The 57,671-nt window shown below is 56.0% G+C and carries 49 protein-coding genes (1 of these 49 running past the window's edge); 13 read left to right on the forward strand and 36 right to left on the reverse strand.

The window, feature by feature from the left end; translation table 11 throughout:
* Positions 1–133 precede the first annotated feature (133 nt).
* Positions 134–781, reverse strand: a complete 648-nt coding sequence (locus VFU50_06215) for a dienelactone hydrolase family protein (protein HEU5232434.1) — start codon at positions 779–781, stop codon at positions 134–136.
* 319 nt (positions 782–1,100) lie between these two features.
* On the opposite strand from VFU50_06215, the gene queG reads away from it, so the two are divergent.
* Positions 1,101–2,228 (forward strand): tRNA epoxyqueuosine(34) reductase QueG, encoded by a 1,128-nt coding sequence (gene queG / locus VFU50_06220; GenBank protein HEU5232435.1) that lies wholly within the window; start codon positions 1,101–1,103, stop codon positions 2,226–2,228.
* A gap of 9 nt (positions 2,229–2,237) precedes the next feature.
* On the opposite strand, the gene VFU50_06225 is transcribed toward queG, so the two are convergent.
* A complete protein-coding gene (locus VFU50_06225; protein HEU5232436.1) occupies positions 2,238–2,777 on the reverse strand; it encodes a DUF1440 domain-containing protein in 540 nt (179 codons plus the stop codon).
* A 286-nt stretch (positions 2,778–3,063) separates the two neighbouring features.
* Complete coding sequence (locus tag VFU50_06230; protein HEU5232437.1) at positions 3,064–4,476, reverse strand: protein kinase; 1,413 nt, start codon at positions 4,474–4,476, stop codon at positions 3,064–3,066.
* A gap of 250 nt (positions 4,477–4,726) precedes the next feature.
* Between VFU50_06230 and rlmB the strand changes: the two genes are divergently transcribed.
* Together rlmB and VFU50_06240 are read left to right on the forward strand one after the other, a co-directional pair.
* Positions 4,727–5,509 (forward strand): 23S rRNA (guanosine(2251)-2'-O)-methyltransferase RlmB, encoded by a 783-nt coding sequence (rlmB, locus tag VFU50_06235; protein ID HEU5232438.1) that lies wholly within the window; start codon positions 4,727–4,729, stop codon positions 5,507–5,509.
* Complete coding sequence (locus tag VFU50_06240) at positions 5,506–7,224, forward strand: hypothetical protein (protein ID HEU5232439.1); 1,719 nt, start codon at positions 5,506–5,508, stop codon at positions 7,222–7,224. The genes rlmB and VFU50_06240 overlap by 4 nt, the downstream gene beginning before the upstream one ends.
* Before the next feature lie 150 nt (positions 7,225–7,374).
* Here VFU50_06240 and VFU50_06245 read toward each other — a convergent pair whose 3' ends face one another.
* The 7 genes from VFU50_06245 to VFU50_06275 all read right to left on the reverse strand — a co-directional run bounded on the left by VFU50_06245 (position 7,375) and on the right by VFU50_06275 (position 18,499).
* Positions 7,375–10,341 (reverse strand): Rne/Rng family ribonuclease, encoded by a 2,967-nt coding sequence (locus VFU50_06245; GenBank protein ID HEU5232440.1) that lies wholly within the window; start codon positions 10,339–10,341, stop codon positions 7,375–7,377.
* A 465-nt stretch (positions 10,342–10,806) separates the two neighbouring features.
* Entirely contained in the window at positions 10,807–11,901 is a 1,095-nt protein-coding gene (gene rodA / locus VFU50_06250) for a rod shape-determining protein RodA (GenBank protein HEU5232441.1), read from the reverse strand.
* Positions 11,901–13,913 (reverse strand): penicillin-binding protein 2, encoded by a 2,013-nt coding sequence (gene mrdA, locus VFU50_06255; GenBank protein HEU5232442.1) that lies wholly within the window; start codon positions 13,911–13,913, stop codon positions 11,901–11,903. The genes rodA and mrdA overlap by 1 nt, the downstream gene beginning before the upstream one ends.
* 157 nt (positions 13,914–14,070) lie before the next feature.
* On the reverse strand, positions 14,071–14,589 hold the full coding sequence (mreD, locus tag VFU50_06260) for a rod shape-determining protein MreD (protein HEU5232443.1): 519 nt from the start codon (positions 14,587–14,589) through the stop codon (positions 14,071–14,073).
* Positions 14,589–15,848 carry a rod shape-determining protein MreC gene (mreC, locus tag VFU50_06265; GenBank protein ID HEU5232444.1) on the reverse strand — a complete coding sequence of 420 codons (1,260 nt, stop codon included), beginning with the start codon at positions 15,846–15,848 and terminating at the stop codon, positions 14,589–14,591. Before mreC ends, mreD begins: the two co-directional genes overlap by 1 nt.
* 170 nt (positions 15,849–16,018) lie before the next feature.
* Positions 16,019–17,083, reverse strand: a complete 1,065-nt coding sequence (locus VFU50_06270) for a rod shape-determining protein (GenBank protein ID HEU5232445.1) — start codon at positions 17,081–17,083, stop codon at positions 16,019–16,021.
* Between the two features lie 156 nt (positions 17,084–17,239).
* Positions 17,240–18,499, reverse strand: coding sequence for a hypothetical protein (locus VFU50_06275; GenBank protein ID HEU5232446.1), 1,260 nt, complete (start codon positions 18,497–18,499; stop codon positions 17,240–17,242).
* Between the two features lie 250 nt (positions 18,500–18,749).
* Here VFU50_06275 and VFU50_06280 point away from each other — a divergent pair, with 250 nt between their 5' ends.
* The 3 genes from VFU50_06280 (at position 18,750) to ald (ending at position 21,882) form a co-directional block, all read left to right on the forward strand.
* Entirely contained in the window at positions 18,750–19,043 is a 294-nt protein-coding gene (locus tag VFU50_06280; protein ID HEU5232447.1) for a type II toxin-antitoxin system prevent-host-death family antitoxin, read from the forward strand.
* Between the two features lie 95 nt (positions 19,044–19,138).
* Complete coding sequence (locus VFU50_06285) at positions 19,139–20,632, forward strand: aldehyde dehydrogenase family protein (protein HEU5232448.1); 1,494 nt, start codon at positions 19,139–19,141, stop codon at positions 20,630–20,632.
* Positions 20,633–20,766: 134 nt separating this feature from the next.
* Entirely contained in the window at positions 20,767–21,882 is a 1,116-nt protein-coding gene (gene ald, locus VFU50_06290) for an alanine dehydrogenase (GenBank protein ID HEU5232449.1), read from the forward strand.
* 56 nt (positions 21,883–21,938) lie between these two features.
* On the opposite strand, the gene VFU50_06295 is transcribed toward ald, so the two are convergent.
* The 8 genes from VFU50_06295 to VFU50_06330 all read right to left on the reverse strand — a co-directional run bounded on the left by VFU50_06295 (position 21,939) and on the right by VFU50_06330 (position 30,843).
* The gene (locus VFU50_06295) at positions 21,939–22,601 is read right to left on the reverse strand and encodes a zinc ribbon domain-containing protein (GenBank protein ID HEU5232450.1); all 663 of its coding nucleotides are present in this window, start codon (positions 22,599–22,601) and stop codon (positions 21,939–21,941) included.
* A gap of 64 nt (positions 22,602–22,665) precedes the next feature.
* A complete protein-coding gene (gene selB / locus VFU50_06300) occupies positions 22,666–24,573 on the reverse strand; it encodes a selenocysteine-specific translation elongation factor (GenBank protein ID HEU5232451.1) in 1,908 nt (635 codons plus the stop codon).
* A gap of 41 nt (positions 24,574–24,614) precedes the next feature.
* On the reverse strand, positions 24,615–25,610 hold the full coding sequence (locus VFU50_06305; protein HEU5232452.1) for a Gfo/Idh/MocA family oxidoreductase: 996 nt from the start codon (positions 25,608–25,610) through the stop codon (positions 24,615–24,617).
* A 115-nt stretch (positions 25,611–25,725) separates the two neighbouring features.
* A complete protein-coding gene (locus VFU50_06310) occupies positions 25,726–26,775 on the reverse strand; it encodes a SurA N-terminal domain-containing protein (protein HEU5232453.1) in 1,050 nt (349 codons plus the stop codon).
* 135 nt (positions 26,776–26,910) lie between these two features.
* The gene (locus tag VFU50_06315) at positions 26,911–27,888 is read right to left on the reverse strand and encodes a DsbA family protein (GenBank protein ID HEU5232454.1); all 978 of its coding nucleotides are present in this window, start codon (positions 27,886–27,888) and stop codon (positions 26,911–26,913) included.
* A 116-nt stretch (positions 27,889–28,004) separates the two neighbouring features.
* The gene (locus VFU50_06320) at positions 28,005–29,372 is read right to left on the reverse strand and encodes a sigma-54 dependent transcriptional regulator (protein ID HEU5232455.1); all 1,368 of its coding nucleotides are present in this window, start codon (positions 29,370–29,372) and stop codon (positions 28,005–28,007) included.
* A gap of 236 nt (positions 29,373–29,608) precedes the next feature.
* A complete protein-coding gene (locus VFU50_06325; protein ID HEU5232456.1) occupies positions 29,609–30,154 on the reverse strand; it encodes a hypothetical protein in 546 nt (181 codons plus the stop codon).
* On the reverse strand, positions 30,151–30,843 hold the full coding sequence (locus VFU50_06330; GenBank protein HEU5232457.1) for a hypothetical protein: 693 nt from the start codon (positions 30,841–30,843) through the stop codon (positions 30,151–30,153). The genes VFU50_06325 and VFU50_06330 overlap by 4 nt, the downstream gene beginning before the upstream one ends.
* Positions 30,844–31,167: 324 nt before the next feature.
* Between VFU50_06330 and VFU50_06335 the strand changes: the two genes are divergently transcribed.
* Positions 31,168–31,566, forward strand: coding sequence for a hypothetical protein (locus VFU50_06335; GenBank protein HEU5232458.1), 399 nt, complete (start codon positions 31,168–31,170; stop codon positions 31,564–31,566).
* On the opposite strand, the gene VFU50_06340 is transcribed toward VFU50_06335, so the two are convergent.
* Together VFU50_06340 and VFU50_06345 are read right to left on the reverse strand one after the other, a co-directional pair.
* Positions 31,508–32,299 carry a helix-turn-helix transcriptional regulator gene (locus VFU50_06340; GenBank protein HEU5232459.1) on the reverse strand — a complete coding sequence of 264 codons (792 nt, stop codon included), beginning with the start codon at positions 32,297–32,299 and terminating at the stop codon, positions 31,508–31,510. The genes VFU50_06335 and VFU50_06340 overlap by 59 nt on opposite strands.
* A 286-nt stretch (positions 32,300–32,585) precedes the next feature.
* On the reverse strand, positions 32,586–35,843 hold the full coding sequence (locus tag VFU50_06345; protein HEU5232460.1) for a carboxypeptidase regulatory-like domain-containing protein: 3,258 nt from the start codon (positions 35,841–35,843) through the stop codon (positions 32,586–32,588).
* 446 nt (positions 35,844–36,289) lie between these two features.
* On the opposite strand from VFU50_06345, the gene VFU50_06350 reads away from it, so the two are divergent.
* The 3 genes from VFU50_06350 (at position 36,290) to folK (ending at position 40,599) form a co-directional block, all read left to right on the forward strand.
* The gene (locus tag VFU50_06350) at positions 36,290–38,347 is read left to right on the forward strand and encodes a M13 family metallopeptidase (GenBank protein HEU5232461.1); all 2,058 of its coding nucleotides are present in this window, start codon (positions 36,290–36,292) and stop codon (positions 38,345–38,347) included.
* Between the two features lie 237 nt (positions 38,348–38,584).
* The gene (locus VFU50_06355) at positions 38,585–40,015 is read left to right on the forward strand and encodes a glycosyltransferase family 39 protein (GenBank protein ID HEU5232462.1); all 1,431 of its coding nucleotides are present in this window, start codon (positions 38,585–38,587) and stop codon (positions 40,013–40,015) included.
* Between the two features lie 92 nt (positions 40,016–40,107).
* Positions 40,108–40,599, forward strand: a complete 492-nt coding sequence (gene folK, locus VFU50_06360) for a 2-amino-4-hydroxy-6-hydroxymethyldihydropteridine diphosphokinase (protein ID HEU5232463.1) — start codon at positions 40,108–40,110, stop codon at positions 40,597–40,599.
* A 323-nt stretch (positions 40,600–40,922) separates the two neighbouring features.
* On the opposite strand, the gene VFU50_06365 is transcribed toward folK, so the two are convergent.
* From VFU50_06365 to rimI, 10 genes are all read right to left on the reverse strand, one after another.
* The gene (locus tag VFU50_06365) at positions 40,923–41,915 is read right to left on the reverse strand and encodes an SCO family protein (protein ID HEU5232464.1); all 993 of its coding nucleotides are present in this window, start codon (positions 41,913–41,915) and stop codon (positions 40,923–40,925) included.
* 6 nt (positions 41,916–41,921) lie between these two features.
* On the reverse strand, positions 41,922–44,123 hold the full coding sequence (locus VFU50_06370; GenBank protein ID HEU5232465.1) for a TonB-dependent receptor: 2,202 nt from the start codon (positions 44,121–44,123) through the stop codon (positions 41,922–41,924).
* 201 nt (positions 44,124–44,324) lie between these two features.
* A complete protein-coding gene (locus VFU50_06375) occupies positions 44,325–44,684 on the reverse strand; it encodes a hypothetical protein (GenBank protein ID HEU5232466.1) in 360 nt (119 codons plus the stop codon).
* A 63-nt stretch (positions 44,685–44,747) separates the two neighbouring features.
* Positions 44,748–45,878 carry a DNA polymerase III subunit delta gene (gene holA / locus VFU50_06380; GenBank protein HEU5232467.1) on the reverse strand — a complete coding sequence of 377 codons (1,131 nt, stop codon included), beginning with the start codon at positions 45,876–45,878 and terminating at the stop codon, positions 44,748–44,750.
* Entirely contained in the window at positions 45,878–46,372 is a 495-nt protein-coding gene (lptE, locus tag VFU50_06385; GenBank protein ID HEU5232468.1) for an LPS assembly lipoprotein LptE, read from the reverse strand. Before lptE ends, holA begins: the two co-directional genes overlap by 1 nt.
* A gap of 103 nt (positions 46,373–46,475) precedes the next feature.
* Positions 46,476–47,537, reverse strand: a complete 1,062-nt coding sequence (locus VFU50_06390) for an Asd/ArgC dimerization domain-containing protein (GenBank protein HEU5232469.1) — start codon at positions 47,535–47,537, stop codon at positions 46,476–46,478.
* The gene (gene pssA, locus VFU50_06395) at positions 47,534–48,412 is read right to left on the reverse strand and encodes a CDP-diacylglycerol--serine O-phosphatidyltransferase (protein ID HEU5232470.1); all 879 of its coding nucleotides are present in this window, start codon (positions 48,410–48,412) and stop codon (positions 47,534–47,536) included. The genes VFU50_06390 and pssA overlap by 4 nt, the downstream gene beginning before the upstream one ends.
* Positions 48,409–49,053: a phosphatidylserine decarboxylase gene (locus tag VFU50_06400; protein ID HEU5232471.1), complete on the reverse strand. Its 645-nt coding sequence runs from the start codon at positions 49,051–49,053 to the stop codon at positions 48,409–48,411. The genes pssA and VFU50_06400 overlap by 4 nt, the downstream gene beginning before the upstream one ends.
* Positions 49,054–49,183: 130 nt before the next feature.
* Positions 49,184–49,408, reverse strand: coding sequence for a DUF465 domain-containing protein (locus VFU50_06405; protein ID HEU5232472.1), 225 nt, complete (start codon positions 49,406–49,408; stop codon positions 49,184–49,186).
* 58 nt (positions 49,409–49,466) lie between these two features.
* On the reverse strand, positions 49,467–49,973 hold the full coding sequence (gene rimI / locus VFU50_06410) for a ribosomal protein S18-alanine N-acetyltransferase (protein ID HEU5232473.1): 507 nt from the start codon (positions 49,971–49,973) through the stop codon (positions 49,467–49,469).
* 132 nt (positions 49,974–50,105) lie between these two features.
* Between rimI and VFU50_06415 the strand changes: the two genes are divergently transcribed.
* Together VFU50_06415 and VFU50_06420 are read left to right on the forward strand one after the other, a co-directional pair.
* Positions 50,106–50,315, forward strand: coding sequence for a hypothetical protein (locus VFU50_06415; protein HEU5232474.1), 210 nt, complete (start codon positions 50,106–50,108; stop codon positions 50,313–50,315).
* Positions 50,316–50,606: 291 nt separating this feature from the next.
* Positions 50,607–52,013: a hypothetical protein gene (locus tag VFU50_06420; GenBank protein ID HEU5232475.1), complete on the forward strand. Its 1,407-nt coding sequence runs from the start codon at positions 50,607–50,609 to the stop codon at positions 52,011–52,013.
* A 253-nt stretch (positions 52,014–52,266) separates the two neighbouring features.
* On the opposite strand, the gene VFU50_06425 is transcribed toward VFU50_06420, so the two are convergent.
* Positions 52,267–52,656 (reverse strand): hypothetical protein, encoded by a 390-nt coding sequence (locus VFU50_06425; GenBank protein ID HEU5232476.1) that lies wholly within the window; start codon positions 52,654–52,656, stop codon positions 52,267–52,269.
* Between the two features lie 137 nt (positions 52,657–52,793).
* Between VFU50_06425 and VFU50_06430 the strand changes: the two genes are divergently transcribed.
* Positions 52,794–53,087: an FmdB family zinc ribbon protein gene (locus VFU50_06430; protein ID HEU5232477.1), complete on the forward strand. Its 294-nt coding sequence runs from the start codon at positions 52,794–52,796 to the stop codon at positions 53,085–53,087.
* 223 nt (positions 53,088–53,310) lie between these two features.
* Here the strand turns inward: VFU50_06430 and VFU50_06435 are convergent, their stop codons facing one another.
* From VFU50_06435 to VFU50_06455, 5 genes are all read right to left on the reverse strand, one after another.
* Positions 53,311–53,607 (reverse strand): MoaD/ThiS family protein, encoded by a 297-nt coding sequence (locus VFU50_06435; GenBank protein HEU5232478.1) that lies wholly within the window; start codon positions 53,605–53,607, stop codon positions 53,311–53,313.
* The gene (locus tag VFU50_06440) at positions 53,604–54,779 is read right to left on the reverse strand and encodes an exo-alpha-sialidase (protein HEU5232479.1); all 1,176 of its coding nucleotides are present in this window, start codon (positions 54,777–54,779) and stop codon (positions 53,604–53,606) included. Before VFU50_06440 ends, VFU50_06435 begins: the two co-directional genes overlap by 4 nt.
* Before the next feature lie 51 nt (positions 54,780–54,830).
* Positions 54,831–55,274, reverse strand: coding sequence for a hypothetical protein (locus VFU50_06445; protein HEU5232480.1), 444 nt, complete (start codon positions 55,272–55,274; stop codon positions 54,831–54,833).
* A 93-nt stretch (positions 55,275–55,367) separates the two neighbouring features.
* Positions 55,368–55,787, reverse strand: coding sequence for a DoxX family protein (locus VFU50_06450; protein ID HEU5232481.1), 420 nt, complete (start codon positions 55,785–55,787; stop codon positions 55,368–55,370).
* Positions 55,788–56,781: 994 nt separating this feature from the next.
* A protein-coding gene (locus VFU50_06455) for a carboxypeptidase-like regulatory domain-containing protein (protein ID HEU5232482.1) crosses the window boundary here: on the reverse strand, positions 56,782–57,671 show its 3' portion. The gene runs 808 nt beyond the window's last position; only the last 890 of its 1,698 coding nucleotides appear in the window; the start codon falls outside the window, past its right edge — the gene reads right to left on this strand; the stop codon is at positions 56,782–56,784.

Consider the following 57,671-nt stretch of genomic DNA (forward strand, 5'->3'; position numbering starts at 1 on the left):
CTGGGCCAAGGAGCCTCGTGAATGCATTTTTGTTTCAAGCGTTAGCGGGAGATCCTTCGCCCAAACAGGGCTCCGGATGACAGACTCAAGGAGTTGAAGGCTTGGTGAAGTAGCCCTCGTCCAGCAGAGACTCTTATCGAAAGCTGAGCAGCAGGTCCTTCAGTCCGAAGGTTGCGTTTTCTTTTTTCAAATGGCGATTCAGGAAGCGTAGCGTTCGAGTAAGCGCGTCCATTTGTGCCATTCCGCGGAAGCTGTGTCCCTGTCCGGGATAGATCTTCAGCTCGTGTGGCGTTCCCAGCCGTTTGAGCAGGGCCTCGACTTTTTGCGCTTCGCTCACTGGAACTGTGGAATCGGCTTCCCCATGCAGCAGCAGGGTTGGCGGCATCTGCCGAGCTCCAGAGATGAAGTCGTCCGGCATTCCTCCCATCAGGCTAGCAACTGTGCAGATGCGCGAGTCCTTCGAGGCAAGCGACAGCGATAGAAATCCACCCAACGAAACGCCGAGCAGTCCGATGCGCTGCGAATCGACCTTCGGATGCCTCTCGGCAAAGCTGATCGCGTCGGCAATCGTAGTCAGCCACGTCTGGAAATGAGTGCGAATTCCAGAGTAGCTGGCATGACTGGTTCCGGTCGCGTCAAAGTAGTGCACGAAAAAAACGATGTAGCCAAAATTCGCGAGTTGCTGGGCATAGTCGCCAACAAACGAACTTACCGGCCCAGAAGAGCCGTGAATCACCAGCAACGCGGGAAAGGTCCCAGAACGCTGCGGCTCGTAGAGCACGATGCCTATGTTCCTACCTTGAGAACTATATGAGAGCACTACGTGATTAGACGACCCAGGTCGAGCGCGAGATACAGAATTGCTGGTTAGCCTGGAGCTGAATAAAAGCGCAGATGCTCGATTTGGTCTAAGCCGTGGGAGCGGAAAAGCGCGATTGCGAAGTCCCGACAAAGCAGATGTGAAGCGCGACTCTTAGTCACTGCCAAGAAGTGAGCCCGAAGGGCCTTGCTCCATAGGCTATGTTCGCGGAGTGGCAAACAGCCAACCATATGACCCGCTCAGAAGATATGGGTTCGGTTTCGATGCGAAAATATCGGTAGTGCCTTCCTCTCTTCTGCTCTCCGTTCAACAATCCGCAACAGCCGCGGGATTCGAGCGTGTCGGCCTGGCTCCGGCGAGCCATCCAGAGATGCGCGAGCTGGATCGCTTCGCCGATTGGGTCGATGCTGGATATGCGGGGGAAATGGAGTACCTGAAGCGGCGCAGCGAGTCCGGCAAATACAAGCGCAGTGCGCTCGAGGAGGCGCTGCCTTGGGCGAAGTCAGTGATCGTAGTTGCGATGAACTACAACCCGGCCGCACCGAAATCGACTGAACCGGCGGCCCGAACTCAGGGCTGGATCTCGCGTTATGCGCTCAGCCCTCGCGATTACCACGACACAGTGTTGGGCTCGTTGCGCAAAGTCGAAGCTACTTTGATCGAGGAGCAACGCGCTGCAGGAGAGGAAATCATTACCCGCGCTTACGTCGATACCGGTCCGGTGCTTGAGCGCGTTTACGCCAAGTACGCGGGCATCGGCTGGATTGGCAAGAACACCTGCATCATCAACCAGGAACTTGGCTCGTGGATTTTTCTCGGCGTCATCGTCACATCAATACCGTACTCGGCGTTCGTTCCCGATCAGAAACTCGACATTGCTCCCGACCGCTGCGGACGCTGCACGCGCTGCATCGATGCCTGCCCGACCGACGCGCTGATCGGCCCTCATCAACTCGATGCATCGCGATGCATCGCATACTTCACGATCGAGAAGCGCGGCTCGATTCCCGAATCGGTACGCGGGAACATTGGCAGGCACGTGTTTGGGTGCGACATCTGTCAGGATGTATGTCCGTGGAATCGCAAGGTTCCGGTTGCCACGAACGCCGGTTTCGAAGCGGACGCTTCTTTGATCAATCCTGATTTATCGGAGCTGTCGCAAATGTCTGCCGAACAATTTCGGAAGCGCTTCCGCGGCTCACCAATCTCGCGCGCGAAGTATTCAGGTTTTCTTCGCAATGTGGCTGTAGCAATGGGAAACAGCGGATTGCAGGAATATATTCCTGCATTGGAACGACTGGCGCTAAGCGAGGATTCAGTAATTGCAGAACATGCGGTTTGGGCACTCGCTCGCTTGCGTGGGCTAAATTCAGAGTCGCAGCAAGAGGAAACTGTCGCCGCTCAGTAGTTCGCGTTGCTATGCGAGCTGAGCGCGAACGAATCTCCTCGTAGCTTCGCTGCTGACACCGTACACCGCATGAGCCAGGATTTCGTAGGTGAGTTCGGTTGGCGATCGCTTCGTAACAGGTTGCGAGAGGCCCATTGCGGGCAGGACCGTAGCGTCTGCTCCCGCCCAAAGACCAAGCCCATGTAACAGCCCATATCCTGTTCGCGCGATCTTCAGATATTCACTGGAAATTCCGTAGATGCCGCCCATCAGGGTGCCGAAGGCAAAGTGAACGGCATAGCTGGCCGGCTCTTTTTCGCTTTTTCCCAAGTCACGGTGAAGAGTGGCCTCGGAAATTTTATTCGCCACCTTTACGGTGGAGGGTTCCTCTTGCTGCGATTGATCGGAGTTTTTTGATTCCTCGCTCCCATTCTTCCGATTGAGTTCCTGCTCTGCCTTCGACCAGCCAGTCTGGAAGAGCGTCATTGCAGCCGTGCCGGCCAGTCCGGCTGCCAGGCCGGAAACGAATCCTTTCCATAAGACGTGGTGATTATCGAGTTCTTCATGCATGGCGCCCCCTACGTGTGCTTGGCTGCCTTTGGTTTGGTGATTGGCTGTTGGGACGTGTTGCCCTCAAAATCGATGATTTGGCGCTGAGAGCAAATCAGTGCACTAGCCCGAAGGGCGAATGTATTAGCCCACGTGCGTGAGCCGGCGGGTCAGCAATGTATTTGGTCGAACCCGAAGGGGGCGGCACTGAGTTTCAGTTGCCTATGACCGCAGAATCTCTATGCCGCCCTCCGGCTAACGCAGCTGCGGGCGGTAGTCCATCAAGAACCTTGGGGCAAGCCACAGCTTACGAATTCATTGGGCGCGGATTCACCGAGGTTCCGCTCCTCTGAAATACAAACTGGAGAACCCAGACATGAGCGTTGGGGCTGGCGAATTTCCAGTCTTGTGCTGCCTCAAGAGCGTGGTTGGCGAAATATCGGCTAGGCCCTGCGGACACGAATTCGGCCTTAGCGACGTTTCCTGCACGGTCAGTATGAACACGCACCGTGACTCGCACCTTTCCGTGAATCGTCTTCAGAGCGCTTGCTGTGACATTTGGCAATACCTGACGAACAATTTGCCCGGCTGAGGCGAATGACTGTGCTTGCCTTGCCGCACGATCTGCTGAATTGTGCCTTGGATTTGGTGAGGGTTTTTCCAGCGCTGCCCCGACAGGCTGATCGCCCAAGGAAACATTAGTAGCAGCAGGATGCCGGCGAAGCGTGCTCGCGGCGAGAATCGCAACCGCGATCACCGCAAGGAAGCCAACGGCATAGATGTGACTGCTGATCTCCTTGCGTGCCTTCACGATGATCTCAGCGCCAGCCTTCGCGATAATTTCCGACTTCTCCCTTAGCCTTTGCGTCTCGATCTTTATCTTTTGCTTATCCAGCTTCGGTCGCGCGGGAGCTGGAACTGGCGTCGGCTGGAACTTCGAAAGTATGTGAGAGACGGTCCAGCGCGATTTGGGATCGCGTCGTACAGAGTGGCTGGCGATTCCAGCGAATGGCTCGGGGATCCCGGCGGGCAATGTTGGTTCATTCTGCAACCGGTCTGTCCACGCGGGCAGACGTCGCGTGAGTGACTCGCACAGAACAACGCCCAGGGACCAAACGTCACCGGCGGGCGAGCAGCCTTCGCGCGATGCCTCTGGAGCATCGTAGGCAGGCCGGTTTTCACTCACACTGTCGATCACGCCGGGACGGCAGACGCTGTCAGTCGACAGCTTCAATTGCTCGCCGACCACGAGAATATTCGAGGGCCGCAGACGTCCGTGAGCAAAACCGTTTTCGTGAAGATATGACAGCGCCTCCAGGAGCGGCTTCGTCATTTCGCGCGCCTCGGCAGGTGTGAGAGCCCGCTCCGGCAGGATCTGTGAGAGTGCTTCGTCGGCAAACTCGGTGACAACGTACAGGAATTGCTCGTCAGCCACCTCGCACATTCCGGTCTCGAAGATCTGCAGCAGGTGCGGATGCGAGAGCTTGGACGCCAGCTTCAAGCGTGTCTCTTGCACATCGGCGTGAGGACCGGCGGCGATCAGCTTGATTACGGCTTTGCGCGAGAGATCGTCCCGCCATTCCGTGGCAAAGACCGCGCTGCGGTTGGACGCGCCGAGATATTGGCGCAACGGAAACTTTCCAGCGATAGTGCGGCCTTCCCACTGTCTGCCGTTTTCGAAGATGGTCTTGCCGCTCCCCACCTGAGCTGTTTCGAGCATAGCTACTCCACGTCGAGTTGAATCAGAACCTGAAATGTTCCGGACGGTAGGCGCTTGCCCATTATGCAAGAACCGGGCCGAGGTTTCGAGAAGAAGTTGCAGCACGAAAGGGAAATGTCGGGCAATCCGGGGAAGGTTCGGTGCAAGTCAGCACCTCCTTAGGGCCCGCCGGCTCCCTACAGAGCTAGTGAATCCTGTCGTCCATGTCCGCTCGTAACCCTTTGCGGGGCTACTTGTAAACTTGTGAGCTATGGACGTCGTGTTTGGAATCCATGCCGTGGAAGAGGCATTACGGGCGCGGAGCCGCTCGCTCGATCATCTGGAGGTCGCGCGCGAACGCCACGACCAGCGATTGCAGTCGGTGATCGACCTGGCACGAGAGGAGGGAGTTACGGTCCGGTTCGTTCCTCGGGACCAACTCGATCGCCTGGCTCGGAGCAAGTCGCATCAGGGCGCAGTTGCCGTAGTTGCTGCGAAGGAATATGTCGGACTGGACACGCTGCTCTCAAGCAACAGCAGCCAAACTTTCATTTTGGTGCTCGACGGAATCGAGGATCCTCACAATCTCGGAGCGCTCATCCGAACTGCAGACGGAGCCGGAGCGAGCGGGGTAGTCATTCCGGAACGCCGATCTGCAGCCGTGAATGCAACTGTCGCAAAAACCTCGGCGGGAGCTTCGGAGCATGTGAAGGTCGCTCGCGTGGTGAACCTGGCGCGGGCGCTCGATGAACTGAAGGAAAAAAACGTGTGGATTGTCGGGCTCGATGAGCGCGGAGAAAAGAGCTATGACGATGTCGACTACAACATGGATTGCGCCGTTGTGCTCGGCGCTGAGGGTCACGGCCTTCACGATCTGATCCGCAAAAAATGCGATTACCTGGTTTCGATTCCGATGGCAGGCGAGGTTCCTTCTTTGAACGTCTCAGTTGCGGGGGCGGTGGTGATGTACGAGGTCGCACGCCAGCGTCGAGCTAAGGCTCAGGATTCAACAGAAGCGAAACACGAAAAGGCGCGCAGAGGATTAGGTTCGTGAAAGTTGTTCGCCTGTGCGCCGTGCTGCTGTGTCTCATGGCTGCCGGTGATACGCAGCAGAAAACGACCCCCGACACTCTCGATCGTAATACTTTCACATTCCTGAATTGGAACTTGAATCTACGCATCGAGCCTGCCTCTGAATCGTTATCTGCACGGGGGAAGGTCACCCTTCGCAACGACAGTGAGCGGCCACAGAAGCGCGCATCATTGCAGATTTCTTCGTCGCTGCATTGGGCCTCTGTCCGGTTAAACGGAGCTGTTCTTCCGTTCGTTACTGAGCAGGTCCGCTCCGATCTCGACCACAGCGGCAAAGTCCAGGAAGCTGTTGTCAATCTCCCCGCTGCGGTCGTTCCTGGAGCAGCGATCGACCTCGAAGTTGGATACAGCGGTACCGTGTCGCTGGACACTACACGCCTAGCGCAGATCGGTGTTCCGCTCGAAGTGCGCACCGCGACCGACTACGATCGCATCACTCCAACATTCACGTGCCTGCGGGGAGTTGGGCACGTTCTCTGGTTCCCTGTGTCGCTGGCACCAGCGCTGCTGAGCGACGGCAATAAAGTCTTTGAGGAAACCAGCGCCTGGGCTGTGCGGCACAGTACTTCCGCGATGAATCTCGCGATCGGCACGACAAACAATCCTGCTTCTCGCGAATGGAACGGAAACGCCCAGCAAGTCCTGTACGAATCTATGGGAGGAGTTTCAAACACGGATTTGGTTTGGAAACATTTGGGTCTCGCAGGTCCCGTGTTGATCGGAGGGAAATTGGAAGAGTTGGCCGCGACGAGCTCTCCCCAACTTCCATTCAACATCAGCTTTTTCCCGCAGCACGAAAACGAAGCACAAGATTATGCGCGAATAATTCGTGACACGCCTTCGATGGTCGTAGGACGAGGCAAAATTCCCGCGACTCTCATCGAACTTCCGGAAGAACAAGATTCAACTTTCGAAGCCGACACCATGCTGCTCACTGCTCTCAAGCCAATTGACCGGAAGTCGCTCGAGGTAACGCTTGCGTATCAACTGGCGCACCAGAGTCTATGGTCGCCGAGAGCCTGGATTTATGCGGGCGCGGCGCACTTCGCACAGGCGCTCATGCGCGAGCGGCAGGACGGTCGGGGTGCCGCCATCTCGTACATGCAGCAGCGCCTCGCGCCGTTGACGCTCGAGGACAGCGGCGCTTCTGATGTTCTGAAGAGCAACAGTTTGGTGAATACGACGAGTGAAGTTTTCTACCGCACGAAGGCGATGTATGTCTGGTGGATGCTGCGCGAGATCGTCGGCCAGCGCGCTGTGCTCGATGCCTTACAACAATATGATCCTGACGCAGACAAAGAGCCTTCGTACATGCAGAAACTGCTCGAAAAGAACTCGCACAAAGATTTGGAATGGTTCTTTGACGATTGGGTTTATCAGGATCGCGGACTGCCCGAGTTCACAATCAGCAATGGATATGCGCGGCCCAGTCTGCAGGGCATCTTTCTGGTATCAGCGACCATTGAGAACCAGGGTGGCGCGGCGGCGGAAGTTCCGATTATCGTTCACACACAGAACGGCGATGTGCCAAGCCGCATCCGTGTGCCTGCGCATGGCAAGACTGCTTTGCGGGTGGAGGTCAGTAGCAGGCCTTTGGACGTTACGGTGAACGATGGGAGCGTGCCTGAGGTGGATCGGACGGACAATACGACGAGTGTGAGGATTGGAGCGCAGTGACAGGTGCGAAAAACACAAGATGTTTCGACTCCGGTTTCCCGCGCCCGCCCCACCGAGCGCAACTGCAGCGCTCGGCGGGGCCCCGGAAACGCGCGGGAGCCCTCCTCCGCTCAACATGACAGACGTGGGCTCCCCAGAACGCGAGAAAAGTCAATTAATGTCGAACTGCTCCTGATGCAGCAAGGGATCGCTTTTCACAATGATGGTTTTGCCTGTTAGTTCTTCCATCTCCTGCAGCCAGCGGGCGCTGTTTGCTTTTAGCGCTTTTACCACTTCGGGATTTACGCGCAGCATTACGTCGTGGCGCTCCAGGTTGCGGGACATCTTGCGCATCTCGACGTAGATCTCGTTGCAGACTGTCTGCACGCTTTTGATCATTCCCGTTCCGGTACAGTAGCTGCACGCTGTTGAGAGCGTGCGTTCTAGCGACTGCTTCACGCGCTTGCGCGTGATCGCCACCAGGCCGAAGTCGTTGAACTGCAGGACCTTGGATGGCGCGCGGTCACTCTTGAGCGCGTCTTCGAGGGCCTGCATGACTTTCTGGCGGTTCTTGCGCTCGTCCATGTCAATGAAGTCGATCACGATGATGCCGCCGAGGTCGCGGAGGCGAATCTGGCGAACGATCTCTTTGATCGCATCGATGTTGGTTTTAACGATCGTGTCTTCGAGACGCTGCGTTTTGCCGACATATTTGCCGGTATTGATGTCAATCGCGACCAGCGCTTCGGTCTGATTGATGACGATGTAGCCGCCGCTCTTGAGCCAGACTTTCGATTTAAGCGCGTTGTTGATCTCCTCCTGAATTCCGAACTGCTCGAACAGAGGAGTGTCTTTGGTGTACAGCTTCGCACGACGCACCATCGCAGGCTGGAAGCGTCCGAGGAAGCGCACGATGCGCTCGTACTCCTGCTCGTTATCGACCCAGATGCTGGTGAAGTTGCTCGTGACCTGATCGCGCAGAATGCGCTCGACCAAGTTCAGATCGTGATAGATCAGAGCCGGTGCCTTGCTGTTTTCCGAACGCGACTTGATGTCGTTCCAGAGATTGATAAGAAAACGCAGGTCGGAGCGCAGATCCTCTTCGCTGGCTCCTGCGGCTGCAGTGCGCACGATGAATCCCCCGTGTGCGCTTCCTTTTTCGCTGATCAGGATGCGCTTCAGACGCTGACGTTCTTCGTCCGAACCGATCTTGCGCGAGACGCCGACGTGATTGACGGTCGGCATGTACACGAGGAAGCGTCCAGGCAGCGCGATGTGGCTGGTGATGCGCGCGCCCTTCTTGGCCATCGGCTCTTTTGCGATCTGGACGAGAATCTCCTGGCCTTCTTTAAGAAGCTCGCTGATGGTCGGCTGAGATTCGCGCTGGATATTGCGGCGTCCGCGCATCGGACGACCACGACGGCCGCGGCGGAAGCGGTCTGGCGCTCCGCGCTCGGTGCGTTCGGTTCGCTGCTGGAATGCCGCTGTGTTTGCCGGTGCGCGAAGTTCTGCCCGACCTTCGTCGGCTTCAACCTCTGCCGATTCGGGAACAGATTCTTCTTCGCTCGTGGAGGTTTCGAGCGCCTGCTCTTCATAGGCCGTATCTTCCATGTCTGCGGCTTCAATCTGCGCAGGCGAGGCATTGCCATTTCCTGAGACAAAGCTCTCGACCTCTTCCCCGGAAGGCTGATCTTCCAGATCGGAAGGCTCGCCTTGCTGTAATCCGAGGCGCTGATTTACATGGGCTTCGCGAACCGCTTCAACGAGCTGCTGCGCGTTGTCGGCGTCGAGAGTTTCCTCTTCGAGTTCTTCATAGACCTCTTCATCCAGGTGCTCGCCAATGGGAAGGACGTCGCTTTCTTCTTCGTCGATCAATTCTTCTTCGACAACGCCCGAACCGAACTCATGGGACGGCTGCTCTGAGCGCTCTTGAATCTCGGGACTAAGTATTTCACCCGTAGAGACTGCTTCCCCCGAGCGAGATCCTTGGCCCTGCAGCGCATGTTCGACTCGCTCATCCGAGTCAGCGCGTTCTGGCTCGGTGTAGTGAACGTTTGCAGCGGTGGCATGATGCTCCGTGCGCACCTCTGGAGTTTCATGCTGAGTAAGGGTTTCCGCCTGCGAAGGTTGAGGCTCCCTTGCAGACTCGCTCAGCTGGGCGTGCTGCTGAGCGCTCTCCGGCTCCAAAGTGGAACTCTCGCGCCCTCGATATTTCGCGAGCGATTCGCCGGGAAGAGCGAAGACTGGCGGACCGGCAGGAGCGCTCTCTTCTTTTTTCTGGCTCTGATTCTCCTCACGACGGTTTGGCTTTTCCCAGCGCGATTCGAATCTCTTGCGAAAGCGCTCGAAGCGAGACGGCTGCCTCTCGGGTTGAGGTTCGGCGCTCGATTGTCCGCTGTCCCCGCCCCGGTACTTGGAGATCGACTCGCCGGGCAGGACCGAAATGGATGCACCGGGAGCCGGCTCGGGAATATGCGATTCCGAGATTACGTGCTCTGACGGGCGAATAGGCTCGGAAGAATGAGCCTCCGGTGCAGTCGCCAGTTCGTTTGCCGGTTCGGCTTCCACTTCGGCGTGACGGTACTTGGAAAGCGATTCGCCGGGCAGAATTACTTTTTCCTGTTCTCCACCTTCTGCGCTCTCTTCCCCTTCGAAGCTCTCGGTGGTTTCCGGCCCGCTTTGTTGGCCGCCTTGCTCCTGGAATCCCCCGCGTCCACGCCGCCGTCCACGGCGTCCACGCCACCGGCGCGGGCCGCGCTCAAACTGATCGGAAGATTGCTGATCCTGGGTTGAACCGTTCTCGGCACCTGCAGGTTTCTGCTCCTGCACTGCTGCGGATGCAGGCTGCGAACTCCGTTGCTGCGGCTCGCCGCGATCGGCTACCTGCTCGAAGTCTTCCTGATCTTCCTGCTCTTCGAGGAAGTCGGTTACGTACAAGAACGCGTCGCGCTCCAGTCCAATATCGACGAATGCCGACTGCATTCCGGGCAGCACTCGGGTGACGCGGCCTTTATAGATGGAACCTGCGAGCGTGTATTCGTTCTCACGCTCAAAGTAAATTTCAGAAAGTTGTTCGTCATCGACTACCGCGACTTTGGTTTCGTGCGGAGTCGTAGAAATGAATAGCTCTTTGGCCATGCTTGCTCCAGTAATGCGGCAAGCGAGATGCTTAGGAGGTCAGAACCCCTTTACGGAAGGGACCGGAGTGCAGCGCAGCATTGGGATCTTCTTGGGAACGAACGGGTAGGCGGGAATCCGAAGTGGTGTTGGATGGACTACTGCTTCGAAATCTTGAACCTATCGCGATCATGCTCGCGGCCTTGGCTGCAGATGAGAACTTGTGGCCGCTGTGCCGGAATCTGAACACATATCGCGGAGGCGATAGATGGATAAACCGGACGGGCCGTTACCCTGTCCTCTTGCAGACGTAAACTCTTAAGTCCTCTCCGGCTCGTCTCGATTGCCGGTGCCCTCATCTTCGTGGAGGGCTAAACGTAAATTCGTTGGCGTCCATCGGGACGCTAACACCAGATCGCCGATGCGATCCGGGTAAAACAAAAACTTGTGTGCCGGCCTGCCAGGGCTCCGGCTGTAAACCTCGGTCTAGTTCACGAACCTGCGCATGCGGATGTTATTCACAATGCCCAGAGCAAGGAACGTAAACAGAACCGACGATCCGCCATAACTCATCAACGGCAACGGGATTCCGGTCACAGGCATATAGCCTACGACCATGCCTACGTTGACGAGAATATGAAACACCAGGACCGCTACAACTCCCATGATAATCAAAGTTCCGGCACGGTCTGGAGCAGATTGAGCGTTTTGAATCAAACGCATCAACACGATGAAGTATAGCAGCAAGACGACCAGGCACCCCACAAACCCGTGCTCCTCGGCGAAGGCTGCGAAGATGAAGTCCGTATACGGGATCGGAATAAAGGCGCCTTGCGTCTGGCTACCCTTCATTGAACCTTTTCCGGTCAGTCCGCCGGATCCTACCGCGATCAGAGACTGCTGAATCTGATATCCGGAACCGCGCGGATCCGCTTCCGGCTCGCTGAAGCTGGTCAAGCGGGCTTTCTGGTATGGCTTCAAACCCCATCGCCAGACGGGATAAATCATCAGCGTCCCCAGCAGCAAGATGCTAATCGCGTGCTTGAACTTAATACCCCCTAAAAACAAAGCGCAGATAAGAACCGGAATATAGGTCAGCGAAGTTCCCAGGTCGGGCTGCTTCAGCACCAGTGCCATCGGCACGCCAACGATCAAAAATGCCTTCACGATGTCGCGCAAACCAACATCGCGTCCAGCTAAGTCGGAGAAGTACTTGGCCAGCGTCAATATCAGGACAAGCTTGATCCATTCCGATGGCTGAAAATGCTGACCTCCGGGCAGCTTGATCCAGCGCTTTGCGCCCAGCACGCGAGTTCCAACCGCGGCGACCGCCAATAATGAAAGAATCGATGCAATGTAAAACCAGTGCACGTTCTCCAGCAGAGCCTGATAGTTCACCATGCTGGCGAAGAACATCAGGATCAGTCCGCCGATGATCCAGTAAACCTGCTTGGTTTGGAATCCGACAAATTTCGTCTGCCGTGTAGCACTATAGATTTCGAAAGTGCCCACGGCGCAGATAATCAGGATGAACGCCAGAAGTATCCAGTCAAAATCGCGAAAAGAAATGAAGCGACGCATTAGTGAACCTTGGCCGGGATTGCGGGTGGCGGCACTACGAGCAAAGTAGCAGGGTCGACTGGCTTGGCTGCTGGAGCATGCGCAGGGATCTCCAGACTACCGGCCTGCAATTCGTCGGAGTTACCATCTTGGGTATGGCCTTCGCCCCAGAGTCCTGAAAGCTCAATCGGGCGACCATCTTTATCAACCGCCGCATAGTTCACGTCATTGCGGACGCGACGTTGCTTGTCGACAAATGCCTTTATGACGGGAGCGACGAGGCGAGCTGCCAATCTACCGTGTTCGCCACCTTTGAAAAGTATGGCAACGACAATGTCGGGATTGCGGCGAGGAGTAACCCCAACAAACCAGCCATTTTGTTTGTACAGATCAAGATGTTCACCGAGCATCTTCCGATGACTTAGGCTAACGACTTGAGCGCTGCCGGTCTTTCCTGCGAAATCAATTCCCGGAAGGTGAGCACTGGGTGCCGAACCTCCTACATCCACGACCCGCGCCATCGCGTCCGTGATCGTTACCCAAGCTTGAGGATCTAAGGGCACTTTTGTGATATCGCGGTCGCGCTTGGCTACTTCCACATATTGAGTTGGGAGTTCGTCAGGAAATGCAACATGTGGATGCACCAAGCGTCCATCGCTGGTGATCGCTCCAATCGCACGCGCGAGCTGCACGGGATTCGTCGCGATCGCACCTTGACCGATACCAACTGAGATCGTTTCCCCTGCGAACCATTTTTGTTTAAACACCCTTGCCTTCCATTCTTCAGAAGGCATTACGCCGCTGACTTCCTGGGGTAAATCGATGCCCGTTTTTTGACCAATGCCTAATTCGGTCGCGTACTTCGCGATTTTGTCAATGCCGAGCTTTTCAGCCAGTGTGTAGAAGAACACGTCGCAAGATTGATAAATCGCCTTCGAGAAATCTACTTCGCCGTGACCGCTTGGAACCCAGCAGCCAAAACGGTGTCCATAGAAAACGGCGCTGCCGCTGCAATGGACCTTCATGTTCTGCGCGATGCCTTCTTGCGCACCGGCTACCGACATAATGATCTTGAAGACGGATCCGGGAGCGAGTTGCGATTGAATGGCCTTATTCAGAAGTGGTTTTTCGGGATCAGAGATCAGGGCATTCCATTCTTTGTTGGTAATGCGCACCGAAAATGCGTTCGGATCAAATGCTGGACGACTTACCATCGCCAGGATTTCTCCGGTATGAGGATCCATCGCGACGATCGCGCCGTTGTAACCTTCGAGAGCCTGCTCGGCAGCCATCTGAATGTCGAGATCGATAGTTAGCTTCAGATTTTGTCCCGGAACTGCCGGCTCGGTGCTGAGCCGTCCGACTTCTTTACCGTGACTGTTGACCAGCGACCGCCGCGATCCATCCTTTCCCATCAGGATTTCGTTGTAGAACTGCTCGACTCCACTTTTGCCGACGATTGCTCCCGGTTGGTAGGTCTCATATTGCGGCGAGTTCAAGTCCTGCTCGCTCACTTCGCCGACATATCCGATCAGGTGCGCCAGGAACCCGTTCTTCGGATACAGGCGACGGTGCACCATGATTGTTTCCAATTCAGGAAGCTCGTCGCGATGTGCCTCGACAAAAGCCTGCTCGTCAGGGGTGATGTCCTCCTTGAGAAGAAACGGGGCGCTGGGGCTTCCGGCCAGACGGCGCATCTGCTCGTGAATCTCCTCGACTGTCATGTGGAGACCGGAGGCAATCTTCTTGAGGTCCGTTTCAGAATCTTTCGGTAGCTGCTCGCGAATCAGCAGCGCGGAAACTGACGGGTAGTTATCAACCAGGATGCGGCCTTCGCGGTCATAGATCTTGCCGCGCGGTGCCAGAATGGGAACCTTACGAATCCGGTTCTGTTCGGCTAAGCTCGAATACTTCTCGCTGCCGCGTACCTGAAGATTCCAAAGGCGGACCACGAGAATACCGATGATCAGCAGGATTACGTACTGGATGGAGGCCAGCTTGACTGACGGTATCTTGTCTTCGTGGTCGTACATCAAATCAGCTTCAATTTGGGAAGGAACCGCACAGCGGGGCCGTGCTCGTATTTTATCCAACTACACTGCTTCTAACAGCGAGAACCTTGGGGATATCCGTACCTAGTACGTTACGGAAGAGCTAGGGCGAGCGCCTGAGCGGTAATGCATTACATCGCTACCGCTTCTTCGTTCGGTCCATCAGCGCGAAAAGAATGACGGCCAATAGACCATTGGCGAGTGCTGCGCCGGCTTCGTGCAGGGTTCGCCAGTCCGACGGAATCGCCAGCAACTGCCGCCTGACAATGAAATAGAGGGCGTCGTGCAGGAATGTAAAGAAGAACACCATCAGGAAGCGCGAACCTGGATTGTCGACATCGACCTTTACACCGATTGACGATGCAGCGTACCCGATAATGGTCTTGGCAATGCCGTAAATGCCTATGGGCAGGTGCGTTAGCGCATCCTGCGTAAGCCCAATCGCGCAGCCGGTAAGCATTCCGGCGAGTTGGTTGCGACGCGATACCGCAAAGAAAATAGTTACGAGAAGAGGAATGTCGAATAGCTTCAGGAAACCGAGGCGCGACGACACGTACACCTGGAAAAAAATCGCGAGCAGAGGAATCCCGACCGTCGCGAGGGCACTAAATTTATGGACCTCGATCTCTTCGCGCGAAGTGTAAGTAATCGTTGTCACTATCGCGGCGTCTCCAGCGTCGGCTGATCGGTTGCAGGCGTCGTTTGCTGAGGCGCAGGTTGCTGAGGCACCGTTCGCTGAGGCGTGGTTTGCTCGGTCGTCGTTTGCTGAGGTGCAGGTTGCGTCGCGCTTTCTCCTTGAGCCGGTTTGGTTGTCCGGTTGTCACTTTCGACCGGACTAACCGCAGGCTTCCGCTTCGGTGCCTGCATGGATGTGACAGAAGAATTTGCCGCTTGGGAAGTTGACGGTTTAGGCGCTCCTACACTCGCAGCCGTACTGGCCGGCTTCCTGGCATACAGCACGCTCGTCGGCGGAGGCTCCTCACCTTTTGCGGGCGCCCTGGGAGCGACGGTCGGCAACCGCTGAGCGAGAATATCGGCCGCTCGCAGAGCTCTCGGCCCTTCTGGAGCCTCGGGAGACTTATCGATCACCTTCGTGATCACCAGCACTTCTTCCACTCTCTCGAGATCGGCGGAAGGTTTGACTTTGACGATCATGAACGGTCCGCCTTCAGGATCGGGCGAAGTTGTGGAAACTACGCCCATGGGCAATCCGCGAGGATATATCTGATCGCCGCCCGATGAGACCACCGGGTCGCCGGGCTCAATCTTTTCGTCGACCATGACGTGAAGGATTTCCGGAATTCCAGACGGGGTTCCGTGCAGAACTCCGCGCAGACGCGTGCGCTCCAGCATCACACCCGCTCCGGCAGTCGCGTCGTTGATCTCAAGCACCTGCGACGTACCGGGAAAAACCTTGGCGATTTTGCCTACGATTCCTTTCGGCGTAATTACCGCCATGTCCGGCTTGATCCCGTCGCCTGAACCTTTATCGATATAAAGCAGATGCGAATGCTCACTTCCGCTCGTGCCGATGACCTGCGCGGCTACAGTTTGCGAAATGAATTTCTCCTTAAAGGCGAGCAGGGCTTGCAGGCGGCGGGCCTGACCAGCGTCTTCGGCAAGGCTCACTTGTTCCAGCCGTAAGCGATCAACTTGCTCCTGCAGGTCGTGATTCTGCGCTCGGACGTGGCGGAGGTCGACGTAGTTATGCCAAATGCTGCTGACGCCGTCACCGATCGAATTAAATGCCTTTTCAGCAGGGACAAATATCTCCACAATCCATAAGCGGACGAGAGACATCGATTCCCCCGCGCCTGCTACCGGACGACGCACTTGGGAAGCAAGCACGATGACCTGCGCCATCAACAGCCCGAGCAGAACGGTTACGTTCCGGTATCTTGTGAAGAAATTTTCCATTACTTCCTAGTTAACCACGGAGACACAGAGTCACGGAGAAAAGCAAATCGGGTGATCGGATGTCGAGCCCCGAAGGGAAGCAGATCGTCCGAATCACCCGATTGCCCAATCACCTTAATGCCTTTCTCTGCGCCTCCGTGTCTCCGTGGTGAACAGACGTTGTACGAACGCTATTCGATCGAAATCTTGCGCAGCAGCTTGAAGTCGCTGAGCATCTTCCCAGTGCCGAGCACCACGCTGGCCAGCGGATCGTCAGCAATCGAAACCGGCAGGCCGGTTTCCTCTCGGATGCGCTTATCCAAATTCTTGAGCAGAGCCCCGCCGCCGGTGAGCACGATGCCGCGATCACTGATGTCGGCGCTGAGTTCAGGAGGCGTACGCTCCAGAGCGACGCGGATCGCGTTCATGATGGTCGAAACGCACTCGCTGAGCGCTTCGCGAATTTCGCTGTCGTCCACGGTTGCCGTTTTGGGAACACCCTCGATCAGGTTCCGCCCTTTGATCTCCATGGTCAGCGGCTTATCCAGTGGGAACGCGGAGCCGATTTCTATCTTGATCTGTTCAGCCGTGCGCTCGCCGATCAGCAGGTTATATTTCCGCTTCAGGTAATTCATAATGGCTTCGTCCATCTGATTACCCGCCATGCGCACCGAGCGCGAATAGACGATGCCGGAAAGCGAGATCACCGCGATGTCGGTGGTACCGCCGCCGATATCGACGACCATGTTGCCGCTCGGTTCCGTGATGGGAAGGCCAGCGCCGATCGCGGCCACCATCGCCTGCTCCACGAGGTGGACCTCGCTGGCTTTCGCGCGATAAGCCGAGTCCATAACGGCACGTTTTTCAACCTGCGTGATTTCCGAAGGTACACCAATAACGATGCGCGGATGCACCATCATCTTGCGGTTGTGTGCCTTCTGAATGAAGTAGTTCAACATCTTCTCGGTGACTTTGAAGTCAGCAATGACGCCGTCCTTCATCGGCTTGATAGCCACGATGTTGCCGGGCGTGCGGCCCAGCATCTCTTTGGCCTCCTTACCGACGGCCTCAACTTCGCCGCTGTTCTTATTGATCGCGACGATCGACGGCTCATTAACGACGATGCCTTTCCCTTTGGCATAGACCAAGGTGTTGGCCGTGCCTAGATCAATCGCAAGGTCGCTCGAGAACATGCTGAACAGCGAGCGCATGTTGTGCACGCGCGAGTTCTGGGAGTGAAATCCGTTCGACGACATGACAGTGAAGTTTTCTTTCTATCCTTGAGTGATTGCGCTCTCTGCTTCTAATCCTCACGCTGTGGTCTGGCGCAAAGAGCGTTCACCAGATTTGCGTCTGAACTTCCATTTGGGACTCGCGCCCCGAAACCTTTTTCGCCTGCACTCGGCGGGCCACTACTGAATCACAATCTTCTGCGTTTGCGTACTTACGCCGCCCTTCGAGTTCTGTGCGGTGACGGTGATCGAATTTTCTCCGGCCGAAAGAGGCGGAGTGTAATAACGGAACGTACCGTCACTGCCGATCACCGGAACCTCGTCGCCATTGACCATGACACGCGCGCTGGGATCGGTCTTGCCGCGTACTTCAATCACGTGCCCATGCTGAATAAACGGGTCGAGTGTGAGCGCGAGGTTCGAAGCTGCCGATTTGGCAATGATCGTAAATTTGTTGTGCTCGCTTTCGATCGATTCTTTCCCTTGCTGGTCGATCGACTGCACCGCCCAGTAATAAGCACCCTCGGGAAGTGAGGGCAGCTTGAGTTCCGGAAGCGCAACGGTTCGATCCTCAGCCAATTGCGTGAAGTAAGGATTTTTTGAGATGCGAAAGTGATAGGCCCGCGTGTTTGGCATTGGCGTCCACGTGAAGTCCAGCTGTCCGGAATCTTTGGTCGCAAAGATGGGCGACATATTCGCCGGAGTAATCAAGGTGGGAGGTCCGACCTCTTTGAGGCGAGTCATCTTCACGTCTTCTGCCTTGAAGGAAATGCGCTCGTAGCTGCCCAGGCGAACGACCTCTCCGTTACGCGCAACCTGGCCTGAACCTTGTTTCAGCAAAATAGTGTGATCGTTGTTGAGATTGTCGTTATGAACTTGTGCGGCGCTTTCCGGCCCAAGGCTCGCCGTGGCCCCGGCAACGATGACGCGAGAGCTGGAGCCTTGCGAATAGGTAGCCGTAGCAAGATCGACAGTGCCAGTCGTGACCTGCACAGCAACTTGAGTCTGCTGAGCTTCGTTAGTCGAGTTGTCTTCCACGACGATCAGCGAATCTTGCTTAATTGTGTAGTTCGTTCCATCGGTGAAAACAACTTTGGCAATACCTTCAGGGCCCGTTTGAATTACATCACCCTTGCTGAGCGGCAGATCATAGCTGGCACTTTGCCAAACGTTGCTGTTGTTGCGTTTGACACGAACCGTGCCATCAAGATTGGTGAAGTGCGCCTGTTGCTGTCCGACATCTTTCGACAGCGAATGCGTTGCGGTGGACCCAATTTGATTGGCGATCTGGTTCAGTACGGCTCTGGTCTGCTGAGGAAAAAGAACATAGATCAGGACGCTGAGAACTGAAACCAGCACCACGCAAGCAAGAAAGACGCTGCGGTACGTGATCGTGACGTAGCGCAGGAAAAAGCCTTCGTCTTTGCCTTTGGGGGACACGCTAGTTGCTTAACTTTTTGGGCCGGATTCATCAGCGAGAGTACCACAAGGAAAACAGCTATCAAATGGGCGAAACCCTTAATAATCACCCATTTTGGAATGCTAAAACCTTAAATCAAAGGGTGATGTACGAAGGTAACAGAAGCGGCTGTCGGCGCTCGGCAATCGGCGTTCGGCCGAAACCTCGCGGAACCCAATTCACGCTCAACCGTCCAGGATCAGATGACTATATATAGCTACTATTGTAGTCATGAAGTCGGTCCGGATTGCGGAACTGAAGTCACGGCTCAGCGAATACCTGCGTGCCGTGCGCAATGGCGCCACTGTGACGGTTCTCGATCGCAATACCCCCGTAGCCAAAATCATCCCGATTCAACAGGCTGGCTTGCGGATGCCAACGGAAATTGGCACCCTCGGCTCCATCCACTTGGCAACCGCACTACTCTGGCGAGAACGTTCGAATGCGGAACTAGTGATGGCGACTCATCACCGACGCTTGGGCATTGCTGCACAGGCACATGGATTCAAAGTGGTGGGAGTCTAAGAAGGCCAAAGAGGAAGTGTTGCCCCCCAGGTTTCCGGAAGTCCCTTCTGTTACGATAAGAGGTTTTGCACTGTCTTCCAGGAACTCCTATCTAAATGGCTGCGAAAGTTTATAAGAACCTCGTCGGAGGCGAATGGGTCGAGTCGCGCTCCGGCAGAACCTTTGAAAACCAAAATCCCGCGAACACCAAAGATGTAGTCGGTATTTTTCCGCGTTCCAATCAGGACGACGTAAATGCCGCTGTCGAAGCTGCAAAGAAAGCCTTCGAACGTTGGCGGCTAACACCTGCTCCGCGCCGAGGCGAGATCATTTATCGATGCGCGCAAATTCTCGAGGAACGAAAAGAAGACTACGCGCGCGACATGACGCGCGAAATGGGCAAGATCCTGAAGGAAACCCGCGGCGATGTTCAAGAGGCCATCGATACAGCTTTCTACATGGCCGGCGAAGGACGCCGACTCGACGGGCACACAGTTCCTTCAGAGCTTCCCAACAAGTTCGCCATGGCCATGCGCGTTCCGCTGGGCGTGGTCGGCATGATTACGCCGTGGAATTTCCCCATGGCGATTCCCTCGTGGAAGATCTTTCCGGCGATCGTCTGCGGCAACACGTGCGTCATTAAACCTGCGGAAGACACTCCGCTCTCGACGGTGAACCTGGTTCGAGCGCTTATGGATGCAGGCTTGCCGCCGGGAGTGGTGAACATCGTTCATGGCTTCGGTCCCGAAGCGGGAGCACCAATGCTCGACCATCCCGGCGTTCGCGCGATTTCGTTTACTGGATCAAGCGAAGTAGGCCGTCTCGTCGGCGAAGCTGCTGCCCGAAACTTCAAGCCATGCTCGCTCGAGATGGGAGGCAAGAACGCCATCATCGTCCTGAATGATGCCAATGTGGATCTCGCAATCGATGGCGCGCTTTGGGGCGGATTCGGCACTGCCGGACAACGCTGCACCGCGGCTAGTCGCGTCATCGTGCAGAAAGGCGTATACAACCAGTTCGCCGACAAATTCGTAGCGCGCGCGCGCGCGCTCAAAGTCGGACCTGGCATCGACGAACAGAACGACATGGGTCCGCAAATCAATCAGCAGCAGATTGAGACTACGCGGAAGTATGTTGACATCGGAAAGGGCGAAGGTGCAAAGCTGCTGGCTGGAGGCAATCGACTCGCCTCAAGCGGACTGAGTGACGGCTACTTCTTCGAACCCACCATCTTCGGCGATGCCCATGGAAACATGCGCATTGCGCAGGAAGAAATTTTTGGTCCGGTCGTCTCCATAATTCCTGCTGAGAGTCTCGAAGACGCGCTCGAAGTCTCCAACAGCGTGGCCTATGGACTTTCTTCGGCTGTTTACACACGCGATGTGAACCGCGCATTCAAAGCGATGCGTGATCTTCAGACCGGCATAACCTATATCAATGCTCCCACGATAGGTGCGGAAGTCCATCTGCCGTTCGGCGGGACAAAAGCTACAGGTAACGGACATCGCGAAGGCGGCATCGGCGCTATAGATTTCTACACGCAGTGGAAAGCGATTTATGTGGATTACTCCGATCGCCTGCAGCGTGCGCAGATCGATACGGGAGAGTGATAAAGAAAAAGCGTTTCAAGTTTCTGGTTTCGAGTTTCGGCAAAGCCCAGTCCGAACTATTGCGGTGACGGAGCTTGTCCGAAACTTGAAACCTGAAACTCGAAACGCTTTCCCAGAATTTTTGAGGCGAACATATGATTATTGGCGTGCCAAAAGAGGTTAAAGATCACGAAGCGAGAGTAGGCATTGTCCCCTCCGGCGTGAAGGCGCTGGTCGAGGCGCGGCATCAGGTGCTGGTCGAAACCAAGGCTGGTGAACTGTCGTCAATGCTGGACAGCGAATACCGGCAGGCTGGAGCGGAGATCGTCGGCTCAGCGGCGGAAGTCTGGAAGCGCGCTGACATGGTCGTAAAAGTGAAGGAACCGATTGAGAAGGAGATTCCGTTCTTTCGAGAAGGCCTTGTTCTCTTCACTTACCTGCATCTCGCTCCCATTCCCGATTTGACCGATCAGTTGTTGAGGAAGAAAGTCATCGGCATTGCCTACGAAACGGTGACGGACCGAAATGGGACTCTTCCGCTACTTACGCCAATGTCAGAAGTCGCTGGACGTATGTCCATCCAGGTGGGCGCCAGCTATCTGGAGCATGAAAAAGGCGGGCGCGGCATTCTGCTCGGCGGCGTCCCCGGAGTTGCGCCGGCAAAAGTCACGATCATCGGCGGCGGCATTGTCGGTATCAACGCCGCAAAGATCGCATTAGGAATGGGAGCGGACACCACCATCATCGACATCAATCTCAATCGCCTGCGCGAACTCGACGACATATTCAATGGGCGCGTTCGCACATTGGCGTCGAACTCGTACACCATCGGCAAATCATGCGAGCAAGCTGACCTGGTAATTGGCGGCGTTCTCATTCCGGGTGCCGCCGCTCCCAAATTGGTCACGCGGGAGATGGTGAGTCACATGAAGCGCGGGGCAGTGGTCGTCGACGTCGCCATCGATCAGGGCGGCTGTATCGAGACCGCCAAGCCCACGACCCATAGCAATCCCGCTTATACCGTCGACGGCGTAGTTCACTACTGCGTCACCAACATGCCGGGCGCCGTGCCGCATACATCGACGCTGGCGCTGACCAATGCGACGTTTCCCTATGTGCTGAAACTCGCGAACATGGGCGCGGAAGCCGCCATTAAATCCGACGCCGGAATTCGCGAGGGTGTGAATACCTTCGAGGGACATCTCACGTATTCGGCTGTGGCCGAATCTCAGAAGAAGCCATGGAAAGCAGTCAAGGATCTAGTGGCTTAACGTAGAGGCGGGCGCCGCCTGGGCTCTCCTGCCGTCTGAACGGTAATTGCATGGTGTTATCTCATTCTTTGTCGGCCAAACGCTGCCCCGAAGATTCCTCCGGCGCAGGATAGCAGCAGGAAGAGCAGGAACATTACAAACAGCACGCTGATGATTATGGTTGTGATGCCTTCGGGAGTCTGCAGCAGTTGAGTGAGCGCCTGCGCTCCTGAAGGATTCGACGCAGCCGCTTGCTCGATCTGCGCTTTGAGCAAACTCCTAAGCTGATCTCCATTTTTCAACGCGATTACTTCCACAGCAAAGACGACCGACAGAAGCGCAGCAACGTAAATAAATCCGATTACTCCAGCCAGGGCGCCCAGTTTCGCGCCTGTTGCGGCTGGGACAAGCACAGCTGCAGTCCGGCGTCGATACAAGCTCACGCAAATCCACCCGCCGACCAGCATCCATAGGGGAAGCACCATGTTCAGCGGCGGAATCAAGGCACCGAAGGCCATCAGCAACGCGGCGATCGCGGCAGCTTTCCTGCCCTGCGTCCAATTCACGGAGCCCGGCTGTGCAGGAGTAAAAACGCGATTCGCGGCTGATTCGGTTCCGCTTGCGGCTGCAGTTGCCGTTGTAAGCGTCTCCGGAACGCGAACCTGCGGTGCGCCGCACTGGTTGCAAAACGCCGCGCCTTCACTCAGGACAGCTCCGCAGCGATGGCAGATATGCTCCACTGGTCGAACTTAAATCACCTGAGAGCAGCGTGCAACCCGCATTGCGGCACGGATGACACGAGGGCTAGAGTATCTCGCGGACATCTCCCACTCTTCGCGTCACCCGCTCGCGATCAAGGTACTCAAGCAGTGGAATCGCGTGCTTTCGAGTGACGCCGGCAAGGTCCTTGAACCGGCTAACGTCAATTCTTGGCGTCTTATTTTTCTCTGCAGAAACCAAGTGGCGTAGCTGCTCAAGCGCGGTGCGATGGAAGACGAGCTCGTCGCCGAGCTTCACCAATACGCCTTCGCGCAAAAGCAACGTCATGATCTTCTGACTGCGCGCACGGTCAATCGATAGCGAGGCCAGGACGTCTTTGAGAAGAGGTACCTTCAACCCGGCCGAGGAAAATGCCTCTTCGATCGCCTTGCGGGCGCGCTCCTCGTCGCCGCTCATTGTGACGCCTCGTCCGGCAAGCCGGATTTGCTCACCTTGAGCTTCGATCTTTTTCCCGGCCGTGAGCTGATTGATCAGGAATGTGAACAACTGATCGCTGAGGCCAAGGCGCTCACGCAAAGCTTCTTTGCTGATGCCCGCGACCAGCGGATTTGTTTTGTGAAATTCCTCCAGCAGGGCAAGAATCGTTTTTGCAGCTTTCAGAGCCGCCGATTTCGCGACCAGCAGCTCGCCAGCCGCAAGAATTCGACCGCTTTCAATAAGGGTTCTTATGTCCTTCTTGATTGAGGCCGGAGTACGGCCGAGCTCCTTGACGGCATCTGCGGGCGTTAGTCCGTCTGAGCCGCGCCGGTCGATTCGCAGCGCCAGGGCCTCGGCGGAACCGGCGCTTTCAAGAGTACTGAGGAACTCGCTAACATCGGTTGTCCTCTTAGTTCTGTGCCGAATTGGGAAAGAATCGAGAACAACTCCGCCTCCGATTGTGACGACCGGCGAGAATTGGCGAATGATGAACCGGTCACCTGGAGTGACGACCAAGGAATCCGCAGGGCGGAGTTGTGCCAGGCCAGTCTTGCCCGGTTGCAGCTCTTTCGCTTGCAGAAGCCTGACTTGCGCAACCGTTTCGGATGCGAAGGAGTGCAGATGAACACGCGCCAAATGCTTCAGAGGCTTCGCGTCTGCCAGTAACTGCAGACGTACGTCGATGCTGCGCGTCGCCTCCAGTGTTCCGGGTTGAGTCAGCATCATCCCACGCGCGATCTCTTCTGTCGTCACGTTCGCAAGATTAATCGCGGTGCGTTCGCCGGCACGCGCCTGATCGGTAGTGGCTCCGTGCACCTGGATTCCGCGCACACGCACGCGTTTTCTCGCGGGATGCAGCTCAAGTTCCTCATCGCGTCGTATCGAGCCGCCAATCAGTGTGCCCGTAACTACTGTTCCGAATCCCTTCATGACGAACGCGCGATCGATTGGAAGACGCGTGAGCGTGGTTGAGTCCTTGACCGTGACTTCACCTGCGACTCGCGCGAGCTCCTGCTTCAGTTGCTCCATACCATCAGCGCGAACCGCGCTTACGGCGACAATCGGAGTGCGCGCCGGATCGAGAAACGATCCGCGCAAAAAGTCTTCGACTTCAAGGCGAACCACTTCCAATGTGTCCTCGTCAACGGCATCGTACTTTGTGAGCGCAACGATCCCCCGCGGAATATTCAGCAGACGGCAGATCTCAAAATGTTCGCGCGTCTGCGGCTTGACCCCTTCATCGGCAGCAATTACGAAGAGCACGACATCAATACCGCCCACGCCGGCTAGCATATTACGGACGAAACGCTCGTGACCTGGAACATCGACGAATCCAAGCCGGAGCCTTTCGCCTGAATCCAAACCAAGTTCCAGATTGGCAAAGCCCAGATCGATCGTGATCCCACGCCGCTTCTCTTCCTGAAGGCGGTCGGCATCGATGCCGGTGAGTGCTTTTACGAGCGTAGTTTTACCGTGATCGATATGTCCGGCGGTGCCAACGATGACAGATTTCATCTGGAATCAGTGTAAGGCGGGAAGACTGCAGTGCGCTGCTGCTAAAGCTGGACTCGCCGGCCGGTCCTGATGCTGGCGTATGCTGCATCGAGAATTCGCTGATTGATCAACCCCTCGCAGCCAGGAATTGGAAACGGGGTGCCCTTCTCAATTGCAAGAGCAAAGGCATCAACCTGATCGGAGTAGGTGCGGTCATTCGATACGCGCTCGGTCTTCAATTCGCCGCCGATAGCTTTTGTCTGGATATCGACTGCGTGGTCCACAGTGAGCGCATCTTCAGCCCCAACGATTCCGCCTTCGCAGGTGATCCACAGCGGAGTGCGATATTCCGCGCGCGTCGAGACAGTCACGTCGGCGATCGTCCCCTTTTTGAACTCGAGCACCAATGTTGCTGCGGCTTCAACGGCTCCGGATTCCTGATCATAGAGCGCTCTTCCGAACACCGAAGCGACCTCATCCTGAAAGATATAGCGCAGCGCATCAATGCAGTGCACAGCCACGTCGCCCACCGGACCACCGCATGCCAAGGTTGGATCCTTCAGCCATTTGCGCGGATGCTGGCGCATGAAGTAATGAAACTCGGAGCGGGCTAGCAGCGGCTTGCCGAACGTTCCTGCTGAGACAGCGTCGCGAATTCGATTCACGCTTGGTTCGAAACGAAAGTTCTGAGCTACGCCAAACAGCACTCCGGCTTTGTCCGCCGCCTCCACCATCTGCTCTGCTTCACGCGCATTCATCGCCAATGGTTTTTCGCAGAGTACGGGTTTGCCGTGACGAATAGCAATGAGCACGTGTTCCAGGTGCAAGGCATCTGGCGAGGCGACAAAGATGGCGTCGATGTCCTGCGAAGCACAAAGCGAGTCGGGCGTTTCGTAAGTTTTAAGGGGGAGCTTGGGATATTCGCGAATGGCCTGCTTTGCTTTCTGCGGATCGCGCCGCCAAAGGCCTGTAACCGTGCAGTGCCTCGCGTCAGCAAAGCCCGGCATCAGGCGACGCACAGCATGAAGACCGAAGCCAAGAATTCCAAATCGGATCATAGCGAAACCAGAACGGCGAACACGAAGGTCACGATGGCAACACAAGAGGTCACAAAGAATTTCTCTGTGACCTCCTCCTTTGTCTTCGTGACCTTCGTGTTCGCCGTGCCGTGCCTCACTTCACGTTCTTCAGCAATTCTTCGGCGTAGTAATTTTCAATTTTTGACTCGTTATGCACTACGTCGTAGTACGCAGATTTGAGAAGCTGTTCGCGGCTGTCGCGAAGTTGCTCGCGAATGAATTGCTGCACACGCGGATCGTTCAGCTCACGTTGTCCTGCCGGCTCTTTCGAGATTAGCCGCACGATGCTGTATCCGATCACCTTCTTGGTATTGGGATCGACCACCGGCAGGGGATGGCTGATCTCGCCAGGTTTCAATTTAGAAACCGCCGCGTAGATTTCTGGATTGGTACGCAGTTGCGATTCCGAGATCATGCCCATATCGCCTCCGTTACCTGCGGTGTCCGGCTGCTCGGAGTAGTTCATCGCGACCTGGGCGAAATCATCTCCGCTCTCCAGACGATTCTCGATCATCTGGATCTTCTTGCGCGCCTCGGCTTCGTTCTGGGCTTTGTCGTTCTTGAGATTGCTTACCTGCTGCGCCGGCTGCGAACTGACGACGATCTGCGCAAGGTGATAGCGCGGCTCGATCAGATTGAACTGCGCTTTGTTCTCGTTGTAGAAGTCCGTGATTTCCTTGTCGGTAATGTTGATTTTCGATGTGATCTCTTTGTTAAGAACCTTGTCAATGGTGAGGTTTCGTCGCAGGTCGCGTTTGAGGTCGTCGAGCGTCATATGACTGTCTTTCATCTTCTGCTCGAACTGTTCCTGCGTGTACGGCGCTTTGAGTTCGTTCAGCTTGCGATCGACTTCATCGTCGGTGGCGACCAGGTTGAGCTTCTCCGCACGCTGCATCATGATCTCCTGATCGATGAGCTGCTTCAGGATGTTCAGGCGCAGACTCTCTTCTTGCTCGCCCGTTGGTTTTTGCGGAGCGCCCGCCGATTGATTTTCGTAATACTTCTCGACCTCGGCACGGCTAATCGGATGGCCGTTCACTTTGGCCATCACATCGGCGCCATGACTTCCGCGCGAGCAACCGCTCACAAGCGCGCAGGTTGCCAGCAGTAATGTTGGGAAAAGATAAGCGCGAACCGAATTCAAACAAGAGCTCCCGAGAGCATGTGCAATGGGACGGACGAAGGGATTGTACAGTACCGCGAGGAGCCGGACGCCCTCGCCGAGATTTTCACCGCTTTGACGCACTGGAGTAAATCCAAGAATCTTTGTTTCGTGACGTCAGTGTGGACGTTGACTCTCAGCCGTTTGCGGTCCATTTTGTCGCGAAGCCGCCGGAGCAGGCGATTGGGAAGCGGAAGCCTTAGGCGCAGGTGGCGGATTTTCGCCGGCATCCTTCAGAGCGCGGTCGATCACTGAACTTAATGCAGCCTCAGACACGACTCCCTCAATGCGCTCTCCGTTAACGAACATAGTGGGAGTGGCGCCGACGCCAAGCTTGTCTCCCTCCTTCATCGAGGCGCGCACAACAGTGTCATCCTGCTTCTTGATGCAGGCATCGAGACTCGCCGAGTCGAGCTTGTGCTTGGTACCAAGATCCCGCGTGAGTTGATCGATTCGTCCGTACTCCTGGTCAATATCACGCTTTTCGCCGTTAATTTCCTTTTGATTCGCGTGGATGTAATCAGCGAACTCCCAATAGGCATCGCCATTTTGAGCCGCAAGGCAATTAGCATCTACGGCCGCGTGCATGGCCCATGGATGAATCTCAACCAAAGGGTAGTCCTTGTAAATGATTTTGACCTGGCTGCCGTAGCTCTTCATCAGGTCGGGAAAGAGCGTCTGGTGCATCCGCGAGCAGAACGGACATTCAAAATCGTCGTAATTAACGATGGTCACCTTGGCATCCTTGTTTCCTCTTTCGGGACGGCCTTCGGTGTTGATCGTGTCCATCAGGTCTTTACTGATGTCGAGCTTCTCCCACTCAATCAGCGTCTTGTCATCTTTGGAAATGAGGAACTGATGCGTGCTGGTATGACTGCTGTTGGAGAGCGTTACAGGAACCATGTCATACCCGGGAATTTCGCTTGGGCTACGCTTGCCAACCGAGACTTCAAGTGACGACGGAAGCTGAAACGTGCTGCGCACCTTCTGCGCGATCCTGCGATTTAAGGCCGCCGCGTCGGTGCTTTTATTGGATTGGGCTGAGCAGCCCAGTGTGAATGCAAGCGCGCAAACAAGAGTGAGTCGGAATTTCAAGAACGTGAGTACCTCTGAGACTGGGGGTAGCTTGATTATCTCACGCGCTTTCTGCGATAAAAATTTCAGAGTAGCAGGATGTAGTTACTTTCGGTCTAACCCAGACGGGAATCAGCTTAGCTTGCTTCGGATGTATCGCCTTGCGCGAGGATATCGTACAGGTCCGTGAGACTGATCCTCAAAATCTCGGCAGCACGTCCAGCATTGCCGTGCACGGCCTGCAGTACTTCATGCACGTATTGTCGTTGTGCTTCGTGCAAAGACATCATCGTTGCTGCCGCCCCTGGGTCGGCCTTCAAAGCAACGGGGAAGTGGCCCACGTCGAGTACTTCGCCTTCGCTGCGTCTCACCGCTGCTGCGATCACTTCCTCCAATTCGCGAACGTTCCCCGGCCAGCGATGATGCATTAACAAATCCTGCGCACGCCGCGTGAGACCGGTGATCGGTTTGCCGTATTGATCTGCATACTCCTCGACAAAGTGGCGCTGCAGCAGCGGCAGGTCTTCCGCTCGTTCTCGGAGGCTGGGAAGCTTCAAGTGGAGCGGTGACAAACGATAATAGAGGTCTTCGCGGAACCGTCCGTCTGCCACGGCGGTGCACAGATCTTGTTCAGTCGTCGCGATCATCCGTACGTCGACTCGCCTCGGAGTCGTCGAGCCCAGCCGCTGAAGCTCGCCACTTTGAAGTACACGCAGAAGCTTCGACTGTAGAGATAGGGGCATTTCGTAGATGTGATCGAGGACAAGTGTCCCGCGATGGGCGCGCTCGAGCAGTCCGGATGCATCCTTCAGCAAACCGGGCAATGACCAATTTTCGGATCCAAAAAACTCTCTTTCGGCCGACGACTCTCGCAAACTGGCGCAGTTGGCGACCAGAAAGGGACCATCGTGAGCCGGCGAGAGCTTGTGCAGCGCGCGGGCGATAGTCTTCTTTCCTGTTCCGGGAGCACCATTTACCAGAGCGGTGCGGAAATGCGGAGCTACGCGCGCCACTTTGTTGAAGAGTTCCAGCATTCGAGGACTGCGCCCAACCATTCCCTGAAATCGAAAAGAGGCAGCGAGTTCGGCGTCGAGCTCGCTCGTTCGGCGGTTCTTCTCGGCGGCGTCGAGGGAGCGTTCAACACGCGCTCGAAGTTCCGTCACGGGAATTGGCTTGCCGAGAAAATCTGCCGCGCCCTTTTCGATAGCTTCAATGGCCAGCGAAGACGAATAGTCCCCGGACAGCAGAATGACTTCTATACGCGAATCAAATTCCGCAATTTGTTCGAGCACCTTCATCCCACTCGTGTCGCGCAGGTGCAGATCGAGAATGACGACCCGCGGATGATGCTGAACGAGCATTCTGATTCCGCTTTTGGCATCGGTCGCCACGAGGACATCGAGCGGCATGTCGCTGAAGATATCCGGCATCAGTTCAGCGACGTGCGGTTCGTCATCGATCACCAACAGCGCGATCTTTTGCGGCGGCTCTAGAACAAGGACCATAATGAGGCGCGACAGCGGGGGTGTAGGAAATCTATCACTTGACCAGGGGGCTTGTAATCCCCAGCAGGATAGAACCCGTACCGAAGGACATGACACGGATCACGCGGATTTTACGGATTGAACTGAGAGCCTGTCTGCTTTCTTACGCTCAGGTGAGCACGCCGCTCGATCAATTCTTACTTCACAAGTGTGATCTGTGAAATCCGTGCGATCCGTCTGGTGTTTTGGTTTCCGGTTCAGTACCAGAAATGCTCGACCACGGCGTGTTCCAAGTCGGGGAAGTTGGATTCGCAGAACAGGCTGAGGCGCGAACCAACCTGGTTGTAGAGGTCTGTGATGTGCCGCCAGGAGGGAATCTCGCAATTGATGAAATAGCAGATCCAGATCGCGAACAAGCCTCGCAGAAGAGCCATGCGTAATTCCATGGCAGACGATCGAATTTCGGAGCCGAACTCCACAAAGCTCGAATGTTGGCTCGTGGCAAGCACTTCACCATATGCAAGCAGCAATGATGAGTTGCGCAAAGCCGACAAATAGTAGGCGTGAACCGCCTTCAGGCGCAGATGTTTCAGGCGTAGGTAGTCCTTCCTGGATACGTTGGCGCGAAGGTAATGATCGTCGCTGTAAGAGGCCAGGTGACGAAAAGAAGCTGCGTTGACCGGTTCGAGGTGATCCAAAAGTTCCACGAGATTCGCCGGGTGACGAACTGCGCCAAGCAATAGCTTGACCAGCAGGACATTCGCAAGAATCAGCAGCAGGACCGCAACGATCGTGAAGGTCACTTACGCACCGCTCCTCTCATCGATTCAGCCCATTCCAGGAGCTCAGGGCGCACATCTGTAGCGACTGTTTCGGTCACAGGACTGCGGAGGAAGTAGAAGGCAAAGATGGCTATCGCGCCGTCGAAAGCTAGGGTTTCGATCCAGCTCGCAAGTATCGCCGGCTGAGAGAAAGTGCTTACCCAGGAGAGTCCCGTAAATACGATCAGATCAGCTGCCCCGAGCAAGCCGAGCCCGGCTGCGATTCCGCAGTGGGCGGCTCTCCATCGTATTCCGAGGATCAGCGTCGTTATCAAGACGAAGACGAAGAGTCCAACCTCGGTAAAACTGAGGATCAGTTCGGCTCGGGTGACCCTCTGGGGCCATGCCTGATCGCGCATGAACCCCAGGTTTAGAGCCACTCCAGTAAACCAAATTGCCGAGACGACAAACTCAAATCCATGGCGGCGGACCCCATCAAGCGAAGGGTATTTTTCAAGAAAGCGTACAAAAACTGTACGCAGGAGGAGCAGTATCAGAAGAACGCTGAGGAAGCTGGTAGTCCAATACGAATAGAAATACGCTTTGTAAGAAATCAACTTACATATAAACTCTATGACCAGCCTGAGGCATTGAAAGGAAGCATAGGCCCAGAAAATCGGATAAGAAGTATGCTGCTTCCTCCGGTACATGGCGACCGCGATAGCAGCCAAGACCGGAATGGGAAGCAGCCAAAACGCGTATAGAGCCAGTCGCATCTGCGCTGGCTAGGGTACCACTGAATTTACGGCAGAGCGAGCGGGTTATCGCCGATGACACATCCAGTCGGGTTGTCCGGGGGACAAATTGGCATTGGTCCTGGGTTGTCAGAGAGTTGCCGCGAGATTGGTGCCGTGAGGACGAGAGTTAGAACTACAAGACCGAGTTTTTTCACAGTGCGATACCTCCTTGTCGATATGCACGGTGATGGTCTTGCTTGGTAGTGATTTTTGGGTGATTTTGCTTTTGGTTTTACAAATTACATATTTGTAATTTTTATGATGAATCCGGTCGGCCACGAAGCTTCTCGGACGCTCTCCGCCATCCAAGGTCAGTTCGCGCGCCTTGCATACCTCGCCAGCCTTCAGCAGACCCCCGGAAACTATCGCCATTGGGGTCTGGCGCGTGAATTCGGCGACGAGGAAGTATCGCGCGCCTTCCACCATTCGCATCGCATGGTGCTGGAGACAGTGCTCCAGACGGATTTAGCCGAACTCCTTGGCGATCTTCAACTTGGAGCCGAGGAGGAGGGCCAGTCGCCGACAGAATTCGTGGAATACCTGCTTTCCACTCCTCTAGTGCGCACCTCGGAATGGCCCTCACATAGCCACGAGCACTTCAACTTTGTACTGGAATCGCTGAGGTCTCTCGCTCAGGCTCGCGCAAAGCGCTCTTGAGTTTCATTGCAATCCCTACAACGCGTCCAACTACTTCGATTTCATCGGGATAGCGGAAATTGCGCGCGGGCAATCCGGATAGCGCGTGCGGCTGTACCTGAATTTCACGGCTGCTGATCAGTGCACACCATCCACAGATGTAGCTGTCGTGGGTTTCGAGGAAATACACTGGCCGCTCAAAGTCCGAAACCCATGGCCCTGTCTCTATAGAAGTCAGCTTCGGATCCACTTGGACAAAGCTTCCGGGCAGAATCATCGGGTAAAGGGTATAGTCCTCTGTTCCCACGTAACCGTATGTATATTCACTATTTTGCAACGTGTGGAGCGCAGCGATCGGCCGCACGCCCCATTCCTGAATCATGCGCCGGATGTAACTGGTTTTCTTGTCATCGAACAGAGGATCAAGCCTGACAGGAAGTTCACAGGTTTCGACGCGGGCATTCTCTATCAGGTGAGTCTTGCGCACCGGAGCCACGGTGCTGATAGTCTGTCTCTCGATGCCATACCACTCCAGCAGCTCGCAAATACTGCGGCGATAGATAATGGCGAGCGCTTCGAGCTTGTAGATTCCCGGCAGGACGCCTTTGCTCTCAATATTTGACAGCCGGCTCTGCGCCACCCAATAGCGCATGTTGTCCCGGTCAGCTGCAAGGCGCAGACTGGCGTCCTCCACATCCTTCAGAGTAAATCCGAGCTTGTCGCGGAGCTTACGAAGTCGTTCTCCTGGTGTCATTAGTTGTCCCCTTCTTACGAAAATGAAAACTCCGATGACACGATACAGGCCCAAGACAAGACCAATCCACCGCAATGAAATTTCATTTTCGTAATTTTTTAATCTGTGGGGAGAACTCAACGTGGGGCCGGCCGCCCTCGGCCGGGTTTTGCGTGGCAGCACCTAAAGCAGGAGGAGACCGGAAATGCATCACAATCAACACCCGGGCGAGGGTACCCGGCTCCGCGCCATACGAAAACAAAAGGCCAGCCTTTCGGCTGGCCTTTATCGCGAGCGTGGATGCTGATTAGAACGTGTACTGCAACACGCCCTTGACGACGCGCTGCCCCTGACGTCCTTGCTGCAGGTTCAGGAAGCTGCCGGTGCCATCGAGCACGTTCATGTCAATTCCAGGCGTGTAGTCGTAGTTCGCGTGATTGAGCACGTTGTAGAACTCAGCACGCAGACGAAGCTCCTGCCCTTCCCACTTCGGCATCCTGATCGTGCGCGTGACTGCAGTGTTCAGGTTGTAGGAGCCTGGCTGGATGTAAGTATTGCGACCCACATTGCCCACTCCAGGAGCGACGATCCAGTGAACGTTGCTGGCAGTGGTCGGAGCGCCCGTGTCGTTGTTGTAGATGGTGCCCGGGGTGCCACCGACGAAGATTCCATCGATGCCCACAGAGGTGATCGGCGCAGTAACGTTGCCGAGGAAGGGGCGCCCGTTGGCGGTATTACCGTCGCCATTGGTGTCGATCCCCGCGACGGAAATCGTCGCCGGCTCACCCGACTGCAAGCTCAGCACGTTCGCGAACTCCCATCCATTGCTGAGCAGGCTCAGAGCGTGGGTGAACTGATTGCTATTCGAGTTGTATCCAGGAACCGAGTAAACGAAGCTCGTTACCCAGCGATGACGCGAGTCGAACGCCGAGAGTGCGCGCTCGCCTTTGCGTCCATCAGGGAAATACGGGCTCTGCGGAACGACCGTGAAGGTGCCGAGACCGTAATACACGTCGGAGCCGTTGTCGATTGCCTTGCTGAAGGTGTAAGCACTGCGGAATAGCAGCCCGCGAGCGAAGTGACGCTCCACTTCGGCACTCAAGCCGTTGTAGTGCGAGTCGCCGCTGTTATCGCGAACCGTGATCGGTCCACGTGCGGGATTCAGGCGCGGCAAGTATGCAAGCGCGCCAGATCCCAGTGCGTTCGGATCGTACCCGGCAAAGGCGTTGATCGTGTCGGACTCGAAGAGATGCTCGCCGCGAGTCCCCACGTATGCCAATGTCATGATCATCGATGCCGGCAGTTCGCGCTGTACGTCGAGGTTCCACTGATAGATCTTCGGGTTCTGCAGGTCCGAAGCCACCGAAGTCTGTCCAGCGAGCGGATTCAAAACGGGACTTTGCTGCGCGATCAACGTGCTCGCGTTGGCGAGTCCGCGTCCGCTGGTTCCGACGATGCTATCGGCAACCGCGTTCGGAGCGGAGGCCTGCACGTTGTCGAGCATCAGCGTGTAGAACGAGTCATAGAAGACGCCGAAGCCGCCGCGGAACACAGTTTTCTTCTCACCTAGAATGCCGGGCAAGAAGTTCGGGCTGTAAGTCACGCCAATGCGAGGACCGAAGTTGTTGGTGTCGTTCTTCACCATGACCTTATCGGTCAAGTTGTTGAACGGACCGTTCGCAAGATTAAACGCGGGATACGCTTCGTAATTTTCAGGATTGCCGGCGTACTCATAGCGCAGCCCGAGAGAGAGTGTCAAATTGGGACGAGCCTTCCATGTATCTTCGAGGAAGTAGCCCTGCTGCGTCATCTTGGGCGCCGCTACCGGGCTACCGAAGCTGATTGCGCCAAAGGTGCCGAGCCCTGTGAAGTCGTCGAGGAAGTTGCCGAACGGAGTGAATCCGCCGCCGGCATTGTAGGTTTCAGTTCCGAAGTAGTTGAACGGAATGTGATCGTTCACCAGCAGGTGCGCAACATCGGCGCCCAGCTTCCAGGTGTGGTTGCCGCGAGTGTAGGTGAATGCGTCCTGTTCCTGATAGGTCTGGTGACCGCGTCCCTGCGGCACGATTGGAGCAACACCGAGCAGGGACAGACGCGAGATGCCGTTGATGGTGATGCGAGGCTCGGTGTAGAGGGGGTTCTTCAAGCTGTCCGGCTCAGGAGCAAATTCGAAATCGAACTTGCCATAGGACGAACGGAATTCGTTTACCGCATTCGGGGTGAACGTGTGAGTCCACGATCCGCCGATGTTCTGCGAAGGTCCACCCTGATTCGTGTCAAAGCCAGGGAGTGAAGTCGGATTGTTGTAGAAGTCCGGGCTTACTTTGTTGTAGTCGTGCAGATAACGCACGGCGATCACGTTGCGCTCAGAGGCAACGTAATCAACCTTGAAGCTGTATTGTGTGTCTGGCTGCTGTTGCGGAGGAGGCGTGCGCTGCACCAGGCCGAATTCGATGTTCTGTCCGGCACCGTTGCTCTGCGTGTTCACGTTGAAGGTGTTGCCGCTGGCGCGCAGATTGCCGAAATACTGCAGCAACAGGTTGGCGTTTGCGCTTCCATACGCCTGAAGCTGCGATGCGCCCAAAGCTGTCGGGGCGGCGATCACGGCTGGCGTCGAGTTGCCGTAAAAGCGCTGCCACTCCGGAGTGAAGAAGAAGAACAGCTTGTTCTTCACCACGGGACCACCTACTGCGAATCCAAAAGTGTGCGTGTCGTAGCGAGCCTTGTCGTTCGAAGTCGCGCCGGCAAGTCCAGACTGCGCATCGACCGAATTCAGTCCGGAACCGCTGTAGTTGTCCCAAACTGAACCGTGAAAATTGTTGCTGCCGCTCTTGTAAATCACGTTGGTGACCGAAGCTCCACCGCGTCCGAATTCGGCCGAGTAGGAGTTCGTCAACACCGAGACTTCCTGAATAGCGTTCGGATTGATCGGCTGGAACGCCTGACCTTGCACGCCGTTGTCGTTGTTATCTTGACCGTCAATCAGGAAGTTGTTCGAGCGCGTGTTAAGCCCGTTCACGGAGAAGCCCGTTCCATTCGCGAAGTTGCGTCCAGTCTCGTTCACATCGGCAACGCCGGGAAGAGTCGTCGCCAGCGAGATTGGATTGAAGTTCTGAATGGGAAGGCTGGTGACTTCCTTGTTGCTGATGGTGTGTGTGATGGCTGCCGTCTGTGTCTCAACGCCGTTGTTCGTTGCTTCGACAGTGACAGACTCGCTCTTAACGCCAACTCGCAGCGTTGCATCCGCCGGCGTGATTACCGAACCACGAACTGCGACGTTGTCGAGGGTGAGCGTGTCAAATCCGTTGCTGCTCACGGTGATGGTGTAAGCGCCGAGGTCCATGGCGTCCATGCGGTACGCGCCGGTGGGTCCGGTGACAACGCTGCGCTTCAGTCCATTGTCTTTGTTAACGGCTGTAACCGATGCGCCCGGAATTGCGGCGCCGGTGGTGTCAGTAACGGTTCCCGCGATCATGCCTCGGCTCGTCTGTGCAAACGAGAGCATCGGAGCGATGAGGGATGCGGCCAGGAGCGATAAAAATACACTTCTAAAACGACGACTCATTTCGAGTGTTCTCCAAAAAATTGTTTGGCTCGTAAACGCTCGCGGGAGAGAAAACCTCGCACCTTGGGGGAGCGCGATCTTCCGCTTTCCTGATTCGCTGATTCTCGTAACCGAGTCGCTCAGCGAAAGGCATCCACCGACCTGCGCGAAGCCCTAGCGGAACTGCTTAGAGCGTGTCGGCTGGATTAAGCCAGTTGCATCGACCGTAACATCCGGGTCGCCACGGCCTCAATGATTCGGCAGCAGATTGGCAAACCGAAGTAATAAGAAAAAAACTTAGGTTAGGGACAGATCGTCTGAATCGAGGGACAGCTGTCTTGCATCGCGCGTGGACGAGACCGTCAGTCATGGAAAAATCAAGCAACTCGCATTCGCAGCCGCAAACACGCAGCTACCCGGCGGCGGTTCTTGCCTCCTGCTACACTCGTCTTTCTTCAAGGAGACCTATGCGTTCTCGCGTCCTTGTCATCGCTCTGCTTGCGTCCGTCGCCGTCGCACAAAGCGCGCCTCAATCGTCCGGATCGACTGCTCCAGAGAGTCATCTCCTCCACCTCAAAGGACTCGATCCGAACTTGATGGACAAGAGCATCGATCCATGTGTGGACTTCTACCAATACTCCTGTGGCGGATGGTTGAAGCAGAATCCGGTGCCACCGGATCAGAGCTCCTACGGACGCGATACCGAACTCGCCGAACGCAATCGCGTTATCCTTCGAGACATTCTCGAGAAAGCTTCGGTGAACGATCCGAAGCGGAGCGCGGTCGATCAGAAGATCGGCGACTTCTACTCGTCATGCATAGACGAATCGGCCATCGAGAAGAAGGGACTGGCTCCGCTGAAGCCGGAGCTCGATCGCATCGCAGCCATCAAGAACAAAGCAGACCTTGCTCCGCTTATTGCCGATCTTCACCTGAAGAATGTTGATGCTCTCTTCAGCTACGGCTCCGACCAGGACTTCAAGAATGCCAACGAGGAAATCGCCGAAGCCGATCAGGGAGGTCTCGGCCTGCCGGAGCGCGATTACTACACGCGCACCGGAGCGAAAGACGAAGAGATTCGCAAAGAATACGTGCAGCATGTGACCAATGTGTTCAAGCTGCTCGGGGAGTCGCCAACGCAAGCCGCAGCCGATGCGGCTACCGTCATGCGTATCGAAACCGATTTGGCCAAGGCTTCACTGAATGTCGTTGACCGCCGCGAGCCGTCGAACCTGTATCACCGCATGCCCGTGAAGGATTTGGAAGGAATGGATCCCGCCTTCAATTGGGCGGTTTATATGCGCGACGTAGGAACTCCTCCAATTCAGTCGCTGAACGTTGTAGTACCTCAATTCTTTAAAGGTCTTGAATCGGTACTGCAGAACGAGAGTCTCACCGACATCAAAACCTATCTTCGCTGGCAGACCGTTCATGCGTTTTCGCCAATGCTTCCTTCAGCATTTGTGAATGAGAATTTCAACTTCTACGGCAAGACTCTTCAAGGCGCAAAGGAACTCCAGCCGCGATGGAAGCGCTGCGTGCGCTACACCGATCGCAATCTAGGCGAAGCACTTGGGCAGGCATACGTCGATCGAACCTTCGGCGTGGAAGGTAAGACGCGCACATTGAGGATGGTCCATGACATCGAGAACGCGATGCAGAAAGATATCGAACAGCTTGACTGGATGACTCCGCAAACAAAACAGCGGGCACTCGAGAAACTGCACTCCGTCGTCAATAAAATCGGATACCCAGACAAATGGCGCGATTACTCGAAGTACGAGGTCGTTCGCGGCGATGCCCTCGGCAACTTCCAGCGGGGAGCAATCTTCGAGTCACATCGCCAGCTCGATGAAATCGGCAAGCCCGTCGATCGCGGCGAGTGGGGCATGACTCCGCCAACCGTGAACGCCTACTACAACCCGCAGATGAATGACATTAACTTTCCTGCGGGAATCCTGCAGCCTCCGTTCTACGACAGTACGATGGACGACGCGGTGAATTACGGAGATGCCGGTGGCGTAATCGGCCACGAGCTAACTCACGGGTTCGATGATGAAGGCCGCCAGTTCGACGCCAAAGGCGATCTCGAAGATTGGTGGACTCCGCAAGATGCGAAGCAGTTCGAGCAGCGCGTCGCTTGTGTGGTGGATGAGTACAACGGTTTCATCGCCACTGATGACGTTCATGTAAATGGCAAGCTCACCCTGGGAGAAAACGTCGCGGACCTCGGCGGTCTCAAGCTTGCCTGGATGGCTTACCTCTCGCATGAAGCCGGTCTCGATGAGAATCCAAAGCCGGTCGATGGCTTCACACCCGAGCAGCGCTTTTTCATCAGCTACGGACAAGGCTGGTGCGAAAACTACACTCCGCAAATTCTGCGCTTGATCGCGCAAACCAATCCACACTCGCCGGTGCAGTACCGAGTCAATGGCGTAGTGGTAAATCTGCCTGAATTCCGCAAGGCATTCTCCTGCAAAGTCGGAACACCGATGGCGCCGGAGAAAACGTGCACCGTGTGGTAAGGGAACCGCTGGCGGCAGCCGGGGTCCCCGACAGACGCCGATGTTGCGGCTGTTGGGGTGGTGGTAGCCAGTGTGGCGGAGATGGCCGAATGGCCAACTCCGAACGATACGAGAATCTTCTGTGGTTCGTGAAGAGCAGCTGCAACAATAGACGGCTGCAGACGGTCGCGGCCGGCTCCGTTTCTTGGTTGCAGATGCGGAAGGTAAGATAGCCTTCATCCACGCCCGATCAAACGAATGCTCTTACTCCTCCGCCGAAACAAGCTGTTCTTTATTTGTTTTACGGTGCTTGGATTCCTCCTGCGCGGCTATTTCCTGCATTGGCATTTTCTCTTTCAGGGAGACTCCCTCGTCTACGGTGATTTAGCCAAAACCTGGCTCATCCACGGTGTCTATGGAATCAGCGACAACCGCCAGATTCTCCCGGTGGATATCCGCATGCCTGGATATCCTGCATTTCTCGCCGCCTGCTTTCGACTGTTTGGCATCGAGCATTACGGAGCAGTAGTTCGTGTTCAGCTTGTCATCGATCTTGTCACCTGTTTTCTGATTGCTGCCGGTGCGCGGCGACTATGGTCCGACGGCGCAGCGAAGGTAGCCTTTGTGCTGGCAGCCCTGTGCCCTTTCACGGCGAACTATACGGCAACTCCTCTTCCGGAAACGCTTGCGACTTTTGGCGCGGCGGTTGTGCTCTTCTTTGCCTTGCGCGCAGTGCAAAGAATGAATGTCGTACCGCCTTGGGATGTAGCTCACAGTTTCGCGATAAGCGATTGGGTTATTTCCGGATTCGGAATTGCCTTCAGCATCTATTTGCGACCGGATGGAGGAGTGCTACTCGCCGCGACAGGCATTTACCTTTTGTATTTGGCTTTTCGGATGCATCAGGTCCAATATTTCTGGTCTGCCGTTCTGCTCGGGGTTGTGTCACTGCTGCCACTGCTGCCCTGGACGATTCGCAACTGGCGCACCCTGCATCAGGTCGAACCGCTGGCTCCGTTTTACGCACAGCTCCCGACCGAGTATGTGCCCAAGGGATTCGACCGCTGGTGCAAGACCTGGGTAGTCGATTTCATTTCGGTAATGGACGTGGAGTGGAATGTCTCGACCGAGGGTCTGGGTGATCCGATTGACCTCAATGACATACCCGCACGCGCGTACGACAACCCAGAACAAATGCGGCGTACCCAGGAGCTGATCACTGCATACAATCGCTCTCCCCAATTAACTCCGCAGATGGACGCCGAATTCGCTGCACTCGCGAGAGAACGAGTTCGGGAGCGCCCGCTCCGATACTATCTCGGCCTTCCACTTGCGAGAGTAGCCGACATATGGCTGCGTCCCAGAACGGAAATGCTCAATCTTGAACTCGACTGGTGGAACTGGCAGGACGTTCCCCTGGAATCGCTCAATTCCATAGCGCTCGCATTGCTCGACATTTTTTATTTGATAGCAGCACTTTTATCCGTTCGCCACCGGATGCCTGGCGTAGCGATCTTGTGGTTGTTTATTCTGTGCCGGTCGGTGCTACTTGCCACGCTGCCAAATCCGGAGCCAAGGTATACGCTCGAATGCTTTCCCGCAGTGCTGGTGCTTGCCGGCGCAGGCCTGGTGAGGCGCGTTTCACCACGCAGGCACGGAGTACGTGGAGAATGGCAGGAAGTGTCTTGAGGCGCGACTTGATTCTTAGTGAAGGCTCGGTTTCCGAATTTTCGCGCCATTCAGACTTCAGCACCTGCGACAACTCGTTCCTGTGATGTGCGATGACTCATCGTGTCTATCTATCTCTTGGTTCCAATTTGGGAAATCGCGCCGCGAATCTGCAAAAGTGCATTCGGTTGCTGGGCAAATTGGGTGACATCGCAAAGGTATCGTCGTTTTATGAAACGGAACCAATGGAATTGCGCGAACAGCCCTGGTTCGTCAACTCTGTTGTCAAACTCGAAACTCAGCTGTCAGCTCGCGAGTTGTTGTCGCGAATTCAACAAATCGAAGCGCAACTGGGGCGCAGCCGTGAGATAAATAAAGGTCCCCGCACGATCGACATCGACATCCTTCTCTTCGATTCAGAGGTTATCAAGGACAGCGACCTGCAAATTCCGCACCCCACGATGCACAAGCGACGCTTTGTGTTGGCTCCTCTGACGGAAATTTCTGCTCGAGTGAAGCATCCTGTTTTGGGAGCAACAGCCGAAGAACTGCTGCAGAGGCTGGATAGTTCCGGCGGTGAAGTGAGGCGTCTCGCGCCTAAGTGAATTTTTTTGTGGCGTGAGACACAGGATCGATGCCGAATCGGGCTACAATTTTTCCGTGCGCCGAAGAACGCCAGTGCTGCTCGTTTTGGTAGCTTTCCTCGTCACCGCCACTGCGTTGGCAGATATTCCAACACGAGCGTCGCATACGCAGCCGGTTCTCTCCGAGAGTCAATCACATTTGCCTTTGGGAGCGTTCGACGACTTTTCTGCGCCTCTCGATCCGCATCCATTCGCAACTGAGTTCTATCTTCACCAGTTTGCGCTTGAGAGCAGCAAATCCAGTTCACGCCAACGCTCGTGGTTTGATCCCGTGGTCAGCCCCGTCACGAATGCCGCTTCGAGTTTGTCGAAGCGGGTTGCGAGCTTGCGTCGCGCGCTGGTGAGGTTGATGCCGTAGTTGTCTGGCTTACGACTGCGAGAACTTCTTCAGGCTTCCAACTGTTTCCCGGGTACCAGGCTGAGATTTTCCCGTCCGGCCCAATCACGGTTGTGCTCAAGGAATGCGTGATGCGGTTGCCATCTTCCTCGTAATACACTCCGAAGAAGTCGGCTAGTCTCTTCATCTCCGTTTCCGGAGCGCTCGCAAACTCCCAGTGTTTGAAGTCTTCTTTCGTGTAGCGCCCGGTGTAAGCAGCGCCGTAGCTGCGTAGCACTGGAGGCGTATCGTGCTTGGAATCGAAGCTGATGCTCAGCAGATGTGTCTTTGCATAAACGGCAGGGTTCTTCTCTAAATCTTTGTTGATAGCAGCAAAATTCTCATTCACCTTCGGGCAATAATCGTTCAGTGGGCAACGGGTATAGAAGAATGTGATTAGAAGAACTTTGCCGCGATAATCCTTGAGGTGAATGCGGGCATTGCTCTGGTTTGTGAGTGCAAAATTGGGAACCTGCTCGCTCACGCTCGGCACGTGCATTTGTGTGGACGGTACCGGAGCGCTTCCTGGAGGAGCCCGCTTCAGAACCTTTAACGCGACGATTTCTGCTTTATCTTCCTGGACGCGAAGATCAGCTTCGATCTCATCTCCTGCTGACACTTGGCCGAGCATGGCGTCGTCTTTCACGGAATACGGCATCGTCATCGCGTCCATAAAACCCGGAATCGCATCGTGATCGATGATCAGTTGATGCCCGAGCTTGTCGATCGAGATCACTTTGCCGTGGAGCTTGTAAATCTTCGCGGGAGGTTCGTGGCTGCAGCCGAAAAAGAAAAGAGCGAACACGAAGGTCACTAAGGTGAAAATCAAGGTCACGGAAAACCTGCAGTTCTTCATGACCTCTTCTTTCACCTTAGTGTCCTTGGTGTTCGCTCTTCTCATGATCCCTCAATAATGAAATCTATACTTTACCTGCAGCGAGAACTCGCGCGGATTCGCGAAATGTGAGCCCCCGAACGTATTGCTCAGGTCGATGAAGTAGCGCTTGTTCGTGAGATTCAATGCGCTTACCTTTGCCGACCAGTTCTCGCCAAATGACTTGCCGAGCGACACGTCGATCGTACGATAGCTCGGCAGATGATCCGGTCCGTCGCCGTTCAGGAAGCCTGATCCATAATTCAGATTCGCTGCCAGCCAACTGCGATACGGCAAACTCGACGTCAATCCAGTGCTCAAGGTGTTGCGCTGATCGTGATCGAGATAGAAGAAGCCTTCCTCGGGCGGCGAGAAATCCGTAAGTCCTCCGGTCACACCTCCGCTGCCTTCAATCGATTGATGCGAATATGCGAGATGAAAATCAAAGCGTCCGGCGACATGAGGCGAGCGCAGCGTACTTTCAAATCCGCGAATACGAACGTGATCGATGGTGAGCGGGAAAAAGATATTTGAGTTCCCAATCACGTCGTGATCGAAGAAGTTGCGCGCGCCCGTTCGGAAGTATGAGAAGTCGGTCGTCCATCCGCGCACCGGAATGGTCAAGCCGAACTCGCGTTGCTCGTCGCGCTCGCCTTTGAGTGGCAGAAAGCCGAGATCTTGCGCGCTTGCGAACTCAAGCAATGGTCCGGACAAGGTTGAAAGCGGCGGCGCCTGATAGTAGCGGCTATAGTTTGCGCGCAGCACCCAGTTGAGGGTGGGAACGCGAAGCGCGACTCCGAGCCGCGGATCAGCGGCGTTTTCACTCAGCGCCCCAGAGAAGTGAGTGAGTCGGATTCCGCCATTCAGAGTCAGCCACGAATTCAGTTTGTATTGATCTTCAAGAAAAATGGCTTCGAGCTGACCACTCACAAGATCGCGCTGGCGGAAGTCGTCACCGCCTCCGTCGTTTGCTACCAGGCGGAACAACGTACTGTCATGCTGCCCGAAGGCATAGATTCCCGCACTGGCATTGTGTTTGCCTTTTGCCACACTCAACGAAATCTGGCCGCCCGCGTAGTTCGAGGCGCGGTTATCGGTCGCGCTCGGCACCTCATTGGCTCCGCCCTCGAAGGCTGCACGGTTGAAGTGGTAGAAGGGCGAGACAGTCAGGACCAGACTCGGCGACCACGAGTGAATCCAGGAGAAGTTCCCAAAGGCGTCCTGCTCACGTTCGCGATCGCGGATCAGGGCTGCTACCTGATCTGGGTCATTCGGCACCTGGTAATGATCCTGGCGGACCGAACCCACGAATCGAAGTTGATCTACAGGCGTGGCGTTGAAAATAAGCGATGTGAACGCGCCGTAGCCATTCGCGCGATCGTGCAGAACACTCGAAGTCGGAGTTTCGAGTCCCAAATCGGTACGATTGCCGCTCAGACTCGCGTAGTAGGCAAATCGATCGGTATGACTGCCAAAGTTGAGTTGATTGTCTGTGTTGTTGTAGCTGCCGTAGCCGGCGATTAGCTCGGCTTCGCTGTTGCGCTCGAACCCTGAACGCGTGATCACATTGAAAACGCCGTAGGTACGGTCACCCGCGTCGGCGGATAGTCCGCCGCGCTCGGCTTCGACATAATCGATGTCCTTGGGATCGAACTGCGGCCCTACGTTGCTGGCAATATTCGTGTTCGGAACCGGAACTCCGTCGATTGCCCACGTTACCTGGTGTCCGCCACGAATGTGGAGCTGATCGTGAACGATGTATGCTCCAGGGACAAAATCGGTAATTGCCGCCAGAGAATTTGCCTGGTCCGCGCCCGGCGTTTCATTGATCTCACGCCGGCTGATCATGCTTTGCGTGGTGCTCGATGAGGGGTTCACCGCTGCGGCTTCGCCCGTGACTTCCACTGTCTCTTTGGCCCCGGCAATTGCAAGCGGAAGATGCAAATCTTCGGCATTGCCGTCTATCACGCGAATAGTGATCGTGTTGTCAGCAAATCCGGGTGCACTTACCGTGACGGAATAGTCCCCCAGAGGGACGGTCTGCATCTGGAACAGTCCAGCATCGTTCGTAGTAGCTTCGGCCTTCCAGTCGCTCGTATTCGACTTCAATAACACCTGAGCACCGGCAATAGGACGATGCTGCGGGTCGTGAACGACTCCCTTCACCACGCCGAATACTGAAGCGAACACCAAATTGGGAATCAATAATAACGTTAAGGCAAGTACGCGTCGCACCTGAGACTCCTCTGAATGAAACGTAAGGTTGTTGCGGGCGGACTCTTCATAATTTCGTGATTTTGCGATTTCGTGATTTCGCGATTGAAGAGCGCTCAACTCCGACTTATGTGCCGGGTGAACGAGCAACGCGAAAACGCGACTGCCTATTGGACAATACGAAATCGCAGATACGGAATAATTCGTCTGCGCGATGCGCGATTACAGGAGGAGTTCTGGAGGCCCGCGTTGGCAGTTGGAACTGGCGCTGGACGAATAGACGCTATTGTGAGCGCGATTTACTAGCGCCTCATGCCGAACATCCAATGCGAACGACTGCGAGCTCGGCAGAGCGGCGATCGACGAAACCAGCACCGGTGGGTGCCACACTGGACATGAAGTCGCAGCTCGAAACGAGGTTTCGCCTGGAATTAATGCGTGCGCAACCGCCGTGCAGTGATGCGCTCCGCCGCGACGGCAGCAGGCTGGAAGCGCTGCCGACGCTGCGTTCGCAAATGCGGGCGCAAAGAATACCACCAGCATGAGCAGCAAGATCGAATTGGCGAGCAGCTTACGCATCATTGGGTCGCAGGACGAGCATACAACAAAGATCGAGCCTTCCGGTACTCTCGTCCCAAAAAGGTCTTAGAGAACCAGCTCTTCTTGTGTCCACATCGTTGGCAGTGGTTCCGGTTCCGCACACAGATCAATAACTAACTTTTCCAGCACTAAGCGCTTGCTTGTCGGATTGGAACGGAGTGCCAAGTCTGCGCGTGCAAGCAGACGCAGTGCGCGCGTAAGCTCGCGCCGCGATTTGTAGCGTCGCGCCTGTCGAATTACGTCCTCAGCAGCAAACGGCGGCAAACGGAAGCCTTGCCAGAGCGCCTGCCAAATCGCGCGCGAATCGCGCACGTTCTTCTCGAGAATCACCAGCATCTGGCGGAACGTGCGGGCGAGCATGTAGATATGCCCGATCGCGGCCTCTTCGCCTTCTTCGCTGGACAGCATGGCATCGAGAACTGCTAGCGCGCGCACGCGATCTTTCGAGGAAATTGCATCGGTCAGTTCGTATAGAGAGCGCTGTTTCGCGGCGAGCACCATGGTTTCTACGTCGCCCAAAGTAATGCGCTTCTTCGCTCCCACAAAGAGAATGAGTTTCTCGAGTTCGTTGCTGACCAGCATCATGTCAGCGCCAAGCGCGTCGACCAATTCGCGGGCCGCGTCGGGATCGACCTTCACATCTTCTTGCGCCGCGTGTTCAATGACCCATCGTGTCCCGTCACTCTCATCAACACGCGCCAGTTCGATGATCGCGCAGTACTCACCGAGAGTTTCGCGGATGCGTTCGTAGCGATCTTTGTCCTGCATCTCCATCCGGCGCGCGTCGGCGGGAATGCTGATGTGATCCGCAACGAAGATGAGCACCGCATCCGGATTGGGATTCTTGCAGTACTCCTCGATTCCCGCGAACTCTTCCTGATGCGAGCCACGGCTGTAGAGCGCCTTCACTCCGCGAATGAAGAAAACCTGGAAAGGCGACATCAGCGACGGTGTGCGTGCGAGATCGAGAATCTCTGCAACGCTTGTTTCGCTTAGATCGCGATCATGCAAGCTGAAATCGCGCAGCTCGGGCGTAACCAGATGCTGAATCAACGCCCCGCGGCAACGATCGCGAAAGAAAACCTCATCGCCGACAAGCACATAGGCAGGACGCAGCTTGCGAGTGGATACGTCAGAAACGAAGCGGTCGGTAGCGGCAAAGCTGCGGCCCGCCATCAGAAGCCCTCCAGAATGTCGGCGACCAGTGTGCGCGCGAAATCGCGCGATAGACGATCGACCGCCGGCGGACTTTCATCGAAGAAGCTGGTGACTTCGCGGCTCACCTGATACTGCTCGCGAAACATGTAGTTGGGATTCTGGAACAACGTCTTCCCGTGCTTGTCGACGAGCTTGACGCTAAGGTTCAGTTGAACGATCGCGCTCGATTGGCGTCCTGTTTGTGAATCGAAGGTCAGCGGATAGACGTTGGTCGTAAGCAGCGTGCCTTCCAGAACTGCATCGGTTGCCCCATTGTCGGCTGGAATCACTTTGTACGGGCTGCGGCTGGTGAACTCGCGAACTACGGCTTGTGTGAGCACCTGTTCGGCCTTATAGCTGTTGGTCTTATTTCCGAAAATGGGAACAGCAATGGTGTCGATGCCCGCAGGCAGGCGGATTTGAGCATGATTCGCGGTGTGATATCCGCAGCCGGAGATAAGGAAGCAGATCAAGAGAGCGGGTAATCTTCTTAGCTGAAACAGTCCTGTATCCACGAATATTCGTCTCAAGATCGCATACGCTAGCCAGGAGCAAGTAGCCAGTGGCCAGCAGCCCTTATTGCACTTTCCCCAACGGGCGCATGGTGCTGAGAGTCGAAGCGCACTCGACAGCAGTCATTGCAGAAATCTTCAAATTATCCGCGGCTGCCCAGAGCCATACACCATTGGCATTCGCTGCATCTGGTCGCACAGAGACCATCACGGTGCCCTGACCTGCGGCGCTCACGTTGCTCGGTCCGTCTTCTCCCGGACCGATCACGGTTACGTGATCTCCCTCGAGGGCTTTCGCAATGCTTGCGGCGTCAATGTCGCGGCCAAACTGAATGTAGATGGAAAACGTATGCGCATGGAAGGTGGGAGCCTGCACCACCATCAACGAAGGCATCTGCAAGCGTCCATTGCAGAGCGACTCGAAGTGACGCGCGATTCGTTTCTCCGTTCCTGCGAGCGATAATCGCGAACTCTCGCCGAAGCGCCCGAGCATATTGAACGCGACCTGCTCGTCGAAGACCTGCTTTGGCAGCGACGTGAACGAGAGCAAGTTCACGGTTTGCTGATGCAACTCATCCATTCCCCGCTTGCCCTGTTCCGAAACGGGCTCGAACACAGTTGCAGCGACCGTCTGGATTGCGCCCAAGCTTCGTGCGCGGAGCAACAGAAGGGCGAGCACCGTGGCAACAGGATGCGCAACGACCACTGATGTGGTTGTGAGATCTTCCGGCCCCGATTGCTGACCCGATTCCCGTTCAATCTCCTTCTCGATCCAAGGCGAGCGAACCGTCACGTCAGGCTGATCATCGAGCGCGTATGACAGATCAAGGACGGTGCTCCCCGCCTGCAGCGCGCTTGCCCAGTGGCGTTTGGTGAAGTCGGCATCGGAGGCAAAGAATGCGAAATCCACGTTGCGAAAGTGCTCTGGGTCGGCCGGCTGAATGAAGGTGGCTTCGTCTCCCACTTGGTCGATCTGGCCCAGCGACTCGTCGTCGTCGAGCAGTTTCACATCGACTGCGGGAAAATTCATCTCGTCGAGGACATCTTTCAACTCACGACCTTTGAGAGTAGCTGCGCCGACGATCGCGACGCGAAACATCTGCGCAACTCCGGCGGGGCGATTCATGCCATGTCCACGCGGGATTCAGGTTCATACGCGGGAGGCGCAGGCGGACGCCGCTTGAGAGCATAAGCGAACCGCGCAATCACGCCCGAGACGAGATACAGCAGGGAGAGGGAAAAGAGGAAGTATTCAGAGAAGTACCAGATCAGGTACATCGAGATGCCGATGACAATAAATAACCAGAACGGCTGACGCGTGCGCAAGTCGATCCCTTTCGGACTCCAGAAGCGCCACGTACTCACCATTAAGTACGAGATCAAAACGACGAAAGCGAGCCACAGCGCGGTGATCCACCACGTATCGACGGGAACTCCATCGACAAAGTGAACAGTCGCCGCGATCATGGCCGCTCCCGCAGGAATCGGCATTCCAACAAAATACTTCCGACCCGGGCGTCCGGGATTTTTCGGCTGCGGATTCTTGCTGATGTTGAATCGTGCCAATCGGCTGGCGCCTGCGATTAGAAAGAGGAATGTCGCGACAGCGCCGAATTGAATCAGCTTGTGACGCGCATCTGCACTCCACAACTCAGGAAGCTGATGGCATCCCCACATCCATGCAAGAATCGCCGGAGCAACACCGAACGTGATTACGTCTGCGAGCGAATCCAGCTCGCGTCCAAAATCGCTGGTGGTGTTAGTCATGCGCGCAATGCGTCCGTCGAGGCCGTCGAAAAGTACTGCGAAACCAATCGCTTTAGCTGCGTTATCAAAATGGAAGGCGGCGTTGGCTGAACCTTGAACAGCCTGGGAGATTGCGAAATAACCGGCAGCGATGTTTCCGGCGGTAAAGATTGAGGGCAGGATGTACATGCCCCGCCGCATGCGATACGGCTGTTGCGGATCGTCCGCCCGCCGACGTGGTGTTCTCAGATTCATCGCGCAGATTCCGCGCGGCCGGTATCTGCCGAGGCGCGCAGCACTCCAAGAATAGACGAACCTCCGGCCACGCGATCACCAACTTTTACCCGGAGTTCCACACTTTGGTCCAGGACCACATCGACGCGCGAGCCGAACTTAATTAGCCCTACCCGCTGTCCACGAGCCAGTGTGTCGCCGGTGCGGGGATTGAAAACAATGCGTCGGGCCAGCAAGCCGGCGATCTGCTTGAAGACGACGGTCTGGCCATCGCCGTTCACGGTCACAATGTTCTGCTCGTTGGCGTCCGACGAACCGGCCGACATCGCGTTTCCGAATTTCCCCTTCTGGTAAAAGAGCGATGTGATCGTGCCCTCAATCGGAGCGCGGTTCACATGTACGTTGAAGACGTTGAGAAAGATGCTGATCCGCTGCTTCTTCCGGCCTCCGTCGATGAACTCTCCCACAGCGGTAACTTTGCCGTCAGCCGGTGAAACCACGACGCCCGGCCCATCCGGAATAGCGCGCTCCGGATCACGAAAGAACCATAGAAAGAACACGCCCAACAGCACCGGCGGCAGAGCGAGCCACGGGTTAATCAAGCCCAGAAGCACGGCCGCTACTGCCGCGCCCAGGCCATAGTAAAGGCCATCACGAACCATAGGGGATTAACAGATTATATCGGCTTTAGGGGATATAGAAGGACTGTGCGCGGGCTTGCTTCAGGCTTGCTCGCCAAATTGGGAAATAAAGCTGGCTGTCTCGGCTCGAATCGGGCGAGCCGGGCGACGGTCAGGCGACCTGATGGTGTCGATGCTGCTGTTCGATCTGCTCCATCTGATCCTTCAGACGCAGCTTCAGTTTCTTCAACCTAACTTCTTCTAATTTTTCTTCGTCGGAGAGATACCGCTTTTGGAGGAGAGATTCGAGACGTTGGGAGTGTTGTGAGTGTTCCTGCGCCAGCCGACGGAACTCTTCGTGGCTGGCAATGAGCTCTTCGCGGAGGGATGTCGCCATCCTTGAACCTCCTGCCCAGACCTTGGGAGATGAAAGTTAGCACACGACCAGAGTCGGTTCAACCGTTTTTGCCAGATTTTTCGGAGCTGCCGGCGGGGCTGTCTGGGGTCTCCCGTTTGCTCTGGACTAAGTATCTGAAGAGTAAGGCGTCTTCTTGAGGATCGCGGTAATACCCCCGTCGGCGCCCATCCTGGACAAAGCCGACGTGGTGCCCCAGCCTGTGTGCAGCCACATTCGACCGTCGGATCTCCTGCCGAATTTCCGCGGCCCCCGCCTGCTCCCCCGCCGAGATAAGCGCCTGCATCAGCCCCACCCCGATCTTTTGTCGGCGAGCAGAAGGCAGCACCGCGATGTTCTCCAGTTCCCATTCTTGAACTGCAGTGGAGGCAACAACAAACCCCAGAATCAAACCCCTGCGTACGGCAACCAGAAATAACTTTTGATTATTGCTAATCGCAGTTTCGTACTGCCCACGCAGCCAATGAGCAGCTGTGGGCGAAGCCTGCTCGATTGCAAGTACCGCGTCCAGATCGCTTTGAATTGCTGCTCGAATCACCAGGTCCATAGAGATCCGCTGTGACTTGCGAATCACCGCGAAGTTACTTCCTAAGTAGAACGTTATTAAGGGCACTAAGGCTTTCGTGGGATAGCTTATCTCGGTTGCAACCTTCTACATTGCATATACGAGCTCCACTTTATGACCTCCGCCACAGCCCTCTCCAAGTTCCTCGAAGCCCACGACCGTTATCTCGCCCTCGACCAAGCCCGCACAACTTGCAGCCAGCCCGCAGAACGCGAGCAAATGCACATCGAGATTCTGAAGGCGTACCTGGAAGTTCAGTACCGCGCCAAGATGATTGCCGGCATTCAATACGCCGACGGCAACGACTACGCCGAAGTAAATTAGCCAAAGCCAAGCGAGAAGCCGCGACCACTCGCGCAAGCATTCGCTCGGGCGTCCAGGCTGGAGCTTCTCTCCTCGTAGCCAAACACGCAAACCGGTACGCTAGCACCTGTCCACCCAGTCCACTCAGTCCACCACGTCCAGTCAGTCCAAAAAGGCAAAAACTTTCGCCTTTCGCTTGGTGTTGATATTAGAAAGGCGACAGCAGCGCTGCATTCCGCATCTAAACCAGACGCGCCGCTTCCGTCGAAACCCGGAGACTGTCTTCTCCCCTCCAGCGTGAAAGAAGGTCATATGTCGGCCATTGGTCCGGACGAACATTCCTCGACGCAGTATTCCGAAGGATCCGAGCAGCACAATACTGCCGAAAACAGATCAGAATACGACCTGAACTATGAGCCCGAGCGCGAGTTCGTCCTCATGCCGCTGTTCCGCCGCATCGGCGAGATGCTTGGCATTCGCCGCAGCCCGGAACCAGAGTACGTCGATCAGTCAGAGCAGAACGCGCCCGCGCAACAACCTGTGCTGCAAAAGGCTGAGCCGCAGCAAGAGGTCGTGCTGCCTGAAACTGCGATTCAGTATTCCGAGCCGCAATTGCCCGCTGAAGCTCAGGTACTAACTGAATCTACGCTGCCCGACCAGCCGTATCAGGAAGATGTCGCGCATGAGCACAACGAAGAAGAAGATGTGCTGCAGCTCGAGCCTTACACTCCGCAGCATGCCGGCGACAATGTCGTTCATGAATCATCGGAGGAATTTCCGCAACAGGATTCAGAGCCAGTCGAAATCGACGCACCGCCTGAGTTCACCACGCATATAGACGAAACTGCTGACGAGCCGCTCGTAGCTGCGCGTTCCGAAGCTCCCGAAATGGAACCGGCTCGTTCTGTGGTCGAGGAGTGGCCGGTATCGGCGCACGCCGCGGGTTCCGCAACAGCACGCAAACGGACTCCAGAGGAAGTCCGGCAACTGGTCGCTCCATTGCGCGAAGCTGCGGTGAAGATGACCGCAATCGTCGCGCAGGCCGCAGAATGGCTGCGGGCGAAAGAAGAAGAATTTCTGCGCAGCGCGGAATCCATTGCCGCGGAATCGAAGCGCGAGCAGGAAAGTCTGCGATCTGCTTCTACGCAACTAGACTCGCGGCTTGAAGATTCGGCTGCTTCCAGTGCCCTGCAGCAGACTGAAGTGCCCGCAGTGCAACGCGAACTTGCGTGGCGAGAAAAGAGGGACGCTTTCTCCAGCCCGCGCGAGCCTATCCAATTCGTGGCTAAGCCAGATCGACCGCTGAGGGCTCCGTCAGTTCCATTGTGGAAACGAGTCAACTGGGCAGAAGAATTCACGCCGAAGCGCGTCGCCGTGCTGGGTGGCCTGGCCATGGCTGTCCTGCTGGTGCTCGGCATATCGTTTGCGCGGCGTCCGGCATCGAGTGTTCTGCCTGAGCAGCAGACTCGTTCCCTGGAGCCCGGCGGTGTGACCGTGACCACGCATCCCGTTGCAGCGCCGGTTTCTCCTCAGGTGCTGCGCAAGGCTTCCGCAACCCAGCGTCCGACTCTTGTGCCGCAACATCGATCGCGCCGTGCCACCGCAGACGATTACGATGATGGACCGGATGTGATCATTCATCATTACAACACGGCAAAGAAGCCGTCACCAGTGAAGCAGACCACAGTGGCCGGCGTTCGCCATTATTCAGACATGTGATCGATGGCGCGAACGAGCATCCAACCCAAGACTCTGGTCGGCATCTAATTCGGTTACGTGCAAGCCAGACTTGCTGAAATGTTGGAGTCGAGAGTAGTTCTCGAACCTGCGCAGCACTGATAAGTTCTTACGACGTTACACCGCGCGGAAAGCCGGCGCTTTATCGCCGGAAGAAGAAGGCTTCTTTACCACCTCGGTCTCGTCCGTCTCGACCTTCGGACCAGACGATCCTGAATCCGGTGGGGGAAGCCTTTTACTTTTCTAAGTTCGAGGTGGCATCGCGTCGGTTACTCACGTCTTTTGGCACTTTCGTCCCTAGCGCGGCTCTTAGAAAAAACCAGACGAGCAAAGCCGAGATTGGAAGCCCGAGTAAGCTCTGAACAGGTTCACTTCCTGCGACGACTAAAATCACGGCATAGAGGGCAGCCCCGCCATAGAGAAGCGCTCCTGAAACTAAAATCCGACGGCGAAATCGGGTCTCGTTCAGCGCGTTCGGCTGTTCGGACCATGCGCCAAAGACCCAGATCAAGACGCCAGTGGCCGCGAGCACGCCAACGATGGCCGCTACAGTCGTAGCTGCCGGCGAGCCAGTCGCGTCTCCACCGCTACTTAGCACGATTGATGCGTATGTCTTAAAGTCCATTCCATCACCGTGTCTAGACATTAGTCGGCAAGAAGCTTCGTCTGGACGAATCTTATCGCGAACAACAATTGACGCGAATTTTTCTCAGCCTCTAGAATCGGGATTACGGCTAATTTTCAGTTTGTTTAAGGGGAACCGTGCCTCTTTACGAGTTCGAGTGCGAGAAATGCCATCATCGGTTTGAGAAGATCCAGAGCGTTTCTGCGCCTGATCCGGAGTGTCCCAAATGCGGAAGCAAAGTCGAGCGGCTTCTGCATGCGCCTGCCGTGCAATTCAAGGGCAGCGGATGGTATGTGACCGACTACGCCAAATCGGGAAGCAAGGCCGATTCGAAGTCGGGCGATAAAGCCGCGAGTTCCAGCAGCGAGTCGAAATCGGAAAGCAAAACCGAGAGCAAGCCTGAGACGAAGAGCAAGCCGTCAAAAGAATAGTCTTGCCACCCACAAACCTGTCATCCTCAGGCCCGCTCTTGGCCGAAGGACCTCCCGCGATGCTTAAAACTAAATCGCACTCCTTGGGCTCTCCGGCCGAAACTGCGAGGTTTTGATGGAGGAGCCATGTGACAGCATTTAAGACTAGAGCATCTCGGGAGATCCTTCGCGCAAAAGATGCGCTTCAGGATGACAGCCCTAAACCCAGACCGACTCAGCCAAATCATCCTCCCGCCACCGCCCCGATAATCAAGAACGGCTCCTTCCCTGACGCGACTGCCTCGGGCAGTGGCGCGTCTGGAGATTCGTGCGATAAATCCTCCTCGCACGCGAAGAAACGCAAGAATGCGCGCCGCTTCAGAGTATCGTGGTCACGAATTGTGCCACGCAGCGCAGGATACTGAGCTTCGAGAGCGTCCAGCACTGCGCGCTGCGTGACAGGAGCAGGCACTTCGAGGCGTACCTCGCCGTTTATTTTGGCGAGTGTGCGCAGGTGCGAGGGGAGTTCTACGCGGATCATGACAGCGTCTGTACCTCTACCGAGAGCACGGCGGGAAGATCGCGTACGATCGGCATCCATGAGTCTCCAGCGTCGGCGGAGGCATAGACCTGGCCTCCGGTGGTCCCGAAGTAGACGCCGCATTTGTCGAGCGAATCGACGGCCATGGCGTCGCGCAGTACGTTGACATAACAATCCTTCTGCGGCAAGCCTTTGGTGAGCGCCTCCCATTCGTTGCCACCCTTGCGGCTGCGATAGACGCGCAGCTTGCCTTCGTGGACGTAGTGTTCTCCATCGCTCTTGATCGGCACGACGTAGATTGTTTCCGGCTCGTGCGCATGAACGTCGATCACGAAGCCAAAGTCCGTGGGCAGATTGCCGCTCACTTCCGTCCAGTTATCGCCGCCATCGTCGCTGCGCATCACGTCCCAATGCTTCTGCATGAAGAGCGTGTTCGGACGCGATGGATGCATGGCGATGTGGTGTACGCAGTGTCCGATTTCGGCGCGCGGATCCGGGATGTATTGCGAGTGCAGTCCGCGATTGATCGGCTTCCAGGTTTCACCACCATCGTCGGTGCGGAATGCGCCTGCGGCGGAAATGGCAATGTAGATTCGGCCAGGATTCTTGGGATCAAGGATGATGGTGTGCAGACACATGCCGCCGGCGCCGGGTTGCCATTTTGGTCCGGTTCCGTGACCGCGCAGGCCGGGAAGCTCCTGCCAGCTGTGTCCGCCGTCTTTCGATTGGAAGAGCGCCGCGTCTTCTACACCGGCGTAGACGGTATCGGCGTCTTTGAGCGAAGGCTCGAGGTGCCAAACGCGCTTGAACTCCCACGGATGCTGCGTGCCGTCGTACCACTGGTGCGTCGTCAGCGGCTTGCCCTTGTTCGAAGTGTCGTAGACGAATTTGTTGCTCTGCCCTTTTGGAAATCCATCGGGACCGGTCTCAACCCCACCGCCAGGCGCAGACCATGTTTTGCCGCCGTCATCGGAACGTTGGATGATTTGGCCGAACCAGCCGCTCGTCTGCGATACATAGATCCGATTCGGGTCAACGGGAGAACCCTTCATGTGATAGATCTCCCATCCCGCGAAATGCGGACCGCTTACGTCCCAGTTCTGCCGCTTGCCGTCTGACGAAAGAATGAATGCGCCTTTCTTTGTTCCCACCAGCACTCGTACTTTGCTCATGCTTGTCCTTTCATTGCTTCGAAGCTAGATAATCGAAGTTGGTCCTTTCTCTCAGGCGGCGCTGGCGGCGGTGCTTTTCGCTTTAGCCGTTTGTGCTTCGCGAATCCGTCCGCCTGCCCATGCGGTTGGGAGCGCGAGCACGATCAGCGCGATCGGATACCAGTGCGGCCCGTATTGCGGGCCGGCATTCCAGGTCACAATGGCTCCGATCGTAGCCACCACAATTCCAATGGCTGCGCCTACAAGCGCGTGAAACATAGGTCGTCGCGGCGCCAAGCGAGCCGTCACGTACGCCGCGAGCACGCTATAGACGGTGCGATACGCGGTCGCGAGCGCCAGCAATGAATCCGCAACGCGCACTCCCAAAGCGGGAAAGAATCCCGCTGAGCGCAGGAGAACGTCGGTGAGGATCGATAGGGCAGCGCCTACTACGATGCCCGCGACTACCGCTCCGATACTCCTTGGTACGTTACGCGAACTCTGTGCTTCGCTCATGGTGTTCCTTTCTCAACCAGCGCCTGACCGTAACCGAACAGCCGCAACATCGGCCTGATCCGCCGCCCGGTTCTGTTGCTTTCCGCAAAACCGCTAGTCCTTCCACGGAATCAGCGCGCGCACGCGCGGGTCGCGGAAGAAGAGTCCACCCCATACGAAGATTCCTACGTACACCGGCGTGAGAATGTAGCCGAACAGCGGATTGCCGACGCGTGCATTTGTTGCCACCGCGCCGCCGAGATAGCCCGTCAGCAGGATCGCACCTAAAACAGACGTTCTCGGAATCGCGTACAAAATTACGCTGACCAGCAGCGTGGCGCCGATTAGCGGAATCGCGCTTACTGACCAGCCAACCTTGGTCGTGCCCTCGACTACTGCAGCCGGCAGTGGACGCCAGAGCTTTCCCACAGCGTCGGCCAACAGAAACAGAATAGGGAGCCCACTGATAATGCGTCCTGCCCAAAGCGTCTTGCTGGACGTGGCTACTGCGGTCTGCGTGCCTGCTTGAGACATATCTCCTTCTCCTTCGCCTGTACGTCGGATGAGGTTTGTGGAATCGACAATTTGAGGCACCGATCAGCGATTAGCGCACAAAAAACGACGAAAAATTTTCAGTTCCGAGCTGAGGAAAATTCGAATTCGGCAGCACAAGCACTGAAGCTTCAAGAGGATACAACGAAGTGCCTTCTGGTTCGCGTGTTGGGGTTAACGCCGAAATATCCACGGCGTTAACCCCAGATTTCCACGGGGTTAACCCCGGATTTTCCACGGCGTTAACCCCAATGAGACTGGGGGTTAACCCCATTGAGACGCGAACCGGAGTTAAGGTTTGGTGAATCACTGTGCGGGCAATTGGAATCCGCCACGCAGGAGTTGCGGAGAACACGCTCAGGCATAGGCACCGATGTTCGTTTTATATTCGCCACCATAGAATGCATGCTATCGCGAATCGCGGAATTGTTCAATGGGAATTTTGCGCAGATTTTATGCGGGTAGAACACTCTCCACTGGCAGTCGCAAACGGCATGCGCGCTCTGAGTTTTGTAGCTCCAGGTTAGTTAAAACTAGACGGCGAGTTCCACAGCATTTTTGCCGTCGCTGTGAGACCGCTCTCGGAGATAACGAATTTCTCATTGCGTTGTCATCCTTCGGAGCGCGAGGTTCCAGTTTAGGGAGTCAACGATGTTGGGTTTGCGCTCCGGGGGGATCTGCTGTTCCTCGCGTTAGCAAACAGCAGATTCCCCGCGCCGCAAAGCAAAGGCGAGGAGACCGATACTCTTTCGCGGCGGCGCGAGGAATGACAATGTCAAAAAGAAGCAGCGTTTCTGCTTGAGTCCATCAGTTCATAGCTTCTAGAGCGCTTCCGGTATTGCTGTATCCGCCACAACGTGTGCGCAAAAGCAATCACGCGGTACCGCTCGCGGGTAGCGAATGGGTGAATAGCGCGGCGACCCGTCCGCTACCGCGGGACCGTACCGACTCTTCGGACACACCATACAGCTCTAGTTCAGAACGTGAACGCCAAACCACCGCGCAAGGCCCTGGCCGATTGCACCAGGTACAGCGTGCGACCGTCGGGACTCAAAAACGGACGGTACCCTTGAGCAAGGAGGTTACGTACATCGAGGAGTGCTTCAATGTGGCCGGGGAAGAAGGCGCCCCCGGGAAGCGGCTGGCGGATAACGATGCTGAAGTAAGGATCGGCTTGACCGGGCGACGCGTTAAAGAGATCGACGGGTGTGACTGCGCTGGTGCTCGTCCACTTGTACGACGCCGACCAGCGTGTTCCTGTTTCGGGAACGCTGCCATTCAGCTTCGCCGTAACGGCATGGGCATCCTCGACGCGCAGCTCATGGCGAAGATCGTCCCAGGAGCCGTTCGCAGAGGCGTCAGGAGCTGTGACGGCGCCGCCATAAGCGTAATCGAGCAGCGCGGTCAGCTCCGGAGAGAAGCTGTGCTCGGCCACTACTCGAATGCCGTGGGTCTCGAGATTGCCCCCATTGAGCGTAAAGGTATCTGACGAGACATCGGGAATTACGTCGGAGGCAATCGACGAAACGTCGCCCGAGCCGGTTAGCGCGATGTTCGAGACGCGATCGAAGAAGACGGCCGCCTGGAACTTGGTGTCGCCGTGCTTGCGTGAGACCGCCACTTCCTGATGGCGATCGCGCTCCAACGCCGGAGCAAAGGCCACCACGGAAATTCTGGGAACGGGAACTGAAGAGCCGTCGCCGTTATCGAGCGCGCGATCGAATGGGCTGGAGGGCTCTGCCGTCGCGTAGCGATATTCCACTAGTGTGTCTTTGCCAAGATGCAGTCCGGCGGTGGCGAACGGACGCATGCCGCTGATGTGCCGGATGAACTGAACATCCTGCACTTCGCTGCCATAGCTCAAAT

The organism is Terriglobales bacterium (assembly GCA_035764005.1).
Classification (GTDB): Bacteria; Acidobacteriota; Terriglobia; order Terriglobales; family Acidobacteriaceae; genus Gp1-AA112.

What these genes read in the sequence shown, in the direction of transcription:
- VFU50_06270 (HEU5232445.1), bottom strand. Translation starts at nt 17,083, where the DNA reads ATGTCGTCGAACGGATTTCACTCCCAGAACTCGCGCGTGCACAACATG.
- rodA (HEU5232441.1), bottom strand. Translation starts at nt 11,901, where the DNA reads ATGCGTCGCTTCATTTCTTTTCGCGATTTTGACTGGATACTTCTGGCG.
- VFU50_06425 (HEU5232476.1), bottom strand. Translation starts at nt 52,656, where the DNA reads ATGGACTTTAAGACATACGCATCAATCGTGCTAAGTAGCGGTGGAGAC.
- VFU50_06340 (HEU5232459.1), bottom strand. Translation starts at nt 32,299, where the DNA reads ATGACACCAGGAGAACGACTTCGTAAGCTCCGCGACAAGCTCGGATTT.
- VFU50_06345 (HEU5232460.1), bottom strand. Translation starts at nt 35,843, where the DNA reads ATGAGTCGTCGTTTTAGAAGTGTATTTTTATCGCTCCTGGCCGCATCC.
- rimI (HEU5232473.1), bottom strand. Translation starts at nt 49,973, where the DNA reads ATGGACCTGGTGATTCGAGCAGCAATTCAAAGCGATCTGGACGCGGTA.
- VFU50_06405 (HEU5232472.1), bottom strand. Translation starts at nt 49,408, where the DNA reads ATGGCGACATCCCTCCGCGAAGAGCTCATTGCCAGCCACGAAGAGTTC.
- VFU50_06400 (HEU5232471.1), bottom strand. Translation starts at nt 49,053, where the DNA reads ATGGTTCGTGATGGCCTTTACTATGGCCTGGGCGCGGCAGTAGCGGCC.
- VFU50_06230 (HEU5232437.1), bottom strand. Translation starts at nt 4,476, where the DNA reads ATGCTCGAAACAGCTCAGGTGGGGAGCGGCAAGACCATCTTCGAAAAC.
- mreC (HEU5232444.1), bottom strand. Translation starts at nt 15,848, where the DNA reads ATGGAAAATTTCTTCACAAGATACCGGAACGTAACCGTTCTGCTCGGG.
- VFU50_06335 (HEU5232458.1), top strand. Translation starts at nt 31,168, where the DNA reads ATGATGAATCCGGTCGGCCACGAAGCTTCTCGGACGCTCTCCGCCATC.
- VFU50_06305 (HEU5232452.1), bottom strand. Translation starts at nt 25,610, where the DNA reads ATGATCCGATTTGGAATTCTTGGCTTCGGTCTTCATGCTGTGCGTCGC.
- ald (HEU5232449.1), top strand. Translation starts at nt 20,767, where the DNA reads ATGATTATTGGCGTGCCAAAAGAGGTTAAAGATCACGAAGCGAGAGTA.
- VFU50_06375 (HEU5232466.1), bottom strand. Translation starts at nt 44,684, where the DNA reads ATGATGCGTAAGCTGCTCGCCAATTCGATCTTGCTGCTCATGCTGGTG.
- VFU50_06280 (HEU5232447.1), top strand. Translation starts at nt 18,750, where the DNA reads ATGAAGTCGGTCCGGATTGCGGAACTGAAGTCACGGCTCAGCGAATAC.
- VFU50_06445 (HEU5232480.1), bottom strand. Translation starts at nt 55,274, where the DNA reads ATGAGCGAAGCACAGAGTTCGCGTAACGTACCAAGGAGTATCGGAGCG.
- folK (HEU5232463.1), top strand. Translation starts at nt 40,108, where the DNA reads ATGACTCATCGTGTCTATCTATCTCTTGGTTCCAATTTGGGAAATCGC.
- VFU50_06285 (HEU5232448.1), top strand. Translation starts at nt 19,139, where the DNA reads ATGGCTGCGAAAGTTTATAAGAACCTCGTCGGAGGCGAATGGGTCGAG.
- VFU50_06355 (HEU5232462.1), top strand. Translation starts at nt 38,585, where the DNA reads ATGCTCTTACTCCTCCGCCGAAACAAGCTGTTCTTTATTTGTTTTACG.
- pssA (HEU5232470.1), bottom strand. Translation starts at nt 48,412, where the DNA reads ATGAATCTGAGAACACCACGTCGGCGGGCGGACGATCCGCAACAGCCG.
- VFU50_06365 (HEU5232464.1), bottom strand. Translation starts at nt 41,915, where the DNA reads ATGAGAAGAGCGAACACCAAGGACACTAAGGTGAAAGAAGAGGTCATG.
- rlmB (HEU5232438.1), top strand. Translation starts at nt 4,727, where the DNA reads ATGGACGTCGTGTTTGGAATCCATGCCGTGGAAGAGGCATTACGGGCG.
- VFU50_06415 (HEU5232474.1), top strand. Translation starts at nt 50,106, where the DNA reads ATGACCTCCGCCACAGCCCTCTCCAAGTTCCTCGAAGCCCACGACCGT.
- VFU50_06440 (HEU5232479.1), bottom strand. Translation starts at nt 54,779, where the DNA reads ATGAGCAAAGTACGAGTGCTGGTGGGAACAAAGAAAGGCGCATTCATT.
- VFU50_06245 (HEU5232440.1), bottom strand. Translation starts at nt 10,341, where the DNA reads ATGGCCAAAGAGCTATTCATTTCTACGACTCCGCACGAAACCAAAGTC.
- VFU50_06435 (HEU5232478.1), bottom strand. Translation starts at nt 53,607, where the DNA reads ATGATCCGCGTAGAACTCCCCTCGCACCTGCGCACACTCGCCAAAATA.
- VFU50_06350 (HEU5232461.1), top strand. Translation starts at nt 36,290, where the DNA reads ATGCGTTCTCGCGTCCTTGTCATCGCTCTGCTTGCGTCCGTCGCCGTC.
- holA (HEU5232467.1), bottom strand. Translation starts at nt 45,878, where the DNA reads ATGGCGGGCCGCAGCTTTGCCGCTACCGACCGCTTCGTTTCTGACGTA.
- selB (HEU5232451.1), bottom strand. Translation starts at nt 24,573, where the DNA reads ATGAAATCTGTCATCGTTGGCACCGCCGGACATATCGATCACGGTAAA.
- VFU50_06320 (HEU5232455.1), bottom strand. Translation starts at nt 29,372, where the DNA reads ATGGTCCTTGTTCTAGAGCCGCCGCAAAAGATCGCGCTGTTGGTGATC.
- VFU50_06420 (HEU5232475.1), top strand. Translation starts at nt 50,607, where the DNA reads ATGTCGGCCATTGGTCCGGACGAACATTCCTCGACGCAGTATTCCGAA.
- mrdA (HEU5232442.1), bottom strand. Translation starts at nt 13,913, where the DNA reads ATGTACGACCACGAAGACAAGATACCGTCAGTCAAGCTGGCCTCCATC.
- VFU50_06225 (HEU5232436.1), bottom strand. Translation starts at nt 2,777, where the DNA reads ATGCATGAAGAACTCGATAATCACCACGTCTTATGGAAAGGATTCGTT.
- VFU50_06390 (HEU5232469.1), bottom strand. Translation starts at nt 47,537, where the DNA reads ATGAATCGCCCCGCCGGAGTTGCGCAGATGTTTCGCGTCGCGATCGTC.
- VFU50_06450 (HEU5232481.1), bottom strand. Translation starts at nt 55,787, where the DNA reads ATGTCTCAAGCAGGCACGCAGACCGCAGTAGCCACGTCCAGCAAGACG.